The organism is Serratia inhibens (genome assembly GCF_003591175.1).
Classification (GTDB): domain Bacteria; phylum Pseudomonadota; class Gammaproteobacteria; order Enterobacterales; family Enterobacteriaceae; genus Serratia; species Serratia inhibens.
In genome coordinates, this window is the sequence record NZ_QYYG01000005.1 from 227,347 (window position 1) to 284,241 (window position 56,895).

55 protein-coding genes, 1 other RNA gene, 1 pseudogene and 1 other annotated feature (2 of these 58 cut by a window edge) are annotated in these 56,895 nt (G+C 52.9%); of the genes and pseudogenes, 40 read left to right on the forward strand and 17 right to left on the reverse strand.

The features are described from left to right. A protein-coding gene (locus D4100_RS17090; protein ID WP_119804832.1) for an MGMT family protein crosses the window boundary here: on the reverse strand, positions 1-161 show its 5' portion. The gene continues 154 nt to the left of window position 1, outside the view; the window shows 161 of its 315 coding nt (coding positions 1-161); the start codon lies at positions 159-161; its stop codon lies off the left edge, out of view. 158 nt (positions 162-319) lie between these two features. Between D4100_RS17090 and ffs the strand changes: the two genes are divergently transcribed. Beyond that, positions 320-416, forward strand: an RNA gene (ffs, locus tag D4100_RS17095) — signal recognition particle sRNA small type. Between the two features lie 287 nt (positions 417-703). Here the strand turns inward: ffs and D4100_RS17100 are convergent. Next, positions 704-930: pseudogene (locus D4100_RS17100) on the reverse strand (IS3 family transposase); the annotation flags it as partial. Between the two features lie 607 nt (positions 931-1,537). Between D4100_RS17100 and D4100_RS17105 the strand changes: the two are divergent. The 21 genes from D4100_RS17105 (at position 1,538) to D4100_RS17205 (ending at position 20,410) form a co-directional block, all read left to right on the forward strand. Beyond that, positions 1,538-2,149, forward strand: a complete 612-nt coding sequence (locus D4100_RS17105; RefSeq protein ID WP_006322228.1) for an NAD(P)H-dependent oxidoreductase — start codon at positions 1,538-1,540, stop codon at positions 2,147-2,149. Beyond that, positions 2,121-2,639 (forward strand): DUF2867 domain-containing protein, encoded by a 519-nt coding sequence (locus tag D4100_RS17110; RefSeq protein WP_119804833.1) that lies wholly within the window; start codon positions 2,121-2,123, stop codon positions 2,637-2,639. Before D4100_RS17105 ends, D4100_RS17110 begins: the two co-directional genes overlap by 29 nt. A 13-nt stretch (positions 2,640-2,652) precedes the next feature. After that, positions 2,653-3,795 (forward strand): AfsA-related hotdog domain-containing protein, encoded by a 1,143-nt coding sequence (locus D4100_RS17115; protein WP_119804834.1) that lies wholly within the window; start codon positions 2,653-2,655, stop codon positions 3,793-3,795. A gap of 13 nt (positions 3,796-3,808) precedes the next feature. Further along, complete coding sequence (locus D4100_RS17120) at positions 3,809-4,969, forward strand: oxidoreductase (protein WP_119804835.1); 1,161 nt, start codon at positions 3,809-3,811, stop codon at positions 4,967-4,969. Positions 4,970-4,974: 5 nt separating this feature from the next. Beyond that, positions 4,975-5,748: an SDR family NAD(P)-dependent oxidoreductase gene (locus D4100_RS17125; protein WP_006322232.1), complete on the forward strand. Its 774-nt coding sequence runs from the start codon at positions 4,975-4,977 to the stop codon at positions 5,746-5,748. A gap of 1 nt (position 5,749) precedes the next feature. Continuing rightward, entirely contained in the window at positions 5,750-6,502 is a 753-nt protein-coding gene (locus D4100_RS17130) for an SDR family NAD(P)-dependent oxidoreductase (RefSeq protein ID WP_006322233.1), read from the forward strand. 1,139 nt (positions 6,503-7,641) lie between these two features. After that, positions 7,642-8,439, forward strand: coding sequence for a winged helix-turn-helix domain-containing protein (locus D4100_RS17135; RefSeq protein ID WP_119804836.1), 798 nt, complete (start codon positions 7,642-7,644; stop codon positions 8,437-8,439). Then, positions 8,424-8,918: a FidL-like protein gene (locus D4100_RS17140; protein ID WP_006322235.1), complete on the forward strand. Its 495-nt coding sequence runs from the start codon at positions 8,424-8,426 to the stop codon at positions 8,916-8,918. Before D4100_RS17135 ends, D4100_RS17140 begins: the two co-directional genes overlap by 16 nt. 403 nt (positions 8,919-9,321) lie before the next feature. Next, a complete protein-coding gene (locus D4100_RS17145) occupies positions 9,322-9,843 on the forward strand; it encodes a winged helix-turn-helix domain-containing protein (RefSeq protein WP_119804837.1) in 522 nt (173 codons plus the stop codon). A gap of 16 nt (positions 9,844-9,859) precedes the next feature. Then, positions 9,860-10,363, forward strand: coding sequence for a type II secretion system protein N (locus tag D4100_RS17150; RefSeq protein ID WP_119804838.1), 504 nt, complete (start codon positions 9,860-9,862; stop codon positions 10,361-10,363). A gap of 125 nt (positions 10,364-10,488) precedes the next feature. Next, complete coding sequence (gene gspD, locus D4100_RS17155) at positions 10,489-12,381, forward strand: type II secretion system secretin GspD (RefSeq protein ID WP_244941675.1); 1,893 nt, start codon at positions 10,489-10,491, stop codon at positions 12,379-12,381. Next, the gene (gene gspE / locus D4100_RS17160) at positions 12,378-13,874 is read left to right on the forward strand and encodes a type II secretion system ATPase GspE (protein ID WP_119804839.1); all 1,497 of its coding nucleotides are present in this window, start codon (positions 12,378-12,380) and stop codon (positions 13,872-13,874) included. Before gspD ends, gspE begins: the two co-directional genes overlap by 4 nt. Further along, the gene (gspF, locus tag D4100_RS17165; RefSeq protein WP_119804840.1) at positions 13,864-15,075 is read left to right on the forward strand and encodes a type II secretion system inner membrane protein GspF; all 1,212 of its coding nucleotides are present in this window, start codon (positions 13,864-13,866) and stop codon (positions 15,073-15,075) included. Before gspE ends, gspF begins: the two co-directional genes overlap by 11 nt. A gap of 5 nt (positions 15,076-15,080) precedes the next feature. Continuing rightward, the gene (gene gspG / locus D4100_RS17170) at positions 15,081-15,557 is read left to right on the forward strand and encodes a type II secretion system major pseudopilin GspG (RefSeq protein WP_043913234.1); all 477 of its coding nucleotides are present in this window, start codon (positions 15,081-15,083) and stop codon (positions 15,555-15,557) included. 2 nt (positions 15,558-15,559) lie between these two features. Continuing rightward, a complete protein-coding gene (gspH, locus tag D4100_RS17175; RefSeq protein ID WP_006322242.1) occupies positions 15,560-16,048 on the forward strand; it encodes a type II secretion system minor pseudopilin GspH in 489 nt (162 codons plus the stop codon). Further along, on the forward strand, positions 16,038-16,415 hold the full coding sequence (gene gspI / locus D4100_RS17180) for a type II secretion system minor pseudopilin GspI (RefSeq protein WP_006322243.1): 378 nt from the start codon (positions 16,038-16,040) through the stop codon (positions 16,413-16,415). Before gspH ends, gspI begins: the two co-directional genes overlap by 11 nt. Then, complete coding sequence (gene gspJ, locus D4100_RS17185; protein WP_119804841.1) at positions 16,412-17,023, forward strand: type II secretion system minor pseudopilin GspJ; 612 nt, start codon at positions 16,412-16,414, stop codon at positions 17,021-17,023. The genes gspI and gspJ overlap by 4 nt, the downstream gene beginning before the upstream one ends. Then, entirely contained in the window at positions 17,020-17,952 is a 933-nt protein-coding gene (gene gspK, locus D4100_RS17190; RefSeq protein WP_119804842.1) for a type II secretion system minor pseudopilin GspK, read from the forward strand. The genes gspJ and gspK overlap by 4 nt, the downstream gene beginning before the upstream one ends. A gap of 3 nt (positions 17,953-17,955) precedes the next feature. After that, on the forward strand, positions 17,956-19,086 hold the full coding sequence (gene gspL / locus D4100_RS17195; protein ID WP_119804843.1) for a type II secretion system protein GspL: 1,131 nt from the start codon (positions 17,956-17,958) through the stop codon (positions 19,084-19,086). After that, the gene (gene gspM, locus D4100_RS17200) at positions 19,083-19,547 is read left to right on the forward strand and encodes a type II secretion system protein GspM (RefSeq protein WP_244941677.1); all 465 of its coding nucleotides are present in this window, start codon (positions 19,083-19,085) and stop codon (positions 19,545-19,547) included. Before gspL ends, gspM begins: the two co-directional genes overlap by 4 nt. Positions 19,548-19,600: 53 nt before the next feature. Next, entirely contained in the window at positions 19,601-20,410 is an 810-nt protein-coding gene (locus tag D4100_RS17205; RefSeq protein ID WP_420876406.1) for a prepilin peptidase, read from the forward strand. On the opposite strand, the gene gspS is transcribed toward D4100_RS17205, so the two are convergent. Further along, positions 20,407-20,781 (reverse strand): type II secretion system pilot lipoprotein GspS, encoded by a 375-nt coding sequence (gene gspS / locus D4100_RS17210; RefSeq protein ID WP_006322253.1) that lies wholly within the window; start codon positions 20,779-20,781, stop codon positions 20,407-20,409. The genes D4100_RS17205 and gspS overlap by 4 nt on opposite strands. 279 nt (positions 20,782-21,060) lie before the next feature. Here gspS and gbpA point away from each other — a divergent pair, with 279 nt between their 5' ends. Together gbpA and D4100_RS17220 are read left to right on the forward strand one after the other, a co-directional pair. Then, a complete protein-coding gene (gene gbpA, locus D4100_RS17215) occupies positions 21,061-22,482 on the forward strand; it encodes an N-acetylglucosamine-binding protein GbpA (RefSeq protein ID WP_119804845.1) in 1,422 nt (473 codons plus the stop codon). Between the two features lie 59 nt (positions 22,483-22,541). After that, positions 22,542-23,078, forward strand: coding sequence for a cytochrome b (locus D4100_RS17220; protein WP_119804846.1), 537 nt, complete (start codon positions 22,542-22,544; stop codon positions 23,076-23,078). A 264-nt stretch (positions 23,079-23,342) separates the two neighbouring features. Here the strand turns inward: D4100_RS17220 and D4100_RS17225 are convergent, their stop codons facing one another. The 3 genes from D4100_RS17225 to D4100_RS17235 form a co-directional block, all read right to left on the reverse strand. Further along, a complete protein-coding gene (locus D4100_RS17225) occupies positions 23,343-23,546 on the reverse strand; it encodes an HHA domain-containing protein (protein ID WP_006322256.1) in 204 nt (67 codons plus the stop codon). Positions 23,547-23,596: 50 nt separating this feature from the next. After that, positions 23,597-23,965, reverse strand: a complete 369-nt coding sequence (gene tomB / locus D4100_RS17230; protein WP_006322262.1) for an Hha toxicity modulator TomB — start codon at positions 23,963-23,965, stop codon at positions 23,597-23,599. A gap of 159 nt (positions 23,966-24,124) precedes the next feature. Continuing rightward, positions 24,125-24,478: a hypothetical protein gene (locus D4100_RS17235; protein ID WP_065505920.1), complete on the reverse strand. Its 354-nt coding sequence runs from the start codon at positions 24,476-24,478 to the stop codon at positions 24,125-24,127. 451 nt (positions 24,479-24,929) lie between these two features. On the opposite strand from D4100_RS17235, the gene D4100_RS17240 reads away from it, so the two are divergent. Genes D4100_RS17240 through D4100_RS17250 form a run of 3 tightly spaced genes read left to right on the forward strand, consistent with a single transcriptional unit; the run spans position 24,930 to position 27,401 of the window. Then, positions 24,930-25,643, forward strand: coding sequence for a metal ABC transporter ATP-binding protein (locus D4100_RS17240; protein WP_119804847.1), 714 nt, complete (start codon positions 24,930-24,932; stop codon positions 25,641-25,643). Beyond that, positions 25,640-26,497, forward strand: coding sequence for a metal ABC transporter permease (locus D4100_RS17245; RefSeq protein ID WP_119804848.1), 858 nt, complete (start codon positions 25,640-25,642; stop codon positions 26,495-26,497). The genes D4100_RS17240 and D4100_RS17245 overlap by 4 nt, the downstream gene beginning before the upstream one ends. A 25-nt stretch (positions 26,498-26,522) precedes the next feature. Continuing rightward, entirely contained in the window at positions 26,523-27,401 is an 879-nt protein-coding gene (locus tag D4100_RS17250) for a metal ABC transporter substrate-binding protein (protein WP_006322275.1), read from the forward strand. A 116-nt stretch (positions 27,402-27,517) separates the two neighbouring features. Here D4100_RS17250 and ykgO read toward each other — a convergent pair whose 3' ends face one another. From ykgO to sdeX, 4 genes are all read right to left on the reverse strand, one after another. Next, entirely contained in the window at positions 27,518-27,658 is a 141-nt protein-coding gene (gene ykgO, locus D4100_RS17255; RefSeq protein ID WP_006322277.1) for a type B 50S ribosomal protein L36, read from the reverse strand. Between the two features lie 12 nt (positions 27,659-27,670). Further along, positions 27,671-27,925, reverse strand: coding sequence for a type B 50S ribosomal protein L31 (locus D4100_RS17260; protein ID WP_004949355.1), 255 nt, complete (start codon positions 27,923-27,925; stop codon positions 27,671-27,673). Between the two features lie 180 nt (positions 27,926-28,105). Next, entirely contained in the window at positions 28,106-31,252 is a 3,147-nt protein-coding gene (gene sdeY / locus D4100_RS17265) for a multidrug efflux RND transporter permease subunit SdeY (protein WP_006322279.1), read from the reverse strand. Between the two features lie 17 nt (positions 31,253-31,269). Further along, complete coding sequence (sdeX, locus tag D4100_RS17270) at positions 31,270-32,457, reverse strand: multidrug efflux RND transporter periplasmic adaptor subunit SdeX (protein ID WP_006322281.1); 1,188 nt, start codon at positions 32,455-32,457, stop codon at positions 31,270-31,272. Between the two features lie 142 nt (positions 32,458-32,599). Here sdeX and acrR point away from each other — a divergent pair, with 142 nt between their 5' ends. From acrR to mscK, 3 genes are all read left to right on the forward strand, one after another. Next, positions 32,600-33,280, forward strand: a complete 681-nt coding sequence (acrR, locus tag D4100_RS17275; RefSeq protein ID WP_119804849.1) for a multidrug efflux transporter transcriptional repressor AcrR — start codon at positions 32,600-32,602, stop codon at positions 33,278-33,280. Between the two features lie 14 nt (positions 33,281-33,294). After that, a complete protein-coding gene (locus D4100_RS17280) occupies positions 33,295-33,648 on the forward strand; it encodes a DsrE/DsrF/TusD sulfur relay family protein (RefSeq protein WP_006322283.1) in 354 nt (117 codons plus the stop codon). A gap of 99 nt (positions 33,649-33,747) precedes the next feature. Beyond that, a complete protein-coding gene (gene mscK, locus D4100_RS17285; protein ID WP_119804850.1) occupies positions 33,748-37,134 on the forward strand; it encodes a mechanosensitive channel MscK in 3,387 nt (1,128 codons plus the stop codon). Positions 37,135-37,175: 41 nt separating this feature from the next. On the opposite strand, the gene rsmS is transcribed toward mscK, so the two are convergent. Together rsmS and priC are read right to left on the reverse strand one after the other, a co-directional pair. Further along, positions 37,176-37,355, reverse strand: coding sequence for a pleiotropic regulatory protein RsmS (gene rsmS, locus D4100_RS17290; RefSeq protein ID WP_006322287.1), 180 nt, complete (start codon positions 37,353-37,355; stop codon positions 37,176-37,178). A 109-nt stretch (positions 37,356-37,464) separates the two neighbouring features. After that, entirely contained in the window at positions 37,465-38,001 is a 537-nt protein-coding gene (gene priC / locus D4100_RS17295; protein ID WP_006322289.1) for a primosomal replication protein PriC, read from the reverse strand. A 150-nt stretch (positions 38,002-38,151) separates the two neighbouring features. Here priC and D4100_RS17300 point away from each other — a divergent pair, with 150 nt between their 5' ends. The 9 genes from D4100_RS17300 (at position 38,152) to D4100_RS17345 (ending at position 47,728) form a co-directional block, all read left to right on the forward strand. Further along, positions 38,152-38,532, forward strand: a complete 381-nt coding sequence (locus D4100_RS17300) for a DUF454 family protein (RefSeq protein WP_006322291.1) — start codon at positions 38,152-38,154, stop codon at positions 38,530-38,532. A 221-nt stretch (positions 38,533-38,753) separates the two neighbouring features. Then, complete coding sequence (gene apt / locus D4100_RS17305) at positions 38,754-39,305, forward strand: adenine phosphoribosyltransferase (protein WP_006322297.1); 552 nt, start codon at positions 38,754-38,756, stop codon at positions 39,303-39,305. Between the two features lie 92 nt (positions 39,306-39,397). After that, positions 39,398-41,347: a DNA polymerase III subunit gamma/tau gene (gene dnaX, locus D4100_RS17310; protein ID WP_006322299.1), complete on the forward strand. Its 1,950-nt coding sequence runs from the start codon at positions 39,398-39,400 to the stop codon at positions 41,345-41,347. Further along, positions 40,680-40,744: a sequence feature (DnaX frameshifting element), on the forward strand. Its footprint overlaps the gene before it by 65 nt. A 41-nt stretch (positions 41,348-41,388) precedes the next feature. Continuing rightward, positions 41,389-41,718 (forward strand): YbaB/EbfC family nucleoid-associated protein, encoded by a 330-nt coding sequence (locus D4100_RS17315; protein WP_004949379.1) that lies wholly within the window; start codon positions 41,389-41,391, stop codon positions 41,716-41,718. After that, on the forward strand, positions 41,718-42,323 hold the full coding sequence (gene recR / locus D4100_RS17320) for a recombination mediator RecR (protein WP_004949381.1): 606 nt from the start codon (positions 41,718-41,720) through the stop codon (positions 42,321-42,323). Before D4100_RS17315 ends, recR begins: the two co-directional genes overlap by 1 nt. Before the next feature lie 156 nt (positions 42,324-42,479). After that, the gene (gene htpG / locus D4100_RS17325; RefSeq protein WP_006322305.1) at positions 42,480-44,345 is read left to right on the forward strand and encodes a molecular chaperone HtpG; all 1,866 of its coding nucleotides are present in this window, start codon (positions 42,480-42,482) and stop codon (positions 44,343-44,345) included. Between the two features lie 201 nt (positions 44,346-44,546). Then, positions 44,547-45,191: an adenylate kinase gene (adk, locus tag D4100_RS17335; protein ID WP_119804853.1), complete on the forward strand. Its 645-nt coding sequence runs from the start codon at positions 44,547-44,549 to the stop codon at positions 45,189-45,191. Positions 45,192-45,382: 191 nt separating this feature from the next. Then, a complete protein-coding gene (hemH, locus tag D4100_RS17340) occupies positions 45,383-46,345 on the forward strand; it encodes a ferrochelatase (RefSeq protein WP_006322309.1) in 963 nt (320 codons plus the stop codon). A 78-nt stretch (positions 46,346-46,423) separates the two neighbouring features. Next, positions 46,424-47,728 carry an inosine/guanosine kinase gene (locus tag D4100_RS17345; RefSeq protein ID WP_006322310.1) on the forward strand — a complete coding sequence of 435 codons (1,305 nt, stop codon included), beginning with the start codon at positions 46,424-46,426 and terminating at the stop codon, positions 47,726-47,728. Positions 47,729-47,779: 51 nt separating this feature from the next. Here the strand turns inward: D4100_RS17345 and ybaL are convergent, their stop codons facing one another. After that, positions 47,780-49,471, reverse strand: coding sequence for a YbaL family putative K(+) efflux transporter (ybaL, locus tag D4100_RS17350; protein ID WP_006322311.1), 1,692 nt, complete (start codon positions 49,469-49,471; stop codon positions 47,780-47,782). 244 nt (positions 49,472-49,715) lie between these two features. Then, entirely contained in the window at positions 49,716-50,936 is a 1,221-nt protein-coding gene (locus D4100_RS17355) for an MFS transporter (RefSeq protein ID WP_119804854.1), read from the reverse strand. Between the two features lie 183 nt (positions 50,937-51,119). Between D4100_RS17355 and ushA the strand changes: the two genes are divergently transcribed. After that, complete coding sequence (gene ushA, locus D4100_RS17360; RefSeq protein WP_119804855.1) at positions 51,120-52,772, forward strand: bifunctional UDP-sugar hydrolase/5'-nucleotidase UshA; 1,653 nt, start codon at positions 51,120-51,122, stop codon at positions 52,770-52,772. 35 nt (positions 52,773-52,807) lie between these two features. Here the strand turns inward: ushA and ybaK are convergent, their stop codons facing one another. The 3 genes from ybaK to copA all read right to left on the reverse strand — a co-directional run. Next, positions 52,808-53,287 (reverse strand): Cys-tRNA(Pro)/Cys-tRNA(Cys) deacylase YbaK, encoded by a 480-nt coding sequence (ybaK, locus tag D4100_RS17365; RefSeq protein WP_006322314.1) that lies wholly within the window; start codon positions 53,285-53,287, stop codon positions 52,808-52,810. Positions 53,288-53,514: 227 nt separating this feature from the next. After that, a complete protein-coding gene (locus D4100_RS17370) occupies positions 53,515-54,318 on the reverse strand; it encodes a TraB/GumN family protein (protein ID WP_119804856.1) in 804 nt (267 codons plus the stop codon). Between the two features lie 169 nt (positions 54,319-54,487). After that, positions 54,488-56,895, reverse strand: partial view of a copper-exporting P-type ATPase CopA gene (gene copA / locus D4100_RS17375; protein ID WP_119804857.1) — the 3' portion only. 313 nt of this gene lie beyond the right edge of the window; the window shows 2,408 of its 2,721 coding nt (coding positions 314-2,721); its start codon lies off the right edge, out of view — the gene reads right to left on this strand; the stop codon is at positions 54,488-54,490.

The window sequence follows — 56,895 nt, forward strand, 5'->3', positions numbered from 1 at the left end:
CTGCCTTCCGGCAAGCGCCTCAATACGCCACCGACCTGACGTGCGGCGCGCGGTGAGCCGGCCAGCCGAGCTACCTCGCCATAGGTCGTGACCTTGCCATAGGGAATGGCGGCTACCACGTGGAACACGCGCTGGCTGAATGTGGCGTCTTCTGGTTCCATTTATGTTTTCCTGCTGCGGCAAAAAACCAAGGATGGAAGTGTGCCACAGCCGAGGTGGGTAAGAAAACAGCGGTTGGTCCCGGTTGGCTTGCTATTTGGCTGGCCATCACCGATAATGCCCACCGCTTCGCAGTCTTGGAAGCCGTCAATGGGGGCCCTGTTGGTTCTCCCGCAACACTAACTTGTGAACTCGGTCAGATCCGGAAGGAAGCAGCCGCAGCAGGTGACGTGTGTGCCGGGATGTAGCTGGCAGGGCCTCCACCAATTTCAGTGACTGATTGATTTATCGGTTATTAATTGAAATTTAGCGCATTGAATTCGTAGGTGTCACACTTTTTGTGTATCACTCAGGATGCTAACTCCGTCTCATCCCCGTCTCACCCGTCTCACCCGTCTCACCCGTCACGGCGTTTGGAATTACCGAAGAGTCAACCTCACAGCTCCAAAACGTCGGGAAATCCACGTATTGACCTGCTCCCCATTGATTAACACACCACGACGTCAGTAATGTCTTCATTGATCCTGCCCCGAACAATACCGGCCTAAGCGATATTCTGATTTTCAAATTGTTCCAGGCTAAAACTGCGGCCGCCACTGTGACGACGCCAACGATTGTAATCACACTCGATATAATTAAACACCGCAGCTCGCATTATTTCCAGGTTGGCAAAATGCTCACGTGGATGCATTCCACCTTCAGTGCGAGGAAAAAGCTTTCTACGCAGGTATTATTGTAACAGTTACCTTTCGCGTTCATGCTGCCAGGCAGAACTATGTCACGGTCACCCTTTATTCCGCTCAGGCAATTGCCGTTTGGGTCGGGCATTTTTACGGCAAGTTCGCTTTCACGCTCTGATGATGTCAGTTGCTGCTGTTGTTTGCTGTGCCGGGTATAGCGTTGCGATTTATACATGCAGGTTGAGTTGGCGTGCGGCTGCCGCAACACTGATATGCTCGGAGACGAAATTCCTGCGTATATTATTTCCGCGTTTTCTTACTGTTTGATGTTGGTTTTATCATCTGAATCATCTCCGGTTGAGTGTTTACTCATTTAGCTGCGAGTTTGCTATTTCTGGATAAAGTCATTATTTATGCAGATATAAAGTTACATTATGAAAAGCTTTATTTGTTGACATATTTAAAGTTAAAAAAATATATACCAAATGGTATAAATTAATCAAGCGTTATATTCCTCTGATATTTAACATTTCAATAGATTGTTTAACCATTTTAATGCATTGTTTTTCGATTAATGCGTAAATTATGGCTTTTTAGCAGAATATGTTTCTTAAATATTAGCACTGCTTATTTATTGTTGTAATGGTGTCAGATTTACCCTATGCTTTTTAACACTTGATTTACACAGGGTAGTGGTTATGAAAAAAACGATGTTAATACTGGCACATCCAAAATTTGATGAGTCAGTGGTCAATAAGATTCTTATCGAAAAAGTAATGTCAAATAATGATGTTTATATCAATAATCTATCCGAGAGATATAAAGACGAAAAATTCGATATCGAAGATGAGCAGAGGTTATTGATCCAGCATGAGCGCATTATTTTTCAATTCCCACTCTATTGGTATTCATATCCTGCCATCTTAAAAAAATGGATGGACGATGTTTTTACTCCAGGATTCGCATACGGAAGAAAAGGAGAATTATTGGGAACCCATTTGGTAGGTAAACAATTCAGCATCGTCTCTACCATCGGCGGCGTCGAACAAATGTATACGCCTGGAGGCATTGTTGGATCGTCAGTCAACGAGTTGCTCAGGCACTTACAGGCCACAATAGAGTATGTTGGGGGTGTTTATACTTATCCTCATTTTGTATATGGATCGGCTTTTGTAAAAAATGAAGAGCATTTAAATCAGGGCGTCGAGTCATATCTTGAGTATATTTCAAGTGAATATTACCCGAAAGATAAACAGTATGAAAAATTGGCCAAGCTAGCCTATGAATATCAAGCGAAAGGTTATTACTGATAAGGTTGTCGAGTTACCAGATAATATTACGCTAGTAGACAAGCACGTTGACTATCTAAGCTGCCAATGTCACGAAATACCGAAAGGTATTACGGCTCAAGAAGCCTACATAACCATGACGTCCTCTCAGCCAAAATGGTTAAGCATGTTATTCTCAATAAGAGATATTCTTGGCAAGGTTGGTGGTGTTAAGGCGGTAAAAGGTTTCAATAAGTTAGAAAAAAAAGATTTTGAAATATACGATAAAATTCATTTTTTTAATATTGTTGAAAAATCTGATGATAAATTAACCTTGATGCTAAGAGACTCTCATCTTGATGTGTGCCTTTGCTTGGTTATAGTCAACAGCAAGTTAAACTCGCATACAAACGAATTATATTTGGCGACATCTGTAAAAAACAAAAACTTCTTTGGCAAGCTTTATATGGTGCCGGTTTCTTTTATGCACCCGTTTATTGCAAAAAAACTTATTTTTAATATCAATGCATAGTGAGAGATGAATTATGAATTCCAATAAAGATCTTGTTGAATGCAGTTTGGTGCATAAAACAGATGCTAACGATGTTTTGGTTTACAAGCCTGAAATAGTTTTAAAGAGCGTAATAACTCAATCTGAATATAAAGATTTAGTTCACCTTTTACCGGGTGAGCAACAAAAAATCGATTCAGTGTACTATGCAAGCGAAGATATCTATATATTAAGGACATTGCCTCACTGCATCCCCCAGTCGGTTGGTGCGAGTATGCTTTCAGAAATTAATTTAGAAGGATTTTACGTTAGTGACGGAAATGGAATGCTGAAAATAGTTCCACAGTATGTCCCGCTTCATGTAGAGGAAGCAATAAGACGTAAGCTGTCCCCCCATACGCTTCCAATTCAACAGGCCGAGAAGGAAATCATCGCATCTCTAAGTAATGATGCTGTTGTTAATTCCTATATGCTTTTGAATAATACCAGAGATTTATATTTTTATAAAAAAAATCATGAGCATATTCCTGGCATGATGTTAATTGAGGCTGCAAGGCAGGCGGCTTACGATTATGTTTATAAATACACCGGTTATGCATTCAAAAGCGTGTCAATTTCAATGTCAAAAATAGACGTTGATTTTTTTGATTATTCAATATCTTCCTATCCTGTCGAGATCTTATTCTCTCACAGGGATAAGGTACGTCGTCACAAACCCAAAAAGATCGAAAAACAAGCTTGGTTTTATCAAAGGGGTAGACTTACAGGGACGTTTTATTTAGAGGGTGGCATTATTCCAATGACTATTTTTCCTCAAATGAGAAATGAAAAATACCCTAAAGAGCATTTGTTTTTTCCTTTCAAAGACAATAGGTATGTAGAGATCCTTGACAGCAATCTTGATGCACTGACAATGAAAGTGATTTCATTATCACTATGCAGTATTACGGTAGAGAATGACTATAACAGTCAGACTATGAACATTACCGATTTAAGGATTGGTGGCGTTACATTTCCAATGGAGGGTTATTCGTTAAACCCTAACAATAGAAATGAACTTAACATTGCACTTGGGGGGCTCTCAAAATCGCAAAAGCTACTTTTAAATAATATCATCAATACCCATTATTACCACAAAGACACCTTCGAACTAGTGGGTTTACCTTTACCTAACTAAAAGAGGGAGAGGAATGAAGCATAATGACATGAAGTTATTTGATGGGTTGCATATTAATAAAAACATCACATTGAAAAACAGGCTTTTTTTTTCTTCTGTAGGGCTTGATCTGGCAACCGAAGACGGACTCTTCTCTGATGCCCTTTATTCTTTTTACAAGGATATGATTGATGGGGAAATGGGGATGGTGAAAATAGGAAATTCGACTGTCTCACCGACCTCCAGACTTCATGCTACAGGCCTTGCGCTATACAACAGCAAGCATGCTAAAGCACTTGAACCCATTATTAACTATGCAGCGGAAAAAGATGTTCTACTGGTCATTCAGTTACAACATTATGGTTCCCAAGGTTCGACCAAACATACTGGTGTACCACTTTTATCGCCTAGTGGTCAGTATTGTAAAAAAATGACCCGTAAATTTCCTGATGACACAATTATGGCGATGTCACTGGAAAGTGTAAGACAAGTAATAAATGAATTCGCCATTGCGGCCTCGTTAGTCAAACAGGCAGGTGGCAAGGCGATTCAAATTCAGGCTGGCAATGGTTATTTAATTAGCAGTTTCTTGTCCCCTTATACCAACCACAGGTGCGACGATTATGGAGGTAACGATAGAAATAGGGGGAGAATATTAATAGAGATAATTCAAGAGATTCAATTACGCACAAATAACGAATTAGCTATTTTTGTCAGGCTAGGCATCGATGATTGTTTTGATGAAGATATCGGACAAAAACCTGAGTTTATGAGGTGTATTGTCGAAGAGATGGAAAAATTGGGCGTTGCGGGTATTGAATGTTCAATCTGTATAGGTGAAACATTTGGTCGCTTCCTGAACGGCTACGATCAATCCATAAAGAACAGGCTCTTTGAAGGGGCTATGTTAATAAAATCTTTTACGTCTACAATACCTGTAGGTTGTACCGGATTAGTAAGATCAATTGATGATGCGGAGTCATTATTACAGCAATATAAATTAGATTACATTGGTATGGCAAGAGGGTTACTGGCGGACCCTAAACTGTTCCTTAAATACAATGCTAACGTACCGGGTAATGTATGCCGCTTTGATGGTTATTGTTTTCGTGATAAAAGCAATCCAGAGTTAGACAGAGTCTATTGCTGTGTAAACCCTGATTATTTGAGAAATCCACTTATTAAATACGAGTAAACATTATGTACACTGAATTTTCTAATAAGAATGTGGTTGTCGTCGGCGGTACTAATGGAATGGGCCTGGATTTGGTATCCAGATTGATTTCGCTCAATGCGAACGTAATTGTCCTTGGCAGGAATATTGACAAGCCAGAGTTGGAAGAATTCAAGCCAAGATGTGAATTTATCAAGTGTGATATCTCAAATCAGGATGATGTCGAAAAAGCCTTTGATTCCATTGCCAGTAATTACGACGTTATCCATTATGCCGTAAATAATGCGGGTGTCACTGCTCCTTACACAGAAGTCGCGAATCTGGATATGGGAAAATGGAAATCCATCATTGATACTAATTTGACTGGGACAGCTCATTGTTTGCAAAGACAAATCAAGCTTATTTCAAAAAATAAAAATGGTGCTATTGTTAACGTATCTTCGTGTGCTGGACTGCAAGCCTTAAAATTACAAGCTGCTTATTCCGTGAGCAAGGCCGCGGTCAACATGCTGACTCAGGTTGCATCCATCGAATGCGCTGAAGATGGCGTGGATTCTTATGCCGTGCGTATTAATGCTGTTGCACCGGGCCCAATACTAGGAGGGATGAATACCGAAGAAAATCTGTTACAAAATCCAGAGCGAACTAAAAGAAAAGTCTCTGTGACGGCCATGAAAAGGTTTGGAACTGCGACAGAAGTTGTCAATAGTATCCTCTGGTTGCTAGGTCATCAATCATCTTATATTACGGGCATAGTATTACCGGTAGACGGCGGGTTTAGTTCTGGGAAATTTAACTGAGATGACTGCGACTGGAAGACGAATTTTTATAACGGGTGTCAGTCGAGGGATTGGTAAAGAACTCGCTCTTTACCACCTCGAGAACGGCGACCACGTTTATGGTGTGTCACGCTTTTTAGGTGATGACTTCTCCACCTATACCAATTTCCATCATCTTGGATTAGATCTCTCTGAAACTGATTTAATACCAAAATATTTAAATAATTTCTTCGAGAGCAACCCATGCACTGAATTCTCTCGTGTATATTTGAATGCGGGCCTTATAGATGATATCTATTTTTTAAATGAATTAAATATCGAGAAGTTTAACTATATACTGTCTGTGAATCTAGCAGCCTATAAACAGGTTTTGGATTTTTTCATTAATCATAAAGTGATTGATATCAGCGAAGTTGTCGTGTCCAGTTCGATTGCTGGGGTGAGGGCACGGGCTGGCATGTCAGCTTATGCAGTTTCCAAAGCTGCATTAAATATGTTAATGAAAATATATGCATTAGAAAACCCTTCGATTTTTATCGTTGTGGCAGGGTTATGTATTTTTGATTCGGCGGTATCGCAAGTTGTCACGCCGGGAAATACTAACTTAAAACGTTTTAAGGAACTACAAAATCTGGCAAATCGATTGAATACCCCGAAGTACATGGTAAGTGCAAAGGAACGTTCTATGGATTTGATTTTTGTTTTGGATCATCTCGTTGAGTTGGGTGTGTCCTCCGGGGATTTTTTTGAGATCCGTGAAATTTTGAAAATATAAGTTATCATGCTGGCCGTAATATAGATGGCCTGTTTTATCGATGCCGGTATCGACGGGTTTTTATGTTGGCGTTATTTTCGCCATTGTCAGCAATGTCGGTTATCGATACGGAACGGTAACCGTTGCCTTATTGTTCGACGCCGTCATTGCTGTAGAGCAGATTGTTGTGGCATAGCATCGCGCAGCTGCAATTTTTACCTGCCGTGGGTGATGGGGGCTGTCTTTGTAATTATCGCATAACTGTAAGAACAATCACTCTCAGGTTAATAGTGTCATTTTTATTGAGTATTAGGAAAGAGCATTCCGGGACGCCTCATCAAGAGGATAAAAACGCCACGCCCCGGGAATGCTTAGGGGATGATAAAGCATGTGTAAATGGGGTTAAGCTCCCTTTCCTGGATCGTCTTAGTGTTCTTTGACTGATTGAGTGAAAACAGAAGGCCGCGAGCTCCTTAGTTTCTTCACTGTATTTAGAACTTCTGAGAACCCCAGAAGCAGTATCTTCCATCTCACCTCCTGTTATGATGAGTCATACTTCTTTGAGATAGCGCAGGGCCTACTAATCTTTTTTGGATATCGGGTGTATTGGTATCTGCCAGATTTTTATGGGTAAAGCGCTGTGAAATTTTTCCCCTTCTCCGTTGGCCACGTGATTTCACAGATTTGTCGCAGTGTTGCCAACGTTGATTTCCCTCCCCGCAGGTGTCACAATAATGGTGCATCATCTACTTGTAGTGCATTGAATAAAAAGGTTTTTTATCTTTCAGCGTGAGCTGGCAGGGCCGCCACCAATTTCTGCCTTGGCCGTTTTCTCGTCGCCGCTCTTATGCACTTTTTCAGCCTGTAACTCAGTCTGTTCATTCGATAACTGTATGTTTTAATAAGTCATCCGAGCAGATTTTTACCGAAATAATAATATGATGTATCAGTAATGTTGGTATCAATGTTTTTTCTTATTGCGAGACACCGGAATAGTATAATAACCATCTTAATGTTACGGAGTGTTGGTGCAATAGTTAAGGTATTGTTTCAATAATGTCATTGATGCCTGAAGTTGTCTGACGATAACTTTGATATTGACTATATATAGGTTGGTACGGGCTTTTGGACAATAATCAGGCATCAAATTAGGCTGTAACATGATTTATATCATTAATAATAACGTTACCTTTAATACCGGAAATGGCTCGTTAAAGAGCATGAAAAATGGTAAGGAAGTATTTTTATCAAGCCTGAATATCAGAGTGTTCAAATGCTTGCTTGAGTATGGCGTGAAGCCTGTCAGCCGAGAAGATATTTTTAAGCAGGTTTGGGGTGAACAAAGTCTGAACGTATCCTCCGCGACGCTAAACCAATATATTAGCCTGACACGCCGGGCATTGCTTTCTGTAGGATTTAACGATCGCCTGATAATCACGGTGGCGAAAACCGGTTATAAAATTAACAAAGCAATATCAATAAGCGAGTTGGACGCTGAAAATCCCAAATCGCCAGTTGGCGAAGCGACCGCAGTGATGCTTTCTGACAGCAGAGTCAAAACGGGACAAACCCGTTATCATCTGGCGATTTTTCTTCGCACTTTATCTATTGTCTTGCCTCTTGCCCTCCTGTTTTTTTTGTTTTTTTACTATCAGCATCACCGCGAGAATGAAAAACGGAATTTCCTTTCTTATCTTGGTATGGTAAATGGTTGCCCGGTTTATTACTCTGGGAAATACCTCGATAAAAAAGTTGGCAGTTATTTGCAGTTTTTGACTAAAAATAATCTTTATGGAAATCGGTGTGGCAAGGATGAATTCATTATTTCACGAGTTAATCATTCTATTAATGCCACGGAAGATAGTGGCAGGCAGTTCATCGCAAAGTGTGTAATGGACAGCAATTCCTTGTATCACATTTGTGAGAGTGAGTATATCCGCGCATGGAAAAAAAATTAACTTTATTGTCGGCAGTATTGATTTCCCTTTGTATCATTATGGGAGGGAGTGTGTATTACTTTACCCATTCTCGCAATGACCTGAAAGGCATCAACTGTGAGGCAAATGCTAAATTTACTTATATCAATAATCTGGAAAATAGCAGTACACCGAAGGATATTCGGCTTGTTCTAAAAATGAACTATGTTTTTCTTCCAAAAAGTAAAGGTGTTCTGACTCTTACCGGAGTAGCAAGCAATGGTGATAAGCGATACTTTGTTAACCGTGATATGAGTTTCTCCTATGTAGCTCAGGATAATTTTTATCGGTTCCAGTATGCCGGTGAGCGGCGATCTGCCAGAGATACTTTACCTGCCGATGTTTACTCTTATTTTTTCAATAGTGAAACTAGTTTTTATCACATTGATTATCTTGATAAAGTCACCCTGATGTTTAGTAATGTTTACTCTCCGATGTTCCTTTGTAATATCAACATATAACGCCACCTAATAAAAAGTAGCCAGAAGTATTGTCCATAGGTTGTTTTTTTCTCATCAATAACCTTCTTTATTCTGGGGCTGTGGTTTGCCTTACCATCTACGTTATACTCTTATAATTAATATATAAGGTAAGTTACCCTTATTGTTTCGTATTTTTGTTATTTTATATTTTAACGTAACTCATTGTTTTTTATGTATTATATTTAATTAATTTTGATTTTAAAATGTTATAAATTTTATGTTTTATGTTTGGTTTTTAATCTGTTGCCATTGGGTTTTTGTCATGTTTTATTAGATGGCTCATCCGGTTTTACTCTGTCCCAGTTTCAGTTATGGCAGGTTTTGTGGTGTTGGAATAGAAGTGACACCAAGCTTTTGGTTTATTTTTATCAATAGGTGATAGATGGACGCACATAGCATTGCTCTGAACAACACTCAAATGGAAAATGAAGAGGTTGTTTTAAATAACAACGATAAAACATTGTTGTTTAAAAAAGAGAATGTCATCATTGAAATGACCGAGTTGCAACGCCGGTTTATGCTTTGTCTGCTTAGCGGTATAAATAAAAAAAATGATATCATTCGAGTGGTGTGGTTTTACAATCATGAAACTATCAGCGATAACAACTATCACCAAATGATATTTCAATGCCGTTCACTGTTGTCACGACATGGCATCCCTGCTCAGGTGATTAAGACCATCCCTCGATTTGGCGTTATGTTGAGTTTTCAGACCCGTACGCAGAAAACTACCGCCAGTATAGAGCCTGAAAATGATACTTCATCGAGAACTGGTCAGGGAAATAAGTTTTCAGAGAACGTTAATTATAGAGTTGTACTGACAATCACTCTGCTTTTTTCGGCGGTTGTGCTTATGGGGGCATCGGTCTGGCATTTCATTGGGGAATACCACCAATTTATATGATTACCTGGAGGCTTAAATGAGTAAGCAGTTTGTTTTTTTTATTTCATTTTTCTTTCTGGTGAATGTGGTTTTTATTATATCTCAACTTTTTAATATTTACCGTGTCGTTCAGGTCGATGCTTCGTTGCGGCATAATATTGTGCCTGAAAATGGGCGTTATGTCGGTTTTCCTGCGAAAGATGATATAGAAAAAATCAATGCTGTTGGTTTTTTTGGCCACCATGAGGAAATACGAGGAGGTGGAAATAACGGCATGAGCTATAAAGTTAACTCACAGGGGGTAAATGACGATGTTATCAATAATGCCCCTGAAACGCGTCTGGCAGGAAAAATTACCGGCTTGCTATTGAGCGATAACCATAAATACAGCCTGGTAGTAATAGAGCGCGCCGGTAAGCAGGCCAGCTATGGTATGGGCGATCGCATCGCTGACAGCAACGTTGTTATATTAAGAATACTGCAAGATAAAATATTGCTTGATGAGAATGGTTACTACGTCTCGATGATTTTAAAAGACTAGGTATATTTTATTTTTAGGATGAAAAATTATTAAGGTCATAAGGCTACATCGTGATTACGCATCTTTTTTACCCTTTTAACCATCAACGGATTCGCCTTCCCTGGCGGGAATTGGTGGTGGTATTCATGTTGGCTGTTACTCCCGGGATAACGTATGCAACGTCATTCTCTGCCAATTTCAAAGGTACGGATATTCAGGAATTTATCAACACGGTCAGTAAAAATCTGGGCAAAACGATCATTATTGATCCGGCGGTGAAAGGAAAGGTCACCGTACGTAGCTATGAGCAGCTTAGCGATAAACAATATTATCAATTCTTCCTGAATGTGCTGGACGTGTACGGATATACCGTCATTGGTATGCCAAATAACGTACTTAAAGTCATTGTGGCGAAAGACGGGAAAAGAGCCGCTTTGTCGCAGGCCGGCAGTGAGCTGATTGCGGAAGGCGATGAGGTTGTAATGCGCATTGTCCCTCTGCGCAATATGGCGGCCAAGGATATCTCCCCATTGTTGCGTCAGTTGAATGACAGCGTGGGCATTGGCAGCGTGGCACATTATGAACAGGGTAACGCGCTGTTGATCACCGGCAGAGCCGCTGTAGTGAATGGGTTGATCGATATTGTTCGGGAGATGGATCAAGACGACAGCAATCAGATAGAAACGCTTGCGCTGAAGCATGCTGCGGCGGCAGAGATTGTGCGGATGGTCAATGCGCTGTTCCGCGAAGAGGGCAAGCAGCGGATGGCGGGTGCCGCGACGCTGCGACTGGTCGCGGATGACAGAACCAATACTGTGATGCTGACCGGCGACGATCGGATCCGCCAATTTGTTAAGGACATGATTTATCAGTTGGATAACAAGAGCGTCAATCAGGGCAATACCAAAGTCATTCAACTGAAATATGCCAAGGCGCAGAGCCTGGTCGAGGTACTGACCGGGATTAGCTCGGGCTTGCAGAATGAAAAAGAAGGCGCAGCGGCCAATGTAGCGCTGTTGAAAAATGTGGTGATCAAAGCCGATGAACAAACCAATGCGCTGATCATCACCGCTGCGCCGGATGTGATGCGCGATCTGGAAGAGGTGGTTACCAGGTTGGATGTCCGCCGCGCTCAGGTGCTGGTTGAGGCGGTGATTGTCGAGGTACAGGACGGTCAGGGCCTGAATATCGGCGTTCAGTGGGCCAATAAGTACGGCGGCGGCACGCAGTTTGCCGGCAATGTACCCGGTGTTTCATCGGGTTTTGACGGCGGAATGCTTGAAGCCTTCAACAAGGCCAGCGGCTTGATGACTGGCTTTTACAGCGGAAACTGGGGGGTATTGTTATCCGCTATCGCCAGCAACAATCAAAATAATATCCTGGCTACGCCGAGTATTGTCACTCTGGATAACGCCGAAGCGGAATTCAGCGTAGGTCAGGATGTGCCTATTCTGACCGGCTCGCAAACCACCAACAGCGATAACGTTTTCAATACCGTCTCGCGTAAAACGGTGGGAATAAAACTCAAGGTCAAACCGCAGATTAACAAAGGGCAATCGGTCCTGATGCAGATTGAGCAGGAAGTCTCCAGCGTGGCCGACAATACGCAGGTCTCCTCCGATTCCCTCGGCGCCACTTTTAATATCCGTACGGTAAATAACACCGTGCTGGTCGACAGCGGCGAAACGGTGGTGGTTGGCGGTCTGCTGGATAAAACCAATTCAGAGGTGGAAAGCAGCGTTCCGCTGTTGGGGAAAATCCCGGTGTTGGGCGCGCTGTTCCGTTCTACGTCGGTGAAAGAGAGCAAGCGCAATTTAATGCTGTTCATCCGCCCGACCATCATCCGCACGACTGAAGGATTCTCTCGGCAAAGCCAACGTAAAGTCGGCAAATTCGATGCCGAGCAGCGGGAAGATATCGAGCTGAAAACGGCGTTGCGCGAGGAAATCTCTTCTGGACCAACTGCGGGTGACAATCAAGCGTTTCTCAGCGTCATTTCGCAGGTAAATGCGTTTTATGACCAAGAGGGAAAATCATGACGCTGAGCCCCTCCGGCCATCTGTTGCCTTTTGCCTGGGCACGCCAGCACGGCGTGCTCGCCGTCGCTGAGCCGAGCGGCACACAGTTATATTGCCATCAGCAAACGACTTATGCCGCGCTGATAGAAGCATACCGCTGTTTGCCGGGCGAGCCGATGTTGGTGCGGTTGGAACCTGAAATCTTTGAGCAGAAGCTGGTGGTGTATTACCAGCAGGAGGCCGGTCATGCGCAGAAGATGATCGACGATCTGGGTGGCGAACTGGACTTTTATACGCTGGCGGAAGAGCTGCCGGAGCAACAGGACCTGCTGGATGAGCAGAACGATGCGCCAATCATCCGCCTGATCAACGCCATGCTGAGTGAGGCAATCAAAGCCCGTGCTTCCGATATCCATATCGAAACCTACGAAAGCGAATTGGTGATCCGTTTTCGCATTGACGGTGCGCTGCAACGCATTTTGGCGCCACAGCGCAAATTGGCCGCGCTGTTGGTGTCGCGCATCAAGGTGATGTCGAAATTGGACATCGCTGAAAAACGGGTGCCGCAGGATGGACGCATGACGTTGAAGGTCGGTGGACGGGCGATTGATGTGCGCGTATCGGTGATGCCGGCCAGCCACGGTGAACGGGTGGTTATGCGTCTGTTGGACAAAAATAGCGTCAGGCTGGATCTGCCCAGTTTGGGTATGACGCAGGAACGTCAACAGGCGCTCCTGCGTCTGATTAAGCAGCCGCACGGCATCATCCTGGTTACCGGGCCGACCGGCTCCGGCAAGAGCACCACGCTCTATACCTTGCTGAACCAGATTAATGACGAAAACCGCAACATCATGACCATTGAAGATCCCGTCGAATACGAGTTGAGCGGCATTGCGCAGACTCAGGTGAATCCGAAGGTGGACATGACCTTCGCCCGCGGGCTGCGTGCGCTGCTGCGCCAGGATCCCGATGTGGTGCTGATTGGTGAGATCCGCGACGGCGAAACGGCGCAGATTGCGGTTCAGGCTTCGCTGACCGGGCATCTGGTGCTGTCCACGCTGCATACCAATACGGCTATCGGCGCGATTGCCCGGTTACGAGATATGGGCGTTGAGCCATTCTTGCTGTCCAGCTCGCTCAGCGGCGTGTTGGCGCAGCGCCTGGTGCGGCGGCTCTGTCCGCAATGCCGCGAACCTTACACTCTGTCTGATAGGCAACGGCGGGTGTTTGATCTGCCTGCGGATCGGGGCGTCACTTGCTGGCGACCGATGGGCTGCAACGCCTGCAATGGGCAAGGCTACCTTGGGCGCATCGGTTTGCATGAGTTGCTGGTGCTGGATGAACCCATGCGCCTGGCTATCCACCGTGGAGACAGCGAGATCGACATCATGCGTCTGGCTGCCTCAGGTTATCAGTCTTTACGCCAGGATGGGATCGCAAAAATGAACGCCGGCGAGACCAGCCTGGAAGAGGTTCTGAGAGTGACCCGCGAAGGGGATGGCGATGAGATTTGATTATCATGCCTGCGACAGGCAAGGGCGTACCCGACGCGGGGGGCTCGAGGCGGATTCCTTGCGGCATGCCCGTGATCTGTTGCGTGAAAAAGGGTGGCAGGTGTTGGCGGTTAAGGCCAAAAAAACGCGGGGTTTCAATAGTCTGACTGGCTTGCGGCTTACCTCCGGCGTTACGAGCAGCGACCTGGCGTTGTTGACCCGTCAGTTGGCGACCTTGATGTCCGCAGCATTGCCGCTAGAAGAAGCGCTGATGGCGGTGGCGCGGCAAACGGAAAAGAAAGGTTTGCAGACGGTGCTGACGCAGGTACGTCTGCGGATCCTGGAAGGTTTTTCCCTGGCGCATGCGTTGGGGCAATACCCGCCTGTTTTTGATCGTCTGTACTGCGCCATGGTGACCGCCGGCGAAATCTCCGGCCATCTGGCACCGGTGCTGGAGCGTCTGGCCGACTATGTCGAACAGCGCCAGCAAATGAAAAACAAGATCACTCAGGCATTGGTGTACCCGATGGTACTGACGGTGGTGGCGATCGGGGTAGTGGCCATCTTGCTTACTGCGGTGGTGCCCAAAGTCATAGAGCAATTTATTCATATGAAACAGGCCTTGCCGTTGTCTACCCGGCTGCTGATCGGTGCCAGTGATGCCATCCGGCAATGGGGGTTGGCAGCGCTGATGCTGATGCTGGCGGGCGTCGGTTGGTTTCGCTATCGCCTGAAAGAGCAGGCCAGGCGTACCCGGTGGCATGCTTTTATCCTGCGGATGCCGGTTATCGGCAAGTTGACCCTGGGTGTGAATACGGCGCGCTACGCCAAAACGTTGAGCATTTTGAACGCCAGCGCGGTGCCGTTGCTGGAGGCGATGCGCATCAGCGCCAGTGTGCTGGGCAATGATCATGCCCGGCAGCGGTTGCAGGCGGCGATGGAACGGGTGCGTGAAGGCGAAGGGTTGTCGCCGTCTTTGGAGGGGACTGCGCTTTTTTCGCCGATGATGCGGCACATGATCATGTCCGGTGAGCGCAGCGGTGAATTGGAAATGATGCTCGAGCGGGCGGCGAATATGCAACAGGATGCCTTTAATCGGCAAATAACCTTGGCTCTGGGGTTGTTTGAACCTTTATTGGTGATAGTGATGGCCAGCTCGGTGCTGTTTATTATTTTGGCTATCCTGCAGCCAATATTGCAGCTCAATAATATGATTGGATGATGAAGATGCTAACGGAAAGTAAAGTGAGAAATATTAGTGAGGTACGCAGTTTTAAACAAAAAGGTTTTACACTTTTGGAAATTATGGTGGTGATTGTAATTCTGGGGTTATTGGCCAGTTTGACTATTCCCAGCCTGATGGGAAATAAGGAAAAAGCCGATAAGCAAAAGGCGACCAGCGATATTGTCGCCCTGGAGAATGCACTGGATATGTACAAGTTGGACAACGGGCGTTATCCAAATTCGGAGCAAGGGTTGGCGGCGCTGTCGGCCAAGCCTGAAGTGGCGCCGATTCCGCGCAATTATCCTGAAGACGGTTATATCCGCCGGCTGCCGCAGGATCCCTGGGGCAATGAGTATCAACTTCGCAACCCCGGCAAGCACGGCAGGCTGGATGTGTTTTCAATCGGCCCGGACGGCCTTGCCGACAGTGATGACGACATCGGCAACTGGGTCGCGAGCACTGCGGATAAAGCGGAGTAGCAATGGGCCGCGAATGCGGGTTCACTCTGCTGGAAATCATGCTGGTGCTGCTGTTGTTAGGCATTACCAGCAGCCTGGTGATGTTGCGTTCTCCCGCCGCTGAAAGCCAACTGGCGCGACAGGGTGAGCAACTGGCCTGGCAGTTGAATGAGGTTGCGGAACGGGCTGAGCGTGAAGGCACAACCTATGGTGTGGCGTTCAGCCGTAGCGGTTGGCGCATTGTCGCCGCTGGCCAGTATCGGGATAAAGGTGCAGTGACGACAGACACGCCTTTGCCGGCCGGGGTTGAACTGCTGTTGGCCCTGGAGCGGCAGGCGATCGCGTTGGATGATGCATGGCCGCCGGGGGAGGAACCGCAGGTTTGGTTGTATCCGGGCGGTGAAACCACCGTGTTTTCCGTCACATTACAGCAAGGGAAATGCCGATGGCAGCTTAATGCGACCGGATTTTTCAGGTTTGAGACGACAGAAGCCCACTGTGATGAAAGATAAACATAAACGGCAGAGCGGGATGACCCTGCTGGAGGTGATGGTTGCGCTGATGATTTTCGCCATTGGTTGCATGGCGCTAATCAAAACCACCGGGCGGCAGGTACAAAGCCTGGGCGTGATCGAAGCGAAGAATGTCGCGCTGTGGGTGGCGGATAACCAATTGACCTTATTGCAGCTTGATGTATCCCCGCTCGCGCAGACATGGCGTCAGGGGACGACGGAAATGGCGGATGAAACCTGGTATTGGCGTTACCGCGGCAGAGACACCACGGATGTCGGGATGCGGGCGATAGAAATGGAAGTGCGGCGTAACCCGCAGGCGCAAAATGCATTGGTCAGGTTGCTGGCCTATAGAGAATCGCCATGAAACGGGAGTGGGCTCGCGGCTTTACGCTGGTGGAAATGATGCTGGCCATCGTTATTTTTTCATTGCTGTTGATCTCGGCGCTGATGATTTTCAAAGGCGTCTTGAGAAACAGTGAGATCACCCAACGAAAATCGACGCAAATGGTTCAACTGCAGCGGACGCTGAGCGTCATTGAACGGGACTTTACCCATGCACTCACCCGCACGCCGGCCGGCTTGGCCGGTCAGCCCGGAATACCGGAGTTTGTGGCGCGCGGTGCGGCAGAGGGCGTTGGCGACTATCGGGTCATGATGATCAGAAATTACTGGCATAACCCCGGAGCCAGGTTGCCGCGTTCGACGCTGGAGCGGGTGGAATACCGGTTTCAGAAGGGGGTGTTGGAGCGCCTGAGTTTCCCCACCCTGAACAGCCCGGCGTCTGCCGTGCGCAGTGTGACGTTGTTGTCGGACGTATTGCAGTTCCAATTGCGTTTTTATTATCAAGGTGAATGGTTAACGGCGTGGCATGCCAGCACCTGGCTGCCTCAGACGATCGAGATCACCGTTGAAACACGCTCTTTCGGCGTGGTACGACGCATTGTTCAACTGTCGCCCGAGGAAAAATCATGAATAAACAGCGGGGAATGGCGTTGTTGATGGTTTTGTTAATGATGTCGGTGATGACGATTATTGCGGTGAATATCAATAACTACTGGCAACGCTCGTTAACGCGTACACAGACTCAGCAGGATCAATTAACGGCCAAGTGGTTGCTGTTGGGCGGAGAAATCTATGCCAAAAGGCAGTTGCAACAGGCGTTGGATAAGCAGGTATCGGTGAGCTTGGGGCAGGCATGGGCGCGTGAAGATATAGTCATGCGCACGGAAGAGAGGGAGGTTTCCGTGCGTATTGTCAGCGCCGATGTCTGTTTTAATTTGAATGCGCTTGCAACGTCACCCCCGGTGGATGATGCCGGGGCCGAAAACCCGAAAGTAGCGAGAGAGAAGCAGATGTTCATGCTGTTACTCACCAATCTGGGTGTTGGCGAGCCGCAGGCCGGCGCTATCGCCGATGCCGTTATCATGAAAGTAAACCGGCGACGCGATCAGGCTGAAACTAGTTATCTGATTGAGGATGTCAGTGAACTGCGGGAACTGAGTGTCATAAGCCGCGAACTGTATCTGCGCATGGCACCACTGGTCTGCGCCTTACCGGATAATAGGTTGCGCATTAACCTTAATACCGCCACGGCGCAGCAATTGCCGCTGATCAGGGCGATGTTGCTGAATGCGTTGGGCGGCGATCAAGTCCTGGCGCTCATCGCTGCACGGCCGCAACACGGCTGGCGTTCACTGGACTTTTTAACTGCGGAAAACTACCCCGAACTGCACAAGCTGAAAGATGAGGATCTGGCCGACAGACTGGTCACTACCGGCAGCCGATTTACTGCGGAATTGCGGCTGAAGCTGGAGGACGGCCAGTATCGGCTAGTCAGTGCTTTGCAACGTAACAAAGCCGGTGTGAAGGTGATGAGCCGCCAGTTTGGGTGGGGAGAATAGAGTATGGCGGACAATATACTGCTTATCGCCCTGGGGCACGACGCGGTGGCCGACGTGCGCTGGGGCAAGATTGGGGAAGTGCAAAGCACCTTTGCCGCCAGCCTTGATCTGACTAACGCCGGTACCGAACTGGCGGTGATGGCACGAAACAGCATGGTGGTGGTGCTGGTTCCGGCACGTCATGTGGTGCTGCGGTATGTGGAGTTTCAGGGAAAATCCAGACTGGCGACGCCGATGGCGTTGGCGTTCCAGCATGAAAGCGAACTGTTGACCGACGTGGAGCAGATGCATTGGGTGATATTGGGCAAAGAGCAGATGAATTTCGGCATTGCCGGGATAGCGTTGGCGCAAATGCAGGCCTGGTGCGAACGCTTGAATGCTTGCGGTCTTCATGTCGATAAAATGATCCCGGATGTGTTGACAGTACCTTTACCCGGGCAGTGCAGCGCGGCGCTTTTGCCTGAACGGTGGTTGATAAGAACGGGAAAATGGCAGGGTATGCAGTTGCCCGGTGCATGGAAAGATACTGAACTTCCGGTAACGCCGGATCTTTGCATTCATGCCGGCGTCAGCGTGCCGTCTGCCTGGGAGGGCGTATCTTCCGCAGGGGATCCGTTATGGCAATTGGCGAATGAAGCCGGGCGCAGCAAGAGCAACCTGTTGCAGGGGAAATTTAAACCCGCCCTCGGATGGCCGCGCTTTATGCCGGGAAAGACCGCTTGCGCGTTGATATTGGTCAGTTGCTCGTTGCTGGTTTGCGGTCTGTACCATCAACTGAAGGCCGGACAAGCCGAAAGGCAGATGGCCGCTTTATATCAGCAACTGTCGCCGGGGCAGCCGCTGACGGCTTCACCCGTTGAGGAGGCCAGAAAAAAAGTCAGACAGATGCAAAATATATTGAAGGAGCCTCAGTTGTTTAAGCTGTTGCCTTATGCCACTGAAGCGTTGTCTTTGTGGAAGCAGCCGCAACTGCAGTCGTTAATTTTCGATGGCGCTAAAAATGAACTGGTTATCACTCTGTTAAAAGAAGATACGCAACTGCCGTTGCCAACTGAAGACAATGGCATCAACGTCGCCATAACGGAAGGGCCTGCGGTTAATCTGGCGACCCTCAGAGTCGGAGAGGTTCAATGATGAAAATGCGTATCGCCGGTTTTAAAGCCGATAAAAGCCTGCAGGCAGCGGTGGCATTGAGCCTGCTGTTGCTGGCGGCGTTCAGTTATTGCCTGTATCAGTTTTATCAGATGAAAGAAAGTTTGCAGCGGTTAGAGGCGTTTAACGGACAGATCAACAATGTCGTCTTGCTGCAATCTCGATTGCCGCCTGGCGCTGCGCCACGCGCTCTATTGCAGCAACGCCTGCGACAGAGCGCCCAGGAACAGCAAATTCCCGTCACGGTTTGGGACGAGCGGGAAGACGGCGTTCGGATGACGCTAGCTTCTATCCCATTCGCGCATTTAATGCTCTGGCTGGCCGAATTACAGCGCGAACAAGGGATTCGGGTGGTACAACTTGCCGTCGAACGTAGCGAACAGGATCAGGGAGTAGTGAAGGTCAGCCAACTGTTGGTGGCGGCGCAGCAAAGCATTTTATAAACGATCTCGATTTTATTCATTCAGAGGGAAATATGTTATTCGCCATTAAAAATATGGCCAGCGACTACTGGTTATTATTCAGCGCAGTGCTGAGTCTTTGCTTGGGCAGTTTTATTAATGTGGTTATTTACCGATTGCCCAAGATGCTTGAACGCGAAGAGTTCTGGGTGAGTAATGGAAATAATCCTGAGGTATTTAATTTTTTTCTTCCCGGTTCGACGTGTCCGCACTGTTTAGAGAAAATAAGGCCCTATGATAATATTCCGCTACTGAGCTGGTTGATATTACGCGGGCGTTGCCGCCACTGTCGGGTGGCTATTTCCTCGCGTTATCCTCTGGTTGAATGGGTTACCATGTTGGCCGGAATATCGATAGCCTGTTTTACCGGTATCGGTATCGACTGGTTTTTTATGCTGGCGTTATTTTCGTTATTGTTAGCACTGTCGGTTATCGATATGGACCGGCAGTTGTTGCCCGATTGTTTGACTCTGTCATTGTTGTGGACCGGGTTGTTGTGGCATAGCATTGCGCAGCCGCAATTTTTACCCGCCGCAGTAATGGGCGCTGTCGCGGGTTATCTCATCCTTTGGCTGCTTTACTGGGGGTTCCGGTTATCGACCGGCCGCGAAGGTTTGGGGTATGGCGACTTTAAATTACTGGCGGCGCTGGGGGCCTGGGGGGGATATGAATCTCTGCCGCAGATCTTGTTGTTTGGGTCGTCCTGCAGCCTGCTCTGGCTACTGCTGCTGCGTGTGATGCGTTCTCGCAGCTGGTCGCAGCCCTTGCCGTTCGGGCCTGGGCTGGCGATAGCCGGATGGTCGTGGGTGGTTTACCGCGAGATTATCCAACCGTTTGTTGGCTAGCGTGCATGCTCGAGAAAACGCACCAGCGTCCGGTTGAAGCTGCTGCATTTCTGCGCCAGAGGCGTAGCGTCGGCATTCAGCCGATCAAATACTCCTTTGGCCGCATCGAGTAATTGGGTTTGATTTACGTCTTGGCTTGGCCAACCTTTTTTATTTGCTTCGTTCATTGCTGCGGCGGCCAATTTATCATTGTCCGGGATGTCGGCACGGCTGCATTTTTCCCGAAGAAACTGGCTGGCCCCGACCAGCGAGGACAGTTGTTCCAGCCGACTCTCGGCCGTTGGCAGCGTGGTTTTATGTTCTGCAGAATGCTGACAGCCGGACAGCAGCGCAACGGATATCGTTAACGCGGCAATATTTCTGATAAACATATTATTCTCATCGTAGGCTTGGGTAAGGGGTGATTATTTTATCTTCGGCTAATTATAGTTTCAATGCTCCAGGTTTTTTTTAAGTATTATTCATGTTTACTAATGACTTTTATCCATTAATGCACATTAAATTAAGGCAATCTAAGTATCTCAGGCTTATTTGTTCGTTTTATTCTGTTGGGGCGGGAAGTTACCGCGTTTATTAGAACAGTAAATGATTCGACTGGAGATTATTTGAATTTTCTCAGTTGAAAGCCGAACAATTTAACTGGAGTAGTAATGAAATTATCAAAAATTGCCTTGATGATGGCAACGCTTACCGTCTCTTCCGCAGCCTGGGCTCATGGTTATATTGAAGTACCCGAGAGCCGTGCCTATAAATGCAAGCTGGGTTCAAACACCGATTGCGGCCGTGCTCAGTGGGAACCACAAAGTGTTGAGCAAATTTCCGGCTTCCCGGGTAACGATACGCCACTGGACGGTGAACTGGCTAGCGGCAGCGTAGGGGGATTTGAACCTCTGGATCGCCAAGGCACCAACCAGTGGGCGCTGAATACCATCCAGGCAGGTCCGCAAAGCTTTACCTGGTTCAATAAAGCCCGCCATAAAACCACTAACTGGCGCTATTACATCACCAAACAGGGCTGGGACGTCAACAAGCCGTTGTCGCGCGAATCCTTAGAAAAAGAACCGTTCTGCGTGATTGACGGCCACGGTCTTCTGCCTGATGAACGTGTGGTTCACCAGTGTGTAGTTCCGGAAAGAACCGGTTATCAGGTGATTTATGGCGTGTGGGAAATTGCCGATACGGTAAATAGCTTCTATCAGGCCGTCGACGTTAACTTTGAAGATGGCGGTATTATTTCCGAGTGGAGCAAACAGCTGCAAGGGCACATCAACGGTAAGAACCTGCAGGTTGGGGATAAGGCGATCGCCCGCTTCTTCAGCGATGCCGGTGAAGTTACCGCCATGCAAATCGAGATCGATATCGACAGCGAAGCGCTGACCGATAAAAATCTCTGGAGCCAGGCCCTGGCGCAAAAAATTAATGCTACCCACGCTGACGTACGTGCCGGTGTTAAAGACAAGGACGGCAACGTTAATCCAATCGCCGGCAACAACTATGTCTTCGCGAAGAAAGGTAGCGCGCTGAAGGGTGTGGTGATTTCCTATGAGGAAGAGGCGCCTGCCGTTACCGAGGAAATCCGCATTGGTGGGCTGTCGAGCAGCAAGATCAAAGACGGTAAATCCCGGTTGACCTTTAACGCTGAGGTGAAAGGCAAACTGACCGTTGAAGCACGCGTGTTCGATCACCACCAGATCGAGAAGGGGTATCTGAAAACCACGTTGGAAGATGCCAGCCAGCCATTGAGCATGGATCTGAACAACGTCAGCGAAGGTCACCACATGCTGAAAGTGATTGCGACTAACGAGCAAGGTCACAGCATTCAGCCTGACGTTGAAGATTTCAACCTCGAAGCTGAGTCTACTGGCGGCACCGGCGAGTATAACTTCGTCTTCCCGAACGACCTGAGCAAATACGCAGCCGGCACCACCGTGTTACAGCCGAAAGATGGCAAGGTATACGAATGCAAGCCATTCCCATACAGCGGTTATTGCATGCAATGGAACAGCGCAGCAAACCATTATGAGCCTGGTGTAGGGGCAAACTGGAAAGACGCCTGGGTAGTGAAACAGTAATTATTTGGTGATAGACAGGATATTCAGCGGCCAGCAATGGCCGCTTTTAAGAGGGTTTTATGCAACATCAAACCGAGAGGATTGGCATCCGCACTCGTTATGATCTCTTCAGCCGCCTATTGCATTGGGTCATTGCCGCCGCGATGTTTTACATCATGATTGTCGGATATTCACTGCACTTTATGCCGGATGAGAGGATATTTACCTTTTTCTCAGAGACCAATATGTCGCTGGCCCTGGTAATGACACCGCTGATGGCGATACGCTTTCTGTGGCGCTTTTTCAGGCCGTCGGTTCCTTATGGCGAAATGCTGAAAGGGCATGGAAAGGGGCTGGTGCATTTGCTGCACGAGGTTTTCTATTTGCTCATTTTCGTGGTGTTGATCAGCGGTTTTTTAATGTTGGAAAAGGGATTTCAGATCTTTGGCGTGATAGATTTTCCCCGGCCGGTGGCTAACCTGGAAGTGAACAGATTCTTTTTTGTCGTACATCGCTGCTCATGTGTGGCGCTGGCGGGAATGATAATGCTCCACCTGACTGCGGTGATCAAGCATCACTACCTTGAAAAGAATGCGATTTTGCGGCGTATGCTGTAGCCAGCATGCTGCCTGGCGCGCCAGTTTTTCCGCTGGTGCGCCGCCGTTATCAGGTGAATTTTCTGGCGGCATAAAATGGGGATGACGGTGGCTATTTTACTGCAGCTGTATACTACATACTGCGTATTTGAATGATAATGAACTGACCCTATTTCAACTGACGCAGCCTTGCGCTAATGGCCGGGGCATGTCAAAGCCATCCACCGTTAATTGGGGATTCATTGAGGCCGACGAGGGATCGGCTCAACGCATTTACCACCCGGATTACCTGACGAATTTCCAAACGGCAACAGGGATTTTATCGTACAGCTTATTCATGGTGAGCTCGGCAAGACGGTGGTCTGCTGCGGAGTAAAACAGCTCTAGCTCGTCGTCTGAAAGCTCATACTTATTTTTTTCAATAACACGTTCCAGGGTGTCAATCGTGGTGCATTTACGTAAACGCATCAGATAGTCAATTTTAGTCATGATAACCTTTAGTTTTATAAACCGTAGAGTAGTTTGGGGATAATTATCCCCTAAGTTCTCATTGTCGTACAGATGCCCTCTCCTGAGAACATTCTGAATAATCGCGCTTTGGTTTTTTGCCAGCGGCGCAAATCGGAATCGTTAATACCATAGCTGCTAAACAGCGTGTAGGTATCGTCGAGATACTCTTCGACTAACTCCGATAAATCACTTTCGTCCATGTATTTAATTTTATAACTCATCACAAACGAAGCAATATGTTCAATCAACTCGTTAAGCTGGAGGTTGACGGAAGACGTTGGATCGTTCACCCAGCCGTGGTGGCTGTCGCCCAGCGTTGCGATACCTTCATCATACAAATTTTCGCACAAGAATTTGAGCTGAGCTATATCGTGCCTTTTAGGCGAATACTCATCCATATCATCCCCTCCGTAAGTCTTAATTTCGGTGTTGATAACACTCTGTGAGTAAGCTGATTTACATCATGGACGGAGGTAGCTTAACGGTGAAAAAATAAACTTTCCGTATAATGAATATAAATCATTTTTTCGCATTTGGCCTGCTGTTATTACGTAAACTTACAATTCATCTGCGGTAGAGGGGCGGGAGTAATCAATGACGTCAAAGGTTAATCCCGTTTCAACAACGCTAAAGGCTACGCTGTCGCTGATGTATTCCTCGGCGCTGATATCCAGACAGGCGTTGAAAATTGTCCATTTATAGCGATAACTCATTGAATACTGGCTGCCACTCACATTTTGAATATCAAGTATTTCTAATGAACCCTCGGCGTAACGAGCGCTTTCCGAATAAAAACTCAGGCCGCTGGTCAATGCCGGCACCAACTCTGAAATTTTATCGTTAATCATTTTCTTTAGTTTTTTAACGGAAAGTGCTTCCGTCATTGTGTCGCAACGAAGAGTTACTTGCATTTAATGTCTGGCCGTGCAGCTATCCAATCTATTTATCTTACTCCTTTTTCACCACCTCGTCGGTAAACTTTTCGTTAACCCTGGACTTTTTTACGGTTTTCCAACGTTGTTTACTGCTTAATAACCCTGATGTTATTCGGTATATCCCAAAGGGAGTACTTTCTGTTATTTGTTAATCTGCTAATTATCGATACAAGCATAACTTTCGTTGTTAAGTTCCGTTACATAAATCACCGGGTGAGCGCTTGAGTCGCGTATGTGTTTGTGATGTTATACTATAACAATTTAATTTTTTCTCTCAGGCTATGAAACCGACATCCGCACCACATCAAAATGACGCTGTATCGTCGCTGCATTCCTTGTTCACCGCATCGGCGGGATTACGCTGCGGTATTGCGGCGGCGCTGTTGGCTCTGCTATGGCTGGGCATCAGCTGGGCGGTATTGCTGCCATGATTACGCTGCAACAGGCCGTGATTGGCTATGGCGGCACACCGCTGTTTCCCCCGCTTAGCGGACATTTCGCTGCCGGCTCTCTGACGGCGGTGGTGGGAATTAACGGCGCGGGGAAATCTACGTTACTGAAAACATTGGCCGGGCTTTTACCCTTGCAGAGCGGCAGCCTGCTTTTCCGCGGCAACAAGTTACCGCGCATGGCGTATCTGCCGCAGCAGGCTGAGCTGGATCGTCAGTTTCCGATAGTCGTGAGTGACCTGGTGGCAATGGGAAGCTGGCCGCAGTGCGGTATGTTCGGTGGGATAGGCAAGCGCGCCGGGTTGCAGATTGTCGAGGCGCTGGATGCCGTAGGCATGGCGTCGATGGTGAGAAGCCCGGTAGGCGAACTTTCAGGCGGCCAACTGCAACGCGTGCTGTTTGCTCGCCTGCTGGTCCAGCAGGCACCGCTGATTTTATTGGATGAACCTTTTACCGGCATCGACAGCGCCACCACCCAGTTATTGCTGCAGGTTATCGCACAGCTGCACCGACAGAGGCGAACGGTGATTGCCGTGCTGCATGATATGTCGATGGTGGCGAACCACTTCCCCCAAGCGTTGTTGCTGACGCCACAGTGTTGCCACTGGGGTTCCGCCGAGCGGGTGCTGGAGCACATTCCCGCGTTGAATCTCGCCAGCCCGCCGCTGTGTCGCATGGCGGTAGCGCCATGATGCTGCTTGATCTTCTCATCGATCCCTTCGCCTCGTTCGGCTTTATGCGTCGTGCGCTGATGGCCTGTTTTGCGCTGTCGCTCAGCGCCGCGCCACTGGGGGTTTTTCTGCTACTGCGGCGTATGAGCCTGGTCGGCGATGCATTGTCTCATGCAGTGTTGCCCGGGGCAGCGATAGGCTACCTGATTTCAGGCATGTCGCTGGTGGCGATGGGCGTTGGCGGATTTATCGCCGGGCTGGCGGTGGCAATGCTATCGGGGCTGGTCAGCCGCCGGACGCCGCTGAAAGAAGACGCCAGTTTCGCCGGTTTTTACCTGGGTTCGCTGGCTTTGGGGGTGACGCTGGTTTCACTGCGCGGCTCCAGTGTCGATCTGCTGCATGTGCTGTTCGGCTCGATTCTGGCGGTAGATACGAATGCCATTTTGATGGTGGGCGTAATAGCCAGTTTTTCGCTGTTGGCACTGGCGGCGCTATATCGCGCTCTGGTGATTGAGTCTTTCGACTCCACCTTTTTGCGAGTCAGCGCACCGCGCTGGCTGGCGATGATACACGGGCTGTTTCTGGCGCTGGTGGTGATAAACCTGGTGGCGGGGTTCCAGATCCTCGGCACGCTAATGTCGGTGGGGTTGATGATGCTGCCCGCCGCCAGCGCGCGTTTTTGGGCACGTAACTTGCCGCATACGTTGGCGGTCGCGATGGGGATTGGCATGCTCTCGAGCCTGATAGGTCTCGAATGGTCTTATTACGCGTCCTTGCCCGCCGGCCCGGCGATTGTGCTCAGCGCCAGCGTGATCTTTTTTGGATCGATTCTGTTTGGGACGCGTGGGGGGATCTATTCTCTCGCGCGCCGTTGATAAGTACCAAGTTCAAGGAGAAAGTATGAAAGGTTTACCTATTTCGCTGGCAGTCGCTGCTCTGCTGTCCAGCCCATTGGCGATGGCGAAAACCGTCGATGCCGTTGCCAGCTTTTCGATCCTCGGCGATATTGTGAAACAGGTGGGGGGAGAACATGTCAGGGTCACCACGCTGGTGGGGCCAGACGGTGATCCGCACAGCTTTGAACCTTCGCCGAAAGACAGCAAGGTGTTGTCGCAGGCCGATGTGGTGTTCGTCAGCGGCCTGGGGCTGGAGGGCTGGATCGATCGCCTGGTCGGTGCCTCGGGGTATAAAGGGCGGGTGGTTACCGCATCGCAGGGGATCGACACCCGCCAGATGAGCGAGGACGGCAAGGAAGTCACCGATCCCCATGCCTGGAACAGCATGAAGAACGGGGTGCAGTACGCAACCAACGTGATGAATGCGCTGATTGCCGCCGATCCGCAAGACGCCAATTATTTTCGCCAGCGCGGTTCGGAATATATCCAGCAGTTGCAGAAGCTGGATCTCTGGGCCAAGACCCAATTTGCCGCGGTACCGCAACAAAAACGCAAGGTGCTGACCAGCCATGATGCTTTTGGTTACTTTGGGCAAGAATATGGCGTCACCTTCCTTGCCCCGGTCGGTTTCTCCACCGAGGCCGAAGCCAGCGCCAGCGACGTAGCCGGTTTGATAAAACAGATCAAACAGGAGAAGGTTAATGCCTACTTTATTGAAAACCAGACCGATCCGCGGCTGGTGAAACAAATTGCCGCCGCCACCGGAGCGAAAGCCGGCGGTGAGCTGTATCCAGAGGCCCTGTCCAAACCGCAAGGGCCGGCGGCGAGCTATGTACAGGCATTCCAGCACAACGTCGATACGCTGTTAGGCAGTATGAAATAAACTGCAGCGGCCCTGCCGGTGAGGCGGGGCCACTGGTTGCGCTTCAGTTTTCTTTCTCCATAAAAAAAGCCCCGTTGAGCAGCAACGGGGCTTTGCGACAGATGACACTTCAGACATTAACGCTTTTTCTTGCGTCCCTGTACCGCTTTGAATCGCGGGTTGGTTTTACAAATCACATAGATACGACCATTACGGCGTACGACTTTGCAATCAGGATGGCGATTCTTCGCCGAACGCAATGAACTTAAAACCTGCATGTTGATTCCCTTTTACTTGCTGCCAAGAAAGCGGCCAAAACGTTGCTGGAAGCGCGCCGTGCTGCCTTCTTTGGAGAACTCTTTCTGCTTGCCGGTGTAATACGGATGCGAAGCGGAAGAGACGTCGATAGTGACGTATGGCCAGTTTTCGCCATCAAGTTCAATGGTGCGATCGGTGTTAATGGTCGAGCCCACTTTAAAGTAGGTATTGGCGCTCAGATCGTGGAACACCACGGTACGGTAGTTTGGATGGATGCCTGCTTTCATGATGCACTCCAATGTAACGTTATACTATAACAATAATTATGCACCTCGCGGCAGGGCGGATCAAGTACAAAATGTCACGGCTGGCGAATTAATGAGAGTGGTTTGCATTAAGCGAATGAAGCTAAAGAAAAAGGCCGCATAAGCGGCCTTTGTGTTCAGGAGTAAGCGTTCACTGGGTTATCAGTGATGCTCAACCGGATGGCTGTGTTCCACATCGTCAGACTTCTTGCTGAAGCGGCGGCGAACCACCACGAAGAAGACCGGAACGAAGAAGATGGCCAGCACGGTAGCGGTAATCATCCCGCCCATAACGCCGGTACCTACCGCGTTCTGAGCGCCGGAGCCTGCACCGCTGCTGATAACCAGCGGCAGTACCCCGAGGATGAATGCCAGTGAAGTCATCAGAATCGGGCGCAAACGCATGCGCACCGCTTCCAGCGTGGCTTCTACCAGACCCTTGCCTTCTTTATCCATCAGATCCTTGGCGAATTCGACGATCAATATGGCGTTTTTCGCGGACAGACCGATGGTGGTCAACAGCCCCACCTGGAAGTAAACGTCATTGTTCAGGCCGCGCATGGTGGCCGCCAGCAATGCGCCGATAACCCCCAGCGGCAGAACCAGCATGACCGAGAACGGAATCGACCAGCTTTCATACAGCGCTGCCAGGCACAAGAACACCACCAGAATCGAGATGGCGTACAGGGCAGGGGCCTGGTTACCGGACAGACGTTCCTGGTAGGACATACCGGTCCAGTCGTAACCGATGCCGCTCGGCAGCTTGGAGGACAGCTCTTCCATCATGTTCATTGCTTCACCGGTACTTTTACCCGGTGCCGCCTGACCCAGAATTTCCATGGAAGGCAGGCCGTTATAGCGTTCCAGACGCGGTGAGCCGTACTCCCATTTCGCCGTAGAGAAAGCGGAGAACGGAACCATCTGGCCACTGGTGCCGCGGACAAACCACTTGTTGATGTCCTCTGGCAACATACGGAACGGTGCTTCAGCCTGCACGTAAACCTTCTTCACACGACCGCGGTCGATGAAGTCGTTCACGTACGAGCCACCCAACGCGGTGGTCAGCGTGCTGTTGATGGTGGTGATGCTGACGCCCAGCGCCTTGGCTTTTTCCTGATCGATAATCAGTTTGAACTGAGGCGTATCTTCCAGGCCGTTAGGACGCATACCGACCAGCAGGTCCGGATGCTTGGCCGCCATGCCCAACAACTGGTTACGCGCTTCGGTCAGTTTTTCATGCCCCAGGCCACCCTGGTCAATCAGCTGGAAGTCAAAACCGGTAGCGGTACCCAGTTCGATAATCGCAGGCAGGTTGAACGGGAATACCAGGCCGTCTTTGATTTGCGAGAACGCGCCCATGGCGCGGCCTGCAATTGCCGGCACTTTATTTTGTTCACCGCTACGTTCGGACCAGTCTTTCAGGCTGACGAACGACAGACCGTTGTTCTGGCCGTTACCGTTAAAGCCGAAGCCCGCAACGGTAAACACCGAAACCACGTTGTCTTTTTCTTTGGTCATGAAGTAGTCGGTGACTTCTTGCAGCACCTTCGAGGTACGAGCCTCGGTGGCGCCCGCAGGCAACTGCACCATGGTCAGCAGGATACCCTGGTCTTCTTCCGGCAGGAACGAGGACGGCAGGCGCAGGAACAGCAGGCCCATGCCGACGACGATCAACAGGTAGATCACCAGATAGCGACCGGTGCTGCGCAGGATGCTGGCAACGCTGTCGGTGTAGTGGTGGGTGCTCTTTTCGAACATGCGGTTAAACCAGCCGAAGAAGCCGGTTTTAGCCCCGTGGTCGCCTTTCTGCACCGGTTTCAGCAGGGTGGCGCACAGCGCCGGCGTCAGAATCAACGCCACCAGCACCGACAGCGCCATCGCGGAAACGATGGTGATGGAGAACTGACGGTAGATCGCGCCGGTTGAACCGCCGAAGAATGCCATAGGTACGAATACCGCTGACAGCACCATGGCGATACCGACCAACGCACCCTGGATCTGCTCCATCGATTTCTTGGTCGCTTCTTTCGGCGGCAGTCCCTCTTCGGACATTACGCGCTCGACGTTTTCCACCACCACGATGGCGTCATCCACCAGCAAGCCTATCGCCAGCACCATGCCGAACATCGTCAGGGTGTTTATCGAGAAGCCAAAGGCCGCCAATATCGCAAAGGTGCCCAGCAAGACGACCGGTACCGCGATGGTTGGGATCAGCGTCGCGCGGAAGTTCTGCAGGAACAGATACATGACCAGGAATACCAGCACGATCGCTTCGAACAGCGTTTTCACCACTTCGTTGATCGAAATCTTGACGAACGGGGTGGTGTCGTACGGATAAACCACTTTCATCCCCTGAGGGAAGAACGGCTGCATCTTGGTTAACGAGTCTTTTACCGCTTTGGCGGTGTTCAGGGCGTTGGCGCCGGTAGCTAGTTTGATACCCAGGCCTGCCGCCGGTTTGCCGTTATACCGCGCAGTTACGGCATAGCTTTCGCCGCCGCGCTCGATGCGAGCCACGTCTTTCAGGCGAACCTGAGAACCGTCCGCATTCACCTTGAGCAGAATTTTGCCGAACTCTTCAGGAGAGGTCAGACGGGTCTGCGCGATGATGGAGGCGTTAAGCTGCTGGCCCGGTACCGGTGGCATCCCACCCAATTGCCCTGCGGCGATCTGGTTGTTCTGCTCGGTGATGGCGGAGGTTACGTCCGTCGTGGTCAGCTGGAAATTGTTCAGCTTGCCCGGATCCAGCCAGATGCGCATGGCGTACTGAGCACCAAACAGCTGCACTTCACCCACGCCTTGCGAACGGCTGATAGGATCCTTGATGTTTGAAGCTACATAGTCCGCGATGTCGTCCTGAGTCATGCTTGGATCGTCGGAAATGAAGCCGGCTACCATCAGGAAGCTGCTGCTGGATTTTTCTACTTTCAGGCCTTGCTGCTGCACTTCTTGCGGTAACAGCGGCGTGGCCAGCGACAGTTTGTTCTGGACCTGAACCTGCGCGATGTCAGGGTCAGTGCCGGAGTTAAACGTCAGCGTAATGGTGACGCTACCAGAGGAGTCACTGGTGGAGGACATGTACATCAGATTATCGATACCGTTCATGTTCTGTTCGATAATCTGGGTCACGGTGTCCTGCACCGTTTTTGCATCCGCGCCTGGATAGTTGGCGGAAACACTCACCGCCGGTGGTGCAATAGTGGGATACTGCGCGATCGGCAGTTTCATTATTGCAAGCACCCCCGCCAACATGACGATGATGGCGATTACCCAGGCGAAAATCGGGCGATCTATAAAGAACTTAGCCATGTCTTACCGGCTCCTTTTTATGACTTCTGCGCTTCAGACTGCGGCTGTTTCTGCGCCTGAGTGTCAACTTCCTGCACTTTCACCTGAGCGCCAGGACGGACTTTCATCAGGCCGGTGACAATCACGCGATCGCCGGCTTTCAAACCGTCGGTAACCAGCCATTTGTCGCCGATAGCCTGATCCGCTTTCACTGTACGCAACTCGACTTTATCGTCGGCGCCAACCACCAACGCGGTAGCTTCGCCGCGTGGGTTACGCGTCACACCTTGTTGCGGTACCAGCAATGCATCGCTGCGCACGCCTTCGTCCAGGCGGGCGCGAACGAACATCCCCGGCAACAGCGTATCGTTCGGGTTCGGGAACACTGCGCGAATGGTGATGGAACCGGTGGTTTCGTCAACGGTGACGTCAGAGAACTCCAGCGTGCCTGCCTGGGCGTATTCCGCGCCGTTTTCCAGCAGCAGAGTCACCTTGGCCTTGCCGTTTTCCTGTTTCAGCGCACCGCTGGCCAGTTCTTGCTTCAGGCGCAGGAAATCGTTGCTCGATTGGGTGACGTCCACGTACATCGGATCCAGCTGTTGCACGGTAGACAGCGCCGTGGTCTGGCCGTTGGTAACCAGCGCGCCTTCGGTCACGGCGGATTTGCCGATGCGGCCGGAGATCGGAGAGGTCACTTTGGTGTAAGCCAGGTTGATGCGTGCGGTTTCCACTGCGGCTTTCGAGGCCACCACGGCGGCTTCCGCCTGCTGCAGCGTGGAAACTGCGGTATCGTAATCCTGTTTACTGATGTAGTTGGTGCCCAGCAAAGGTTTGTAGCGGTTCACCGTTACGCGCGCGATCGAAGCGCTGGCCTGGGATCTGGCCAAATCGCCTTTAGCGCTGTCATAGGTAGCTTGATAGGTGGCGGGATCGATCTGATACAGGGAAGACCCTGCCTTGATGTCACTGCCTTCAACAAAATTGCGCTTCAGGATGATGCCGCTGACCTGAGGGCGAACTTCGGCGATACGATACGCAGCAGTACGGCCAGGAAGATCGGTAGTAATGTTGAGAGGCTCGGCCTTCAATGTCACTACGCCCACTTCGGGTGCCGGTGGTTGGGCGCCTTGTTGTTGGGTTTCTTTATCGTTACATCCTGTAAGTACTAAGCTGCCTGAAAGCATCAGAACTGCCGCCAGAGGCGTTAACCCTCTGTTTTTGTTCATAGAAAAACCTCAAGTGTCCGATTTCAAAATGATCAATGGATCACAAGCTTTAAAACCCATTGCTGCGTTAATTATATGTGCGTGCTATGGTACATACATACGCGAATGTATGTAAATCACACTCCCCCGAAAAAACAACGCCATGGCACGAAAAACCAAACAGCAGGCGCTAGAAACTCGACAGCACATTCTCGATGCTGCGGTGCAGGAATTTTCTGAGCGTGGCGTTTCTGCAACGTCACTGACAGATATTGCCACCGCTGCCGGTGTTACTCGTGGTGCTATTTATTGGCACTTCAAGAATAAGGTAGACCTGTTTAACGAAGTTTGGGAATTGTCAGAGTCGAAAATAGGCGATCTCGAATTAGAGTATCAGGCAAAGTACCCTGAGAATCCACTGCGTATTTTACGTGAAATACTAATTTATATACTGACGGCGACGGTCGATGATAGCCGCCGGCGAGCGCTGATGGAGATCGTATTCCACAAGTGCGAATTTGTCGGTGAAATGGTGCCGCTGCAGGAAGCGCGCAAAGTGCTTAGTCTGGAAGGCTACGAACGCATAGAGTCGGTGCTGCGCAACAGCATGAGTCACGGCCAACTTCCCGCCGATCTCAACACGCGCCGTGCGGCGATCATCCTGCGCGCTTATATTACCGGACTGATGGAAAACTGGCTGTTTATGCCGGAAAGTTTTGATCTGAAAGCCGAAGCGGCAGCCTTGGTCGATTCATTCCTCGAAATGGCCCAATTCTGCCCGACCTTACGGGCGAAACCGGCAGAGCAGGCGGCCGAGCCGCACAGTGCCGACTGTCATCCTTAACCAGGAGATGCACCATGTCATCCGTTGTGTTGATCGCCAGTGGCGCGGCCTATGGCCAGGAATCACTGTTTAACGCCTTGCGTCTGGGCATTGCGCTGAAAGAGCAGCAGGCCGATCTCAACCTGAAACTGTTTTTGATGTCAGACGCCGTGGTAGCCGGCCTTGCCGGGCAGCAACCGCACGAAGGCTACCATCTGCAGCAGATGCTGGAGATCCTCACTGCGCAGCAAGTGCCGGTAAAACTGTGCAAAACCTGCGCAGATGCGCGCGGCGTCAGCCGGTTACCGCTGGCAGACGGGGTGGAAATCGGTACGCTGGTGGAACTCGCGCAATGGACGCTGGCCGCCGGGAAAGTGCTGACATTCTGATCCCGCTACATCTGTACATCACCAGCAACGTTTTCTTATTCGTTGGCTATCTGCGATCGTGATAATCTTTTGGCTTCTTTATTGATTCGAAGTCAAATCATGCATCGCAGGTTAGCTAAGCGTCCTTTTCTGACGTTACCCTCGTTCTTCGGTGTGGATATTTCCCGCGCCCTCGCTCTGTTTTTATTGATCGCCGTTTGTGCGGTCTGCCAGCCTGTTGCCCATGCGGCGTTGAACGGCGATGTACCGTCGCGCAGTGAAATTCAAAATCAGCTTGATGCGCTGAATAAGCAAAAAACGCTGACGCCGGTCAATAAGCTCGCCCAGCAGGATCTGACGCGCACGCTCGAACTGCTGGACGCCATTGAACGCGTCAAACAGGATGGCGCCGAGCTTAAACAGCAGTTGCAGTTGGCGCCGGGCAAGTTGCGCCAGGTGACTGCAGATCTGGAGGCGTTGAAGATCCCCGTGGATAGCGCGGCCGCCAGGGCCGATCTGCTGCCGCTCTCCCTGCGCCAACTGGAAACCCGTCTTTATCAGACGCTGGATGAACTGCAAACCGCGCAGGAAAACCTCTCTGCCTATAACAGCCAACTGGTTTCGCTGCAGACCCAGCCGGAACGGGTGCAAAGCAGCATGTATACCGCGTCGCAGCGTCTGCAGGAGATCCGCAACCAGCTCAACGACCAGACGCCGGGCCAAAACTCGCTGCGCGACAGCCAGCAGGTGATGCTGGCAACGGAACAGGTGTTGCTCAATGCGCAGATTGATCTGCAACGCAGGAGCCTGGAGGCCAACACCACCCTGCAGGATCTGCTGCAGAAACAGCGCGATTACACCACCGGGCACATCGACGCGCTGGACCGAACGGTGCAGTTGCTGCAAGAAGTGGTTAACAGCAAACGCCTGACGCTGTCTGAAAAAACCGCCAAAGAGGCGCAGAATCCGGAAGATGCCACGGATATCCAACAGGATAAGCTGGTCAGCAAAGAGCTGAACGTCAATCGCCAACTCAGCCAGCGGCTGATTGCCGCCACGGAAGAGAGCAACATCCTGTTTCAACAGAATATCCGGGTAAAGAACTGGCTCGATCGCGGCCTGCAGTCGGAGCGTAATCTGAAGGAGCAGATCCAGGTACTGAAGGGCAGTCTGGTGCTGTCGCGCATTCTTTACCAGCAGCAGCAAAACTTGCCGCAGGGCACGCTGGTGGCGGATATGGGCACGCGAATCGCCGATTTACGTCTGGAGCAGTTTGATATCAACCAGCAGCGCGACGATCTGTTCAAGGGCGATGACTACATTAATAAGCTGCTTGTCGACAGCAAAGAAAAAGCCAGCGCGGATGTGCTTGATGCGCTTAACGAAATCGTCGATATGCGCCGTGAGCTGTTGGATCAGTTGAATAAGCAACTCAGCAACCAGCTTGCTCAGTCTATTAGCTTGCAGATTAACCAGCAGCAACTGACCAGCGTTTACAGCTCGCTGCAAGACACGCTGACCCAGCAAATATTCTGGGTTAACAGTAACAAACCGATCGATCTGGCGTGGTTGAAAGCCTTACCGGGAGCGGTCAAGGATCAGATTGCCGCACTCGATTTCAAACTGGACACCGGCAAAATACTGCAGGGCGGATTGAATGCGCTGGTGTTCCTCATCCCGATGCTGATTCTGATAGCCCTGTTGCGCTGGCGCTACAAATTGATCGATACGCACCTGCAAAAGCTGGCTAATGATGTCGGGCAGTTAAAACGCGACAGCCAACTGCACACGCCGAAGGCCATTATGCTGACCTTGTTGAAAGTGCTGCCCGGCTCGGCACTGCTGCTTGGTGTCGGTTTCTGGTGTTACCGCGCGGAAATCGGCCTCAGCGATTTTTTGTGGGCATTGTCGCAACAGCTGGCGCTGTTCTGGCTGATTTTCGGCTTTACCTACCGTACGCTGGCACCGGGCGGCGTTACCGAGCGCCACTTCAACTTTTCCACCGGACTGTGCGCGCACTACCGTCGGCAGACCCTGCGTCTGGGGTTGGCGCTGTTGCCGCTGATCTTCTGGTCGGTGCTGGGCGAGAAAGCGCCGCTGCGGCTGGTGGAAGATGTTATCGGCCAGGTGGTGGTGATGCTGACGTTGGCGCTGCTTGCCGTGCTGGTGTTTCCGCTGTGCCGCGACAGTTGGCGTGAGAAAGGTTCGCACGCGGTGCAACTGGTGATCATCACCGCCATTGCCGCCACGCCGCTAATCCTGCTCGGCCTGATGTTCGCCGGTTATTTCTACACCACGTTGCGTCTGGCCGGCCGCTGGATCGACAGCCTGTATCTGTTCTTCCTGTGGAACATCGTTTATCTGACCGCCATTCGCGGCCTGAGCGTTGCGGCACGTCGCTTGGCTTACCGCCGCGCGCTGGCGCGTCGCCAGAGCCTGGCGAAAGAGGGAGCGGAAGGCGGGGAGCCGGTCGAGGAGGCGCCTTTGGCGCTGGATCAGATCAACCAGCAATCGCTGCGTCTGACTACCATGGCGCTGTTCATCATCTTTGCCAGCGCCTTCTACGGCATTTGGTCAGATCTGGTGACGGTGATTTCGTATCTGGACAGCATCACGCTGTGGCATTACACCACCACCGTTGCCGGCGGCAGCCTGCCGCAGGCTGTGACGTTGGGCAACATGATGGTGGCTATCGCGGCGGTGATCGTCGCTTATGTCATGACGCGCAACTTGCCGGGCCTGCTGGAAGTCGTGGTGCTGTCGCGGTTGCAACTGCGACAAGGTGCGTCTTACGCCATCACCACCATACTGACCTATCTGATCACCACCGTGGGGGCCGTTACTGCGCTGGGATCGCTGGGGGTATCCTGGGATAAGCTGCAATGGTTGGCCGCCGGGTTGACCGTCGGGCTGGGCTTCGGCCTGCAGGAGATTTTCGCCAACTTTGTTTCTGGCCTGATCATCCTGTTCGAGCGGCCGATCCGCATCGGCGACACCATTACTATCGGCACTTTCTCCGGCTCGGTCAGCAAAATCCGCATTCGCGCCACCACCATTACCGATTTCGACCGTAAAGAGGTGATCATCCCGAACAAGGCGTTTGTTACCGAGCGGCTGATCAACTGGTCGCTGTCAGACACCATTACCCGGGTGTTGATCAAGGTTGGGGTGGCATACGGTTCCGATCTGGACAAGGTGAAAGCGGTGCTGTTGCAGGCGGCGCAGGATAACCCGAGGGTGATGACCGATCCGGAACCGCAGGTTTTCTTCCTTAACTTTGGCGCCAGCACGCTGGATCACGAATTGCGTCTTTATGTCCGTGAATTGCGTGACCGCAGCTATACCGTCGATGAGCTGAACCGTGCGATCGATCGCCTGTGCCGGGAGAACGGCATTGATATCGCCTTTAACCAGCTTGAAGTGTATTTGCACAACCAGCAGGGTAACGAGGTACAGGAAGTGAAACGGACGCTGTCGCAGGATGAGGGCAGCCCGTCGGCAGGATAATGGGACGAAAATGGGGTTCAGTTCACAAGGCTGAACCCTTTTTACTGCCCGACGGGCAGGTAGGGTGTGGTGATGCCGTTGCGTTGCAGCTTTTCCTGATAGTCCCGTTTGACAATATCCAGCGCCGCCAGCGCGGTGGCTGGATCGATCTCGTTACATTCCAGCAGGTAGATCAGGTCTACCGCCAGCTGCAATTCTGGTGAGGCATTATCTAGAGACATAAAACCAACGTTTTTGTTTAGTAGGTGAATGAATAAGGTGTCGCTTCGGCTGAGTATAGTGAACAAGGCGCACGGCGGGGAATAATCATTAAAGTATTGTGATAAATCTTCAAAAACCGTTTTCTTTACGCTCGATGCTGCGCTCAATGCGTGCCAGTGCCTGACGGCAACGTACCAATCTGCCCTCCAGCGCCGCCAGTTCGTGCTGCAGCTTTTGCTGTGCGGCAAAGGTGGTTTGTCTTCCCAGCAGGCTTTCCCTATCCTGAATCATCGACATTAACCGGCGTTCATAATCCTGATGCTCGGCCAGCTTGTGGTACAGATCGACCGCCGCCACTTCTTTCGGCTGATTTTTACGGCGCAACGCCTGTGTCGCCAGCTCGCGCTGCAGAGCGGTGATCTGGGCCACCAACTTCTCTGCCAGAAAGGCGACCTGGCTGGTGCGGTTGTCGTTGGCCGCCGTCTGCAACTGGGCGAAGTTCCGTTGCACTTCTGCCAGATAATCACGCAACCGGGTGCCGCGATTGGAAAACAGCGCGGTGTCAAAGCGCGCCTGAGGGATAGGCGCGTCGCCACGCGGCGTCACCTCGGCGGCCAATGCCGCGATCTGCTGTTCTAACACCTGTAATAGACGGTGAGTGCTCACGTTGGCTCCATTAAAATTTCACAGGGCTCAGCTTGCCCGCGATCCCGCCGTTAAACAAGCGCGGCGCGCATATTCCGGTCGTTGCGGCTGGTGGCGCAAGGGAGGAGGGTGATAAAGTAACGCCAGACAGATTAGCGGACAAGGGCTCGCATGACGCGTTGGTTATTGATTATCCTCGGTTGGCTGGCGGTGGTGCTGGCTACGCTCGGTGTGGTGTTGCCGCTGTTGCCGACCACGCCGTTTCTGCTGCTGGCCGCCTGGTGTTTTGCCCGCTCGTCGCCGCGCTTTCACCATTGGCTGCTGTATCGCTCCTGGTTCGGCCCTTATCTGCGCCATTGGCAACAGCATCGTGCGTTGCCGCCAGGGGCCAAATGGAAGGCGGTAGCGGTGATTGTGCTGACGTTTGCGGTTTCGCTGTGGCTGGTTAAACTCTGGTGGGTACGCGGATTGCTGTTGCTGATGCTGGCCATCCTGTTGACCTTTATGCTGCGTCTGCCGGTTGTTGATCTGTCGCAACAAAAACAGCGCTGATCCTGTCTTATTATACCCAATGGCTTTGACATTGCGGCGAGCCACCGAGTGCCGCCAACAACACCGTAACTTGAAAGATGGCGGGGATGGTTGCATTTGTCCGCCAGTTTGCATAGATTTGGGCGTTTTCGTGCGCGGCCTGCTTTCCATTCCCTCTTTATAATGGGCTGGAAGAAGAGGTTTGCGCGCAAGTCATCAGGTAGTTTTATCAGGCAATAATTATGACCGCTACTGCGCAGCAGCTTCAGTTTATTAAAGACAGTATCAAAACCATTCCGGATTATCCAAAGCCGGGCATACTGTTCCGTGACGTCACCAGCCTGCTGGAAAACCCGCTGGCTTACGCGGCCAGCATTGAATTGCTGGTTGAGCGCTACCGCGATGCGGGCGTGACCAAAGTGGTTGGCACCGAAGCGCGTGGTTTTCTGTTTGGTGCCCCGGTAGCGTTGGCGTTGGGCGTGGGTTTTGTGCCGGTACGCAAGCCGGGCAAACTGCCGCGCGCGACCCTCAGCGAGAGCTATGAGCTGGAATACGGCACCGATCAGCTGGAAATCCACACCGATGCCATCGTTACCGGCGATACAGTGCTGGTGGTTGACGATCTGCTGGCGACCGGGGGCACCATTGAGGCCACCGCGAAACTGATCCGCCGCCTGGGCGGGGAAGTCAACCATGCCGCTTTCATCATCAATCTGCCGGAGTTGGGCGGTGAAACGCGTCTGAACAAACTGGGCATCGAATGCTACAGCCTGGTCAACTTCGCCGGTCACTGATCCTGCATTGTCCCAATGCCACAACGGCCTCGCGGATCGCCGCGGGGCTGTGTTAGCATGACCCTCTAGATTCCTCGACTTCTCCGGTATTAATGAGCTATCAGGTTCTTGCCCGTAAGTGGCGCCCTCAAACGTTTGCAGATGTTGTCGGACAAGAACACGTCCTGACGGCACTGGCCAACGGCCTCTCGCTGGGGCGGATTCATCACGCCTATCTGTTTTCGGGCACGCGCGGCGTGGGTAAAACCACCATTGCGCGCCTGCTGGCCAAAGGCCTGAACTGTGAAACCGGCATCACCGCCACTCCGTGCGGCCAATGCGATAACTGCCGCGAGATTGAGCAAGGGCGTTTTGTCGATCTGATCGAGATCGACGCCGCGTCCAGAACCAAGGTGGAAGATACCCGCGATCTGCTGGATAACGTCCAGTACGCGCCCGCCCGCGGTCGTTTCAAAGTTTACCTGATTGACGAAGTGCACATGCTCTCGCGTCACAGCTTCAATGCGCTGTTGAAAACGCTGGAAGAGCCGCCTTCGCACGTGAAGTTCCTGCTGGCGACCACCGATCCGCAAAAGCTGCCGGTGACCATTCTGTCACGCTGCCTGCAATTCCATCTCAAAGCGCTGGATGTCGATCAGATCCGCAACCAGCTGGAAACGGTGCTGCAGGCGGAGCAAATCACCAGCGATCAGCGCGCATTGCAACTGTTGGCGCGCGCCGCCGACGGCAGCATGCGTGACGCGCTCAGTCTGACCGACCAGGCGATTGCCATGGGGCAAGGTCAGGTGACGACCGCCACCGTAAGCCAAATGCTGGGCACGCTGGACGACGAACAGCCGCTGGCCATCCTTGAAGCGCTGGTGAGCGCCGACGGCGAAAAGGTCATGGCGCAGGTCGCGCAGGCGGCTTCTCGCGGCGTAGATTGGGAAAATTTGCTGGTCGAGACGCTGGCGTTGTTGCACCGCATTGCGATGGTGCAATTGTTGCCGTCGGTACTGGACAATCATTACGCCGCCATTGAACAGCGGCTGCGTGAACTGGCGCGCACCTTGCCGCCGACGGACGTGCAGCTTTATTACCAAACGCTGCTGGTGGGACGCAAAGAGCTGGCGTTTGCGCCGGATCGCCGCATGGGGGTTGAGATGACCCTGCTGCGTGCGTTGGCGTTTCACCCGAAAGCGGTGATCCCGGAGCCGGTGGCACCGGTGCAAGTTGCCCCTGCGCAGATAGCGCAGCCGCAGGCCCCCTCTGCCCAACCGCCGCAGTTTCAGGACGCGCCGCCGCCATTAGGGCAAGCGGCGCCGCAAAATAATCAACCAGCGAATTTGCCGGATGCTACCGCGCAACTATTAAAGGCGCGCACCCAACTGCTGCGGCAGGGAGCATCCACACCAAAAAAGAATGAGCCGGCGGCGCCTGGAAAAGCGCGGCCGGCAAACTCGGCGCTGGAGCGTTTGGCTTCAGTGACTGAGCGTAGCCAGCAGCGCCTGGCGGAAAAACAGGTGCAGGAAAAACCGGCCAAGCCGGAAGCCTACCGTTGGCGGGCGCTGACCGAGCCGGAACCGGAGCCGGAACCGCTGGCGACGCCGAAAGCGTTGCGCACCGCACTTGAGCATGAGAAAACGCCCGAACTGTCGGCCAAACTGGTGGTCGAGTCGCTTGAGCGTGATCCCTGGGCGGCAGAGATCGATAAGCTGAAAATCCCGAAACTGGTGCAGCAACTGGCGTTGAACGCCGTGAAACAACAGCTGGAACCAGGCAAAATTTGTCTCCGCCTGCGGTCTTCGCAGCGCCATCTGAACTCGCCTTCGGCGCAGAAGGTGCTGACTGACGCACTCGGCGAGCTGTACGGCAGCCCGGTTGAGTTGACCGTGGTGGAAGACGATAATCCGGCGGAGCGGACTCCGCTGGAGTGGCGGCAAGCCATTTATGAAGAAAAACTGGCGCAGGCGCGTCAGTCCATCGTTGCGGATACCAATATCCAGACGCTGCGCCGGTTCTTCGACGCGGATCTGGATGAAGAGAGTATTCGCCCCCTTTAAACGCTGCGCAAAGTGCGCGGCCCTAGCGACGAGAGACGACTATGTTTGGTAAAGGCGGTCTGGGCAACCTGATGAAGCAAGCCCAGCAAATGCAAGAAAAGATGCAACAGATGCAGGAAGAAGTCGCCAAATTGGAAGTGACGGGCGAATCCGGTGCCGGTCTGGTGAAAGTCACCATCAACGGCGCGCACAACTGCCGTCGCGTGGAGATCGATCAAAGCCTGATGGAAGACGACAAAGAAATGCTGGAAGACCTGATCGCCGCTGCGTTTAACGACGCCGCGCGCCGCATCGACGAAACCCAGAAAGAGAAGATGGCGTCTGTTTCCAGCGGCATGCAATTGCCACCTGGCTTTAAGATGCCGTTCTGATGCAAACCAGCCCGCTCCTTGAAACATTAATGGAGGCGTTGCGTTGCCTGCCGGGCGTTGGCCCGAAGTCAGCTCAGCGTATGGCGTTTCAGCTGCTGCAGCGCGATCGCAGCGGCGGAATGCGCTTGGCGCAGGCGCTGACCCGCGCCATGTCGGAAATTGGCCACTGTGCCGATTGCCGCACTTTCACCGAGCAGGATATCTGCACCATTTGCGCCAATCCGCGCCGTCTGCAAAACGGCCAGATTTGCGTGGTGGAAAGCCCGGCTGATATTCACGCCATCGAGCAGACCGGCCAGTTCGCCGGGCGCTACTTTGTGCTGATGGGCCACCTGTCGCCGATGGACGGCATTGGGCCTGGCGATATCGGTCTGGATCGGCTGGAGCAACGGCTGGAAAAGGAAAGCATTACCGAAGTGATCCTGGCCACTAATCCGACGGTGGAAGGTGACGCAACCGCGAACTACATCGCCGAGATGTGCGGCCAGTATGGCGTGGTTGCCAGCCGAATTGCCCACGGCGTGCCGGTGGGCGGCGAGCTGGAGATGGTCGACGGCACCACGCTGTCGCATTCGCTGGCCGGTCGCAACGTCATCAAGTTTTAATGTTTTTCCCGACGGGGCCGGTGTGGCCCCGTTGTTTTTCCGCAAAAAATTCCCGCAAAAAATTCCCGCCAGCCGCTTGAAATACAACGTGCTTGTCCCCACTTATTCCTCATTGTCCGGTTTTGGTAGCAACTGTCTTTGAGGTAATCAATGAGTATGAAAGGTCAAGAAACCCGCGGTTTCCAGTCTGAAGTAAAACAACTGCTTCATTTGATGATTCATTCGCTGTACTCCAATAAAGAAATCTTCCTGCGCGAGCTGATCTCCAATGCCTCGGATGCCGCCGACAAACTGCGTTTCCGCGCGTTGTCTGCGCCTGAGTTGTATGAAGGCGACGGCGAGCTGCGCGTACGTCTTTCGTTCGATAAAGACCAGCGTACGCTGACCATTGCCGATAACGGCATCGGCATGAGCCGCGACGAAGTGATCGAAAACCTCGGCACCATCGCTAAATCAGGCACTAAATCATTCCTGGAATCTATCGGTTCCGACCAGGCCAAAGACAGCCAACTGATCGGCCAGTTCGGCGTCGGTTTCTATTCGGCGTTCATCGTGGCGGATAAAGTCACCGTGCGCACCCGTGCCGCCGGCGCGGCGGCCGATCAGGGCGTGTTCTGGGAGTCCGTCGGTGAAGGCGATTACACCATTGCCGACGACACCAAAGAAGATCGCGGCACCGAGATCACATTGCATCTGCGCGAAGGCGAAGATGAATACCTCGATGCATGGCGTCTGCGCTCGGTGATTGGCAAATACTCCGATCACATCGCACTGCCGGTTGAAATTGAAAGCAAAAACGAAGAAGACGGCACCGTCACCTGGGAAAAAATCAACAAGGCGCAAGCCCTGTGGACCCGCAGCAAGGCTGACGTCACCGACGAAGAGTACAAAGAGTTCTACAAGCACATTGCTCACGACTTTACCGATCCGCTGAGCTGGAGCCATAACCGGGTGGAAGGCAAGCAGGAATACACCAGCTTGCTGTATATCCCGGCGCAGGCTCCGTGGGACATGTGGAACCGCGATCATAAACACGGCCTGAAGCTGTACGTGCAGCGCGTGTTTATCATGGACGACGCCGAGCAGTTCATGCCGAACTACCTGCGTTTCGTGCGTGGCCTGATAGATTCCAACGACCTGCCGCTGAACGTCTCGCGTGAAATCCTGCAAGACAGCCGCGTGACGCAAAACCTGCGCGGCGCGCTGACCAAACGCGTACTGCAGATGCTGGAAAAACTGGCTAAAGACGATGCCGAAGGCTATCAGAAGTTCTGGCAGCAGTTCGGCCTGGTGCTGAAAGAAGGCCCGGCAGAAGACGGTGGCAACAAAGAGGCCATCGCCAAACTGTTGCGCTTCGCTTCGACCCTGGGCGACAGCTCTGCGCAAACCGTCTCGCTGGAAGAGTACGTCGGGCGCATGGCGGAAGGGCAGGATAAAATTTATTACATCACTGCCGACAGCTATGCCGCCGCCAAGAGCAGCCCGCACCTGGAGCTGTTCCGCAAGAAAGGCATCGAGGTGCTGCTGCTTTCCGATCGCATCGACGAATGGATGATGAGCTACCTGACCGAGTTCGACGGCAAGCCATTCCAGTCGGTCAGCAAGGCGGACGACGCGCTGGACAAATTGGCGGATGAAACCGAAGAGCAGAAGGCCGCCGAGAAGCAGCTGGAGCCGTTTATCGACCGCGTGAAGACGCTGCTGGGCGAGCGCGTGAAGGACGTGCGCCTGACGCACCGCCTGACCGATACGCCGGCCATTGTCACCACCGGTGCCGACGAAATGAGCACCCAGATGGCAAAACTGTTTGCCGCTGCGGGCCAGGAAGCGCCGGAAGTGAAATACATTTTCGAGTTAAATCCGGAGCATGCGTTGGTCAAACGCGCATCCGATGTGGGTGATAACGAACAATTCGCCGAATGGATCGACTTGCTGATGGATCAGGCGCTGCTGGCTGAACGCGGTACGCTGGAAGATCCAAACCAGTTTATCCGTCGCATGAATAAGTTGTTGTCGGCATAATTTCCGGCTTATGCGCCCTTAACCGCAGGGTTAAGGGCGCATTCTTCGCTTTTCTCCCTGATTTTCCCGTTTTACCCGCCTTTTTGCCCCTGCCGTTCCGCAATCGATTTCCTTGCGTACCTTGAGCCAGCCCCCCCGGAAATGGTATGGTTGAGCGTTTTCGCAATTTTATAAAAACTACATAGCAAGGGGATTTACGCAATGCGTATCATTCTGCTGGGCGCTCCGGGCGCTGGTAAAGGTACTCAGGCTCAATTCATCATGGAGAAATACGGTATTCCGCAAATCTCCACCGGTGATATGTTGCGCGCAGCCGTAAAGGCCGGCAGTGAACTGGGCAAGCAGGCGAAGGAAATCATGGACGCCGGCAAGCTGGTGACCGATGAGCTGGTAATTGCACTGGTCAAAGAACGCATCACTCAGGAAGATTGCCGTAACGGCTTCCTGCTGGACGGTTTCCCGCGCACTATTCCACAGGCCGACGCAATGAAAGAAGCCGGCATCAACGTGGATTACGTGTTGGAATTCGCCGTGCCGGACGAACTGATCGTCGATCGCATCGTGGGCCGTCGCGTACATGCGCCGTCTGGCCGCGTGTATCACGTTAAATTCAATCCGCCGCAGGTGGAAGGCAAAGACGACGTGACCGGCGAAGAGCTGACCACCCGTAAAGACGATCAGGAAGAAACCGTGCGCAAGCGCCTGGTGGAATACCATCAGATGACCGCACCGCTGATTTCCTACTACAGCAAAGAAGCTGCAGCAGGCAACACCCAATACCGTAAAATCGACGGCACCCGCAAAGTGACCGAAGTGAGCGCCGAACTGGCGAGTATCCTCGGCTGATCGATTTTTATTGCTGTGCATAGCGCCAGGCCTTAGGTCTGGCGTTTTTTTTATCTGGCGACTGAGGCATCGCCTGTTGCTGATATCGGTTCCGGTGAAACGCTTTTCCGCTACAATAGACGCCATTAATTGACGTTAACGCCCTGACCCGGAACGGGGTGTTAGCCTGCAAGGCATCAAGGGGATCTGAGATGAAGCAAGAGAAACACGGAGTATTGCTGGTGAACCTGGGCACGCCGGATGCTCCGACCTCGTCGGCGGTAAAACGCTATCTGAAGGAATTCCTCAGTGACGACCGCGTCGTCGATACTTCACCGCTGATCTGGTGGCCAATCCTTAATGGCGTGATCCTGCCGATCCGATCGCCGCGCGTTGCCAAATTGTATCAGTCGGTATGGATGGACGAAGGCTCTCCGCTGCTGGTCTACAGCCGCCGTCAGCAGCGTGCGCTGGCTGCACGCATGCCGAACACCCCGGTGGAGCTGGGGATGAGCTACGGCTCGCCGAGCCTGGCGGAGGCGATAGACAAGCTGTTGGCGCAAGGCGTAACCAATCTGGTGGTGCTGCCGCTGTATCCGCAATACTCCTGTTCGACCAGTGCGGCGGTATGGGACGGCGTGGCGCGCGTACTAAAAGGCTACCGCCGTCTGCCGTCGATAGGTTTTATCCGTGACTACGCCGAGCACCCGGCCTACATTGCCGCGCTGCGGCAGAGCGTTGAGCGTTCGTTCGCCGAGCATGGCCAGCCGGATCGTCTGGTGTTGTCTTTCCATGGCATTCCCAAGCGCTATGCTCGCCTCGGCGACGATTACCCGCAGCGCTGTGAAGATACGCTGCGCGCTCTGGTCGCCACGTTGCCGCTGGCACCGGACAGGGTCATGATGACCTACCAGTCGCGCTTTGGCCGCGAACCCTGGCTGACGCCTTATACCGATGAAACCCTGAAAAGCCTGCCGGCGCAGGGCATCAAGCATATTCAGCTGATTTGCCCCGGCTTCTCGGCGGACTGCCTGGAAACGCTGGAAGAAATCAAAGAGCAGAACCGCGAGATCTTCCTCAAAGCCGGCGGTGAGAAGTTCGAGTATATTTCCGCGCTGAACGACGAGCCGGCGCATATCGATATGATGCAGCAGCTGGTGGCTCAACGTTTCTGATTCCTGATACAGCCATCATCAACCGGGCAGGAATGTGCTAACATTCTCTGCCTGTTAACTGCCACTGCCGCCAATCACATGAAATTTCCTGGTAAACGTAAGTCCAAGCACTATTTTCCGGTGAACGCCCGCGATCCGCTCTTGCAGCAGGTTCAGCCTGAAAATGAAGTCAGCACCTCTTATATCGTCGGCATTGACCAGACGCTGGTGGATATCGAAGCCAAAGTGGATGACGCGTTTGTCCAGCGCTATGGCCTGAGCCTGGGGCACTCCCTGGTGATTGAGGATGACGTCGCCGAGGCGCTGTATCAGGAGCTGAGCGAAAACAACCAGATCGACCATCAGTTCGCCGGCGGCACCATCGGCAATACCCTGCACAACTATTCGGTGCTGGCGGATGACCGTTCGGTCCTGCTCGGCGTCATGTGCAGCAACATCAAAATCGGCAGCTACGCCTACCGTTATCTGTGCAATACCTCCAGCCGCACCGATCTTAACCATCTGCAGGCGGTTGACGGCGCCATTGGCCGCTGCTTCACCTTGATCACTGAAAGCGGCGAACGCACTTTCGCCATCAGCCCCGGGCAGATGAACCAACTGCGGCCGGAGAGCGTGCCGGAAGAGGTGATCGCAGGTGCTTCGGCGCTGGTACTGACATCGTATCTGGTGCGTTGCAAGGAGGGGGAGCCGATGCCGGCCGCTACCATGCAGGCGATCGAATTCGCCAAGAAACACGATGTGCCGGTGGTGCTGACGCTGGGTACCAAGTATGTGATTGCCGATAACCCGCAGTGGTGGCGCGATTTCCTGAAGCAGCACGTGTCGATTCTGGCGATGAACGAAGATGAAGCGCTGGAGCTGACCGGGCTGAGCGATCCGCTCACCGCCTCGGACATGGCGCTCGAATGGGTGGATCTGGTGCTGTGCACCGCCGGGCCAAACGGCCTGTATATGGCGGGCTACACCGAGGAGACCAACAAGCGGGAAACCCAGCATCCGTTGTTGCCGGGGCATATCGCCGAATTCAACCGTTATGAGTTCAGCCGTGCCATGCGTCGTGAAAGCTGTGAGAACCCGTTCCGCATCTATTCGCATATCGCGCCGTACATGGGCGGGCCGGAGAAAATCATGAACACCAACGGCGCCGGCGACGGCGCGCTGTCGGCGTTGTTGCATGATATCGCCGCCAACGGCTTTCACCGCAATAATGTGCCGAACTCCAGCAAGCATGTGCGCAGCTACCTGACTTACTCCTCGTTGGCGCAGGTGTGCAAATATGCCAACCGCGTCAGCTATCAGGTGCTGAACCAGCATTCACCGCGCCTGACGCGTGGCCTGCCGGAACGGGAAGACAGCCTGGAAGAGTCTTACTGGGAACGATAAAAAAGCAAAAGGTCCGGCTTGCCGGACCTTTTTTGATCATCGCTTTTCACGTCAAATCGGGCAGCCGCCCATTTTCTCTTCTTCGCTCAGCGTATCCAACTTAAGGATATTCAACATGCTGTTGGCGATTTCCCGCTCGCCCATCACGACCTGATCGGCACCGCGATCGGAGATATATGACACCTCGTCATCGTAATGTGCGCGGGCGATGATCTCGATGTTTGGCCGTTTGTTGCGCGCAGAGGCGACGATCTCCCCGGCTTCGTAGCCATTTGGAATGGTCAGCAGCAGCCAGCGCGCGCAGTCGAGCCGCGCCAGATCCATCACCTCTGGATTGGCGGCGTTGCCCAGCACCGTTTTGATGCCTTGTTCACGCAGCGCTTCGACCCGAGGGCGAGAGTTCTCGATCACCACCAGCGGTATGCCGGCCTCGGCCAGTTTGGCGCCCAGCAGGCTACCGACGCGGCCATAACCGACCAGCAGGGCGTGATTGCACATATCGAACGGGATCTGCTTCTCTTCTTCCACCGCTTCTTCCAGGATTTGGTCTTCCATGGTTTCGGTCTTGGCCAGATAACGTTCAAGCAGGGTGAACAGCAGCGGGTTAAGCATGATCGACAAAATGGCACCGGCCAGCACCAGATTGCGGCCGTGTTCCGACATCATGCCGAGCGAAATGCCAAGGCCGGCCAAAATGAAGGCGAACTCGCCGATCTGCGCCAGGCTGGCGGAGATGGTCAGCGCGGTGCGCCTGGAGTGGCCGAACATTTTCACCAGCAGGAACGCCGCCGCCGATTTGCCGAACACGATAATCGCCAGCGTCGCCAGCACCGCCAGCGGCTCGTTGATCAGGATCATCGGATCAAACAGCATGCCGACCGAGACAAAGAACAGCACCGCAAAAGCATCGCGCAGCGGCAGCGTGTCGTGGGCTGCGCGGTGGCTCAGCTCCGACTCGTTCAACACCATGCCGGCGAAGAATGCCCCCAGAGCGAAGGAAACGTCGAACAGCTTTACGGCGCCATAGGCAATGCCGAGCGCCAGCGCCAGCACCGCCAGGGTAAACAGCTCGCGGGAACCGGTGCTGGCGGTTTTTGCCAGGATCCACGGCACCAGGCGGCGGCCAACCACAATCATCAGCGCGATAAAGGCGATGACCTTGCCGATGGTGATCGCCAGATCAATCAGCAACTGGCTGCTGCTGGCGTTGTCATTGCTCATCATGTTGCCGAAGGCCGGCAGCAGCACCAACGTCAGCACCATCGCCAGATCTTCCACGATCAGCCAGCCGATGGCGATTTGCCCGCGCTGGCTGTCAATCAGTTGGCGTTCTTCGAGTGCGCGCAGCAGTACCACGGTACTGGCGGTAGACAGACACAGCCCGAACACCAACCCGGAAATCAAATCCCAGCCGAGCAGCTTCGACAGCCCCATACCCAGCAAGGTGGCGACGGCAATCTGTGCCACGGCGCCGGGAATGGCGATATGTTTTACAGCGAGGAGGTCTTTAAGAGAGAAATGGAGGCCAACACCGAACATCAACAAAATCACGCCGATTTCCGCCAGTTCCGGTGCCAGCGAGGTGTCGGCAACAAATCCGGGGGTAAAGGGGCCGGCGAGTACGCCTGCTGCAAGGTATCCTACCAGTGGGGAGATGCGCAGGCGATTCGCCAGCATACCGAGGAGGAAGGCGAGTACTAACCCTCCGACAATAGTGGTGATTAACGGTGTTGAATTATGCATCCAGACTCCTTCTAGCTATGCATGGCGGCAGAGGGAAAGCGCAACGAGGTTACGAAAAGATACATTTAGTTTATTGCATTTGTGCGTACCTTGCTTGGCTAAATTTGTCTTTTTTGCGAAAAAGCAGAGGATTCCATCTTGAACGAGCCAGTGAGGGGATTTATCAATTAATAATTCAAATAACATTGATTTATGTGGGAGATAACCCGGCTGAATGATATTTATCAACCGGGCTGTAGCAGGGTTATTGCGAGTTATGATCCATATTAGGCAGTAATGCGGTAATAATGCCGATTAAGGGTAAGAAAGCACAGATTTGGTAGACCAATTCGATGCTGGTCAAATCTGCGACATAACCAAGAACTGCCGCACCTAACCCACCCATACCAAAAGCAAAACCGAAGAATAAACCGGAAACCATGCCAACTTTACCCGGGATCAGCTCCTGAGCGTAGACCAGAATGGCCGAAAACGCCGAGGCGAGAATTACCCCTATGATCACCGTCAAAATGCCGGTCCAGTATAAAGATGCATAGGGTAAAACAAGCGTGAAAGGTGCTGCACCGAGTATGGAGCCCCAAATGACGTATTTCCTGCCTATCTTGTCACCCAATGGCCCGCCGATAATGGTACCGGCGGCTACGGCGAACAGGAAAGCAAACAGGTGTATCTGAGCGTTCTGAACCGAAACGCCGAACTTATGTATCAGATAAAAGGTGTAATAGCTGCTGATGCTGGCCAAATAGAAATATTTGGAGAATATCAGCACCAGCAGGATGCCGAGTGCGTAGGTGACGGTACGTTTTGGCAGCGGTTGTCGCGCCGCGGCGGTTTTGGGCAGACCTTTTGTTGCCCGATGCTGTTGCTGATACCATTTGCTGACCTGCAACAGCACCACAATAGCCAGCAGTGCCGCCAGTGAGAACCAGGCGACGTTGCCCTTGCCGTAAGGCGCGATAATCAATGCCGCCAACAGGGGGCCGAGCGAACTGCCAAAGTTGCCGCCGACCTGGAACAGCGACTGCGCCAGACCATGTCGGCCGCCGGAAGCCATGCGCGCCACGCGGGACGATTCCGGGTGGAAGACCGAAGAGCCGGTACCGACCAGCGCCGCGGCCAGCAACACCAGCGGGAAGGTATTGGCTACCGACAGCAGCAGCAGGCCGCACAGGGTAAAGCCCATGCCGATCGGCAGCGAATAAGGCTGGGGGTGTTTATCGGTGAAGTGACCGATCAGCGGTTGCAGCAATGACGCGGTTAATTGGTAGGTCAGGGTAATCATGCCGATCTGCACAAAGCTGAGGTTGAAATCGGCCTGCAGGATCGGGTAAATCGCCAGGATCAGCGACTGAATCATGTCGTTAAGCAAGTGGGATACGCTGATGGCGCCGAGGATCGAGAAAGCGGTGCCTTTAACCGCGCGGCCCTTGGCCGGCGGCATGGCGGTTTCGCTACGGTCGGTCATTTTATTGTTAGCCTGATAAGTTTTAGGGTTCAGAGCAGATTATCTTAGGTAAGTTGTTCAATTTTTACCATATCCGACATAATTTGATGCATATCGCAAAAATTTGAAATCACTCGTCTTTGTTTCGCGCTACAATTTCGGCCACCTCAAAAAAACAGTGCATTTTCATCATGGAGAGCCGTCATGCGTTTTTCGTTAAAAACCACCGCATGCGCCTTGGCCGTGTCCCTGACTTTCCTGTCGGGAGCCGCCAGCGCCTGGGAAAAGGATAAAACCTACGACATCACCATCCTGCATACCAACGATCACCACGGCCATTTTTGGCAGAACGATCACGGTGAGTACGGTCTGGGCGCGCAGAAAACCCTGGTGGACGGCATTCGCCAGGAAGTGGCGGCCAAGGGCGGCAGCCTGCTGCTGCTGTCCGGCGGTGATATCAATACCGGCGTGCCGGAGTCAGATCTGCAGGATGCCGAGCCGGATTTCCGCGGCATGAACCTGGTGGGTTACGATGCGATGGCGATTGGCAACCATGAGTTCGACAATCCGCTCAGCGTGCTGCGTCAGCAGGAGAAATGGGCGACCTTCCCGCTGCTGTCGGCCAATATCTATCAGAAAAGCACCCAGCAGCGCCTGTTTAAACCCTACGCCTTATTCGACAAGCAGGGCATCAAGATCGCGGTTATCGGCCTGACTACCGACGACACCGCCAAGATCGGCAACCCGGAATATTTCACCGATATCGAGTTCCGCGTGCCGGCGCAGGAGGCGAAACAAGTGGTTGAGCAACTGCGCAAGGATGAAAAACCGGACGTGATCATCGCCGCCACCCACATGGGCCATTACGATGACGGCAACCACGGCTCCAACGCGCCGGGCGATGTCGAGATGGCGCGCAGCCTGCCGGCGGGTTATCTGGATATGATCGTCGGTGGCCATTCGCAGGATCCGGTCTGTATGGCCGGCGAAAACCACAAACAGGTGAATTACGTGCCGGGCACTCCGTGCTCGCCGGACCGCCAAAACGGCACCTGGATCGTCCAGGCGCACGAGTGGGGCAAATACGTCGGCCGCGCCGACTTCCAGTTCCGCAACGGCGAGCTGAAGCTGGTGCATTATCAACTGATCCCGGTCAACCTGAAGAAGAAGGTGGAAAAAGCCGACGGCACCAGCGAGCGAGTGTATTACACCCGGCAAATTCAGGAAGATCCTTCCATGATGAAACTGCTGACACCGTTCCAGGACAAGGGCAAGGCGCAGCTTGAGGTTAAAATCGGCAGCGTGAACGGCAAGCTGGAGGGCGATCGCAGCAAGGTGCGCTTCGTTCAGACCAACCTGTCGCGTGTGCTGCTGGCGGCGCAAATGGAGCGTGCCGAAGCCGATTTTGCGGTGATGAGCGGCGGCGGGGTGCGTGATTCGATCGAATCCGGCGACATTACCTATAAAAACGTGCTCAAGGTGCAGCCGTTTGGCAACACGCTGGTGTATGCCGAGATGAAAGGCAGCGAGGTAGAAAAATACCTGGCGGTGGTGGCTAACATGAAGGTGGATTCCGGTGCTTACGCGCAGTTTGCCAACGTCAGCCTGACGGCGGACGGCAAGGGCGTCAGCAACGTGAAGATCAAGGGCGAGCCATTGCAGGCGGACAAAACCTACCGTATGGCGACGCTGAACTTCAATGCGTTGGGCGGCGACGGTTATCCGAAGCTGGATACCCTGCCAGGCTACGTCAACACCGGCTTTATCGATGCCGAAGTGCTGAAACAGTATATCGAGAAGCACTCTCCGCTGGATGCGGCGGCCTATGAGCCGAAGGGCGAGATTGTTTATCAGTAAAGGTTAATCGGGGAGCCGCAAGGCTCCCCATCGGCTTAATCGCGCTTGGCGATATCGGCGAAGCTGCCGCCCAGCAGGCGGCATAAATCGCCGGCGGCCAGTTCGATGTCCAGCCCGCGTTTGCCGCCGGAGACGTAGATGGTGGCGAACTGCTGCGCCGGGCTGTCGATCACCGTCGGCAAGCGCTTTTTCTGCCCCAGCGGGCTAATGCCGCCGACCAGATAACCCGTCACGCGCTGCGCCAGTTGCGGATCGGCCATTTCCGCTTTCTTTGCGCCCAGGGCGCGGGCGACCTTTTTCAGATCCAACTGGGTCGCGACCGGCGTTACCGCCACCGCCAGCTGTTTGGCATCGCCGTTCAGCGCCACCAGCAGCGTTTTATAGACGCGATCGGCATCGAGCCCAAGTTTCTGTACCGCTTCATCACCGAAGTGGGTTTCTGCACTGTCGTGATGGTAGGGATGAAGGGTAAACGCGATTTTTTGTTTCTCAAGCAGGATCACTGCGGGCGTCATACTGTTTTCCTATTTTCCCCCTGCCGGGGAGGTTGCAACGCGAAGCAACAAAATTACAAAAATACAACGGCGGCAGCAACCTGAGCAGCTGTTACATAAAGCGGGTTGCCAAGGTGTTCACTGGGTTGCTACCCTGTCTATTGTAACCGTTAACACGGTTGCTATGCGTATAACTAAAATACAAGAAATTCCTCTTTGACTGGCCAGTAGCGATATTGGCCACTTTTTTACTGCGCCTGAAGCATTGCCGGCAGATTGTCCTCGCCGTACAGATGCAGCGCACCCACCGCCACTACGTAGTTGCCGGCCGGCAATGCCTCCAGTTTCTGCCGCCAGTCCCGGTTGCGCCGATGCATCAGCACGTCGTACAGATCGGCGCTGAAGGTGGCGGGCAGGGTTTCCAGCGCGCCGTTGGGCTTCGCGTCAAGCCACCAGCTCACCATGGTTTGCAGCAGCCGCGCGTTGGTGTGCCAGTGCTCCAGCGTATCGCGCAACAGCGCCATGCCGCCTTCCGGCAATTGTTCCAGCATCGCCATCTGCTGTTCCGCGCCTTCCAGCTCAATCACCTTTTTGTGTTGTTGCCGGGCGGCCTGCAACAGCTGGTAGTCCACGCCATATTCGGCGCGCAGCCCCAGTCGCTGAGCCTGGCGCGCCTGCATCGTCAGCGCCACCTGCCAGCCGGGGAGGGTAGAGAACGCTTCGGCGTCGGTGCCCAGTTCCTGGCACAGGGTCAACAACTGCTGAAACTCGCTATCGGAAAGGCGATCCACCAGCTCGGGTTGAGCGTCGGTGCGGTCAAACGGCGAAGCGGAACCGGTGATATCGGCCTCGACAATCAGGGCGTCAGCCTGTTTCAGGCGGGTCGCCAGCGTGGCCGGCAGCGGCGACATATCCACCGTGCCCATATGAATGCTGCCCACCAGATGGAATTGACGATCGCCGGGCAGCCGGATATCCAGCGCCGGGTAGGCGTAGGTCATCGGAGAAATAATGCCGAGAAAGGCGGCGATGCGGCGTAATAGCTTACCCATACAGCGTGGCTCCTTATTTTCCCCGCGAGTTTGCAAGCGACGGCCTGGCCCTCTGGCGGGTAACGCGGTTGTGCCATGCTAAACGCTATCCGCCGCACAAGAAAGCCTGAAGAGTGGGGGAATTATCCCAAAGGAAGTGGGGCGCAAGGATTTGCGCCCCCTGTGGCATTCAGCGTTTCGGTTTAAAACGCAGCAGCCGGTTAGCGTTACTGACCACGGTAATGGAAGACAGTGCCATCGCTGCGCCCGCCACTACCGGGCTGAGCAGAGTGCCGGTCAGCGGATACAACACCCCGGCGGCGATGGGAATGCCGAGCGTGTTGTAAATGAATGCCCCGAGCAGGTTCTGCTTCATATTGCGCAGCGTGGCCTTCGACAGTTCCAGCGCGTCGGCGACGCCATTCAGGCTGTGGCGCATCAGGGTGATGGCGGCGGTTTCGATAGCGATGTCGCTGCCGCTGCCCATTGCGATACCCACGTCGGCTTGCGCCAGTGCCGGGGCGTCGTTGATGCCATCGCCAATCATTGCCACGCGGTGGCCCTGCGCCTGCAACTGTTTGATCGCCTCGGCCTTGCCGTCCGGCAGCACGCCGGCGATGACCTTGTCGATACCGGCCTCTTTGGCAATGGCGTTGGCGGTCACCGGATTGTCGCCGGTCAGCATCACCAGTTGATAGCCCTGACGATGCAAACGCTGCAATGCTTCAATGCTGTCGCTGCGCAGCGGATCGCGGATGGCGATCAGCGCAGCCGGCTGCCCGTCGGCTGCCAGCAGCACCGGCGTAATACCGCGCTCGGCTTGTTGCTGCATCTGCGCTTCCAGCGCTGCGGTTGCCACCTGGTGTTGTTGCAACAGCGCGGCGTTACCCAGCAGCAGCTTCACGCCGTCCACTTCACCGCTGACGCCGGCACCGCGCAGGGTTCGGAACTGCTCAACCGACGGCAGCGGTTGCCCGGCGGCGTGCTCAACGATGGCACGCGCCAATGGGTGGCTGGCACCTTGTTCCAGCGCGGCGGCCCAACGCAGCGCCTGCTGCTCGCCGATCTGATTGAAGGTGACGATCTCCACCACGCGCGGCTGGCCTTCGGTCAGGGTTCCGGTTTTATCAAACACCAGCGTATCCAGGGTGCTGGCCTGCTGCAACGCATCGGCATCGCGCACCAGTACGCCGAACTCGGCCGCGCGGCCAACGCCGGAAATGATCGACATCGGCGTCGCCAGGCCCAGCGCGCAAGGGCAGGCGATGATCAACACCGTAGTGGCGATCACCAGCGTGTAAACCAACTGCGGCTGCGGGCCGAAGAAGTACCAGATCGCCGCGCTGAACAGGGCGATGGCCACCACCACCGGCACGAACACCGCAGAAATGCGGTCCGCCAGTTTGCCAATCTCCGGCTTGCTGCTCTGCGCCTGGCGCACCAGTTTGATGATGCGCGCCAGCGTGGTTTTGCTGCCGATAGCGCCGGCGCGAAACAGCACGCTGCCGTCATCCACCACCGTACCGGCATGCACCGTATCGCCAATGCCTTTTTGCTGCGGCACAGCTTCGCCGGTCAGCATCGCTTCGTCCAGCCACACTTCACCCTGTACGATTTCGCCGTCCACCGGGATACGATCGCCGGTGGTCAGGCGCAGCGTCATGCCGAGCTGCACCTGCGCCAGCGCAATGGTTTTCTCGCCGTCGTCGGTGACCAGCCGCGCCGTCGGTGGCGTCAGGTCAAGCAGCCGTTCCAGCGCCTGTGACGAACGCTGGCGCGCCCGCTGCTCCAGTGCGTGGCCGAGGTTGATCAGGCCGATGATCATGGCGCTGGCCTCGTAATACAGGTGCCGCGCCTCCATCGGGAAGAAATCGGGCCACAGGTTGACGCTGATCGAATACAGCCAGGCGGCGCCGGTGCCGAGTGCGACCAGCGTATCCATGGTGGCGCTGCCGTTGCGCAGCGCGCGCCAGGCGTTGCGGTAAAAATGCCCGCCGGCGAACACCATCACCGCCAGCGTGATAAGGCCAACCAGCAGCCACGGTCGCTGGGTTTCCGGCATCAGCGACATGCTGCCGCCAAACAGGCCCCAGGCCATCAGCGGAATACCCAGCGCCAGGCCGAGCGCCGCCTGCCAGCGGAAGCGCTTCATGTTGTCCTGCGCGGTCTGCTGTTGGCGCTCGCGGCGTTCGGTTTCGTCCTGGATCATTTCCGCGCCGTAGCCGGCTTTCTCCACCGCCGCCACCAGCGCCTGCGGATCGGCACCGCCGGTAATCAACGCGCTGCGTTCCGCCAGATTGACCCGCGCCTGTTCGACGCCAGGCACGCTTTGCAGTGCACTTTGGACTTTACTGACACAGCTGGCGCAGCTCATGCCGCTGAGCAGCAGTTGAACGCTGTCATCATCGTCGCTGTGGCGAGTTACCGGAAGGGAAGAGGGGGCCGCTGCCTGGGGTTCCGGCAATTCAGGGGCTGATTCAGTCAACGGCTCAGTTTTTGGGAGAACGGCGGCTCCATTGACGCTGGCGTGATAACCGGCTTTCTCGACTGCGGCGATCAACGCCTCGGGCGCGGCATCGCCATAGACTTTGGCCGACT

What these genes read in the sequence shown, in the direction of transcription:
- D4100_RS17105 (WP_006322228.1), top strand. Translation starts at nt 1,538, where the DNA reads ATGAAAAAAACGATGTTAATACTGGCACATCCAAAATTTGATGAGTCA.
- D4100_RS17110 (WP_119804833.1), top strand. Translation starts at nt 2,121, where the DNA reads ATGAATATCAAGCGAAAGGTTATTACTGATAAGGTTGTCGAGTTACCA.
- D4100_RS17115 (WP_119804834.1), top strand. Translation starts at nt 2,653, where the DNA reads ATGAATTCCAATAAAGATCTTGTTGAATGCAGTTTGGTGCATAAAACA.
- D4100_RS17120 (WP_119804835.1), top strand. Translation starts at nt 3,809, where the DNA reads ATGAAGCATAATGACATGAAGTTATTTGATGGGTTGCATATTAATAAA.
- D4100_RS17125 (WP_006322232.1), top strand. Translation starts at nt 4,975, where the DNA reads ATGTACACTGAATTTTCTAATAAGAATGTGGTTGTCGTCGGCGGTACT.
- D4100_RS17130 (WP_006322233.1), top strand. Translation starts at nt 5,750, where the DNA reads ATGACTGCGACTGGAAGACGAATTTTTATAACGGGTGTCAGTCGAGGG.
- D4100_RS17135 (WP_119804836.1), top strand. Translation starts at nt 7,642, where the DNA reads ATGATTTATATCATTAATAATAACGTTACCTTTAATACCGGAAATGGC.
- D4100_RS17140 (WP_006322235.1), top strand. Translation starts at nt 8,424, where the DNA reads ATGGAAAAAAAATTAACTTTATTGTCGGCAGTATTGATTTCCCTTTGT.
- D4100_RS17145 (WP_119804837.1), top strand. Translation starts at nt 9,322, where the DNA reads ATGGACGCACATAGCATTGCTCTGAACAACACTCAAATGGAAAATGAA.
- D4100_RS17150 (WP_119804838.1), top strand. Translation starts at nt 9,860, where the DNA reads ATGAGTAAGCAGTTTGTTTTTTTTATTTCATTTTTCTTTCTGGTGAAT.
- gspD (WP_244941675.1), top strand. Translation starts at nt 10,489, where the DNA reads ATGTTGGCTGTTACTCCCGGGATAACGTATGCAACGTCATTCTCTGCC.
- gspE (WP_119804839.1), top strand. Translation starts at nt 12,378, where the DNA reads ATGACGCTGAGCCCCTCCGGCCATCTGTTGCCTTTTGCCTGGGCACGC.
- gspF (WP_119804840.1), top strand. Translation starts at nt 13,864, where the DNA reads ATGAGATTTGATTATCATGCCTGCGACAGGCAAGGGCGTACCCGACGC.
- gspG (WP_043913234.1), top strand. Translation starts at nt 15,081, where the DNA reads ATGCTAACGGAAAGTAAAGTGAGAAATATTAGTGAGGTACGCAGTTTT.
- gspH (WP_006322242.1), top strand. Translation starts at nt 15,560, where the DNA reads ATGGGCCGCGAATGCGGGTTCACTCTGCTGGAAATCATGCTGGTGCTG.
- gspI (WP_006322243.1), top strand. Translation starts at nt 16,038, where the DNA reads ATGAAAGATAAACATAAACGGCAGAGCGGGATGACCCTGCTGGAGGTG.
- gspJ (WP_119804841.1), top strand. Translation starts at nt 16,412, where the DNA reads ATGAAACGGGAGTGGGCTCGCGGCTTTACGCTGGTGGAAATGATGCTG.
- gspK (WP_119804842.1), top strand. Translation starts at nt 17,020, where the DNA reads ATGAATAAACAGCGGGGAATGGCGTTGTTGATGGTTTTGTTAATGATG.
- gspL (WP_119804843.1), top strand. Translation starts at nt 17,956, where the DNA reads ATGGCGGACAATATACTGCTTATCGCCCTGGGGCACGACGCGGTGGCC.
- gspM (WP_244941677.1), top strand. Translation starts at nt 19,083, where the DNA reads ATGATGAAAATGCGTATCGCCGGTTTTAAAGCCGATAAAAGCCTGCAG.
- D4100_RS17205 (WP_420876406.1), top strand. Translation starts at nt 19,601, where the DNA reads ATGGCCAGCGACTACTGGTTATTATTCAGCGCAGTGCTGAGTCTTTGC.
- gspS (WP_006322253.1), bottom strand. Translation starts at nt 20,781, where the DNA reads ATGTTTATCAGAAATATTGCCGCGTTAACGATATCCGTTGCGCTGCTG.
- gbpA (WP_119804845.1), top strand. Translation starts at nt 21,061, where the DNA reads ATGAAATTATCAAAAATTGCCTTGATGATGGCAACGCTTACCGTCTCT.
- D4100_RS17220 (WP_119804846.1), top strand. Translation starts at nt 22,542, where the DNA reads ATGCAACATCAAACCGAGAGGATTGGCATCCGCACTCGTTATGATCTC.
- D4100_RS17225 (WP_006322256.1), bottom strand. Translation starts at nt 23,546, where the DNA reads ATGACTAAAATTGACTATCTGATGCGTTTACGTAAATGCACCACGATT.
- tomB (WP_006322262.1), bottom strand. Translation starts at nt 23,965, where the DNA reads ATGGATGAGTATTCGCCTAAAAGGCACGATATAGCTCAGCTCAAATTC.
- D4100_RS17235 (WP_065505920.1), bottom strand. Translation starts at nt 24,478, where the DNA reads ATGCAAGTAACTCTTCGTTGCGACACAATGACGGAAGCACTTTCCGTT.
- D4100_RS17240 (WP_119804847.1), top strand. Translation starts at nt 24,930, where the DNA reads ATGATTACGCTGCAACAGGCCGTGATTGGCTATGGCGGCACACCGCTG.
- D4100_RS17245 (WP_119804848.1), top strand. Translation starts at nt 25,640, where the DNA reads ATGATGCTGCTTGATCTTCTCATCGATCCCTTCGCCTCGTTCGGCTTT.
- D4100_RS17250 (WP_006322275.1), top strand. Translation starts at nt 26,523, where the DNA reads ATGAAAGGTTTACCTATTTCGCTGGCAGTCGCTGCTCTGCTGTCCAGC.
- ykgO (WP_006322277.1), bottom strand. Translation starts at nt 27,658, where the DNA reads ATGCAGGTTTTAAGTTCATTGCGTTCGGCGAAGAATCGCCATCCTGAT.
- D4100_RS17260 (WP_004949355.1), bottom strand. Translation starts at nt 27,925, where the DNA reads ATGAAAGCAGGCATCCATCCAAACTACCGTACCGTGGTGTTCCACGAT.
- sdeY (WP_006322279.1), bottom strand. Translation starts at nt 31,252, where the DNA reads ATGGCTAAGTTCTTTATAGATCGCCCGATTTTCGCCTGGGTAATCGCC.
- sdeX (WP_006322281.1), bottom strand. Translation starts at nt 32,457, where the DNA reads ATGAACAAAAACAGAGGGTTAACGCCTCTGGCGGCAGTTCTGATGCTT.
- acrR (WP_119804849.1), top strand. Translation starts at nt 32,600, where the DNA reads ATGGCACGAAAAACCAAACAGCAGGCGCTAGAAACTCGACAGCACATT.
- D4100_RS17280 (WP_006322283.1), top strand. Translation starts at nt 33,295, where the DNA reads ATGTCATCCGTTGTGTTGATCGCCAGTGGCGCGGCCTATGGCCAGGAA.
- mscK (WP_119804850.1), top strand. Translation starts at nt 33,748, where the DNA reads ATGCATCGCAGGTTAGCTAAGCGTCCTTTTCTGACGTTACCCTCGTTC.
- rsmS (WP_006322287.1), bottom strand. Translation starts at nt 37,355, where the DNA reads ATGTCTCTAGATAATGCCTCACCAGAATTGCAGCTGGCGGTAGACCTG.
- D4100_RS17300 (WP_006322291.1), top strand. Translation starts at nt 38,152, where the DNA reads ATGACGCGTTGGTTATTGATTATCCTCGGTTGGCTGGCGGTGGTGCTG.
- apt (WP_006322297.1), top strand. Translation starts at nt 38,754, where the DNA reads ATGACCGCTACTGCGCAGCAGCTTCAGTTTATTAAAGACAGTATCAAA.
- dnaX (WP_006322299.1), top strand. Translation starts at nt 39,398, where the DNA reads ATGAGCTATCAGGTTCTTGCCCGTAAGTGGCGCCCTCAAACGTTTGCA.
- D4100_RS17315 (WP_004949379.1), top strand. Translation starts at nt 41,389, where the DNA reads ATGTTTGGTAAAGGCGGTCTGGGCAACCTGATGAAGCAAGCCCAGCAA.
- recR (WP_004949381.1), top strand. Translation starts at nt 41,718, where the DNA reads ATGCAAACCAGCCCGCTCCTTGAAACATTAATGGAGGCGTTGCGTTGC.
- htpG (WP_006322305.1), top strand. Translation starts at nt 42,480, where the DNA reads ATGAAAGGTCAAGAAACCCGCGGTTTCCAGTCTGAAGTAAAACAACTG.
- adk (WP_119804853.1), top strand. Translation starts at nt 44,547, where the DNA reads ATGCGTATCATTCTGCTGGGCGCTCCGGGCGCTGGTAAAGGTACTCAG.
- hemH (WP_006322309.1), top strand. Translation starts at nt 45,383, where the DNA reads ATGAAGCAAGAGAAACACGGAGTATTGCTGGTGAACCTGGGCACGCCG.
- D4100_RS17345 (WP_006322310.1), top strand. Translation starts at nt 46,424, where the DNA reads ATGAAATTTCCTGGTAAACGTAAGTCCAAGCACTATTTTCCGGTGAAC.
- ybaL (WP_006322311.1), bottom strand. Translation starts at nt 49,471, where the DNA reads ATGCATAATTCAACACCGTTAATCACCACTATTGTCGGAGGGTTAGTA.
- D4100_RS17355 (WP_119804854.1), bottom strand. Translation starts at nt 50,936, where the DNA reads ATGACCGACCGTAGCGAAACCGCCATGCCGCCGGCCAAGGGCCGCGCG.
- ushA (WP_119804855.1), top strand. Translation starts at nt 51,120, where the DNA reads ATGCGTTTTTCGTTAAAAACCACCGCATGCGCCTTGGCCGTGTCCCTG.
- ybaK (WP_006322314.1), bottom strand. Translation starts at nt 53,287, where the DNA reads ATGACGCCCGCAGTGATCCTGCTTGAGAAACAAAAAATCGCGTTTACC.
- D4100_RS17370 (WP_119804856.1), bottom strand. Translation starts at nt 54,318, where the DNA reads ATGGGTAAGCTATTACGCCGCATCGCCGCCTTTCTCGGCATTATTTCT.